Origin of the sequence: Photobacterium jeanii, from assembly GCF_001650345.1 — a bacterium.
Classification (GTDB): Bacteria; Pseudomonadota; Gammaproteobacteria; order Enterobacterales; family Vibrionaceae; genus Photobacterium; species Photobacterium jeanii.
In genome coordinates this window covers 115,344-173,014 of record NZ_LVHF01000028.1, presented here as the reverse complement: position 1 = coordinate 173,014, position 57,671 = coordinate 115,344, and the positions used below count along the sequence as shown (strand labels likewise).

At 45.4% G+C, this 57,671-nt stretch carries 46 protein-coding genes (2 of these 46 cut by a window edge); 30 read left to right on the top strand and 16 right to left on the bottom strand.

The annotated features are described in order from the left end of the window. The 3 genes from A3K86_RS13805 to dcuC all read right to left on the bottom strand — a co-directional run. Positions 1–444: the 5' portion of an L-alanine exporter AlaE gene (locus tag A3K86_RS13805; RefSeq protein ID WP_084406614.1), read on the bottom strand. The gene continues 6 nt to the left of window position 1, outside the view; 444 of the gene's 450 nt are visible here — the first part of the coding sequence; its start codon is at positions 442–444; the stop codon falls past the left edge of the window. 834 nt (positions 445–1,278) lie between these two features. Then, a complete protein-coding gene (gene pepE / locus A3K86_RS13800; protein WP_068332056.1) occupies positions 1,279–2,016 on the bottom strand; it encodes a dipeptidase PepE in 738 nt (245 codons plus the stop codon). A 9-nt stretch (positions 2,017–2,025) separates the two neighbouring features. Next, positions 2,026–3,405 carry a C4-dicarboxylate transporter DcuC gene (gene dcuC, locus A3K86_RS13795; RefSeq protein WP_068332053.1) on the bottom strand — a complete coding sequence of 460 codons (1,380 nt, stop codon included), beginning with the start codon at positions 3,403–3,405 and terminating at the stop codon, positions 2,026–2,028. A gap of 482 nt (positions 3,406–3,887) precedes the next feature. On the opposite strand from dcuC, the gene rsxA reads away from it, so the two are divergent. From rsxA to A3K86_RS13740, 11 genes are all read left to right on the top strand, one after another. Beyond that, positions 3,888–4,469, top strand: coding sequence for an electron transport complex subunit RsxA (gene rsxA / locus A3K86_RS13790; RefSeq protein ID WP_068332050.1), 582 nt, complete (start codon positions 3,888–3,890; stop codon positions 4,467–4,469). A 1-nt stretch (position 4,470) separates the two neighbouring features. Next, a complete protein-coding gene (rsxB, locus tag A3K86_RS13785) occupies positions 4,471–5,085 on the top strand; it encodes an electron transport complex subunit RsxB (protein ID WP_068332047.1) in 615 nt (204 codons plus the stop codon). Positions 5,086–5,087: 2 nt separating this feature from the next. Further along, on the top strand, positions 5,088–7,811 hold the full coding sequence (gene rsxC / locus A3K86_RS13780) for an electron transport complex subunit RsxC (RefSeq protein ID WP_068332044.1): 2,724 nt from the start codon (positions 5,088–5,090) through the stop codon (positions 7,809–7,811). Positions 7,812–7,814: 3 nt separating this feature from the next. Beyond that, complete coding sequence (gene rsxD / locus A3K86_RS13775) at positions 7,815–8,864, top strand: electron transport complex subunit RsxD (protein ID WP_068332041.1); 1,050 nt, start codon at positions 7,815–7,817, stop codon at positions 8,862–8,864. Positions 8,865–8,873: 9 nt separating this feature from the next. After that, positions 8,874–9,509, top strand: a complete 636-nt coding sequence (gene rsxG / locus A3K86_RS13770) for an electron transport complex subunit RsxG (RefSeq protein WP_068332039.1) — start codon at positions 8,874–8,876, stop codon at positions 9,507–9,509. Next, positions 9,506–10,207, top strand: a complete 702-nt coding sequence (locus tag A3K86_RS13765) for an electron transport complex subunit E (protein ID WP_068332036.1) — start codon at positions 9,506–9,508, stop codon at positions 10,205–10,207. The genes rsxG and A3K86_RS13765 overlap by 4 nt, the downstream gene beginning before the upstream one ends. An 89-nt stretch (positions 10,208–10,296) precedes the next feature. Then, positions 10,297–10,938 carry an endonuclease III gene (gene nth, locus A3K86_RS13760; protein ID WP_068332033.1) on the top strand — a complete coding sequence of 214 codons (642 nt, stop codon included), beginning with the start codon at positions 10,297–10,299 and terminating at the stop codon, positions 10,936–10,938. A 183-nt stretch (positions 10,939–11,121) separates the two neighbouring features. Further along, positions 11,122–13,557: a hypothetical protein gene (locus A3K86_RS13755; RefSeq protein WP_068332031.1), complete on the top strand. Its 2,436-nt coding sequence runs from the start codon at positions 11,122–11,124 to the stop codon at positions 13,555–13,557. A gap of 172 nt (positions 13,558–13,729) precedes the next feature. Then, a complete protein-coding gene (gloA, locus tag A3K86_RS13750) occupies positions 13,730–14,122 on the top strand; it encodes a lactoylglutathione lyase (protein WP_068332028.1) in 393 nt (130 codons plus the stop codon). A 241-nt stretch (positions 14,123–14,363) separates the two neighbouring features. Continuing rightward, positions 14,364–14,984 carry a superoxide dismutase gene (locus tag A3K86_RS13745; RefSeq protein WP_068332025.1) on the top strand — a complete coding sequence of 207 codons (621 nt, stop codon included), beginning with the start codon at positions 14,364–14,366 and terminating at the stop codon, positions 14,982–14,984. A 12-nt stretch (positions 14,985–14,996) separates the two neighbouring features. After that, positions 14,997–15,440, top strand: a complete 444-nt coding sequence (locus tag A3K86_RS13740) for a DUF2753 family protein (protein WP_068332022.1) — start codon at positions 14,997–14,999, stop codon at positions 15,438–15,440. An 81-nt stretch (positions 15,441–15,521) separates the two neighbouring features. Here the strand turns inward: A3K86_RS13740 and motY are convergent, their stop codons facing one another. Beyond that, complete coding sequence (gene motY, locus A3K86_RS13735) at positions 15,522–16,412, bottom strand: flagellar protein MotY (RefSeq protein WP_068332020.1); 891 nt, start codon at positions 16,410–16,412, stop codon at positions 15,522–15,524. Between the two features lie 127 nt (positions 16,413–16,539). Here motY and rnt point away from each other — a divergent pair, with 127 nt between their 5' ends. The 3 genes from rnt (at position 16,540) to A3K86_RS13720 (ending at position 21,213) form a co-directional block, all read left to right on the top strand. Then, positions 16,540–17,205 (top strand): ribonuclease T, encoded by a 666-nt coding sequence (gene rnt / locus A3K86_RS13730; protein WP_068332017.1) that lies wholly within the window; start codon positions 16,540–16,542, stop codon positions 17,203–17,205. A gap of 272 nt (positions 17,206–17,477) precedes the next feature. Continuing rightward, positions 17,478–18,734, top strand: coding sequence for an outer membrane protein transport protein (locus A3K86_RS13725; RefSeq protein ID WP_068332014.1), 1,257 nt, complete (start codon positions 17,478–17,480; stop codon positions 18,732–18,734). 55 nt (positions 18,735–18,789) lie between these two features. Further along, positions 18,790–21,213 (top strand): VolA/Pla-1 family phospholipase, encoded by a 2,424-nt coding sequence (locus A3K86_RS13720; protein ID WP_068332011.1) that lies wholly within the window; start codon positions 18,790–18,792, stop codon positions 21,211–21,213. A gap of 109 nt (positions 21,214–21,322) precedes the next feature. On the opposite strand, the gene A3K86_RS13715 is transcribed toward A3K86_RS13720, so the two are convergent. Next, positions 21,323–21,928 carry a peroxiredoxin C gene (locus A3K86_RS13715; RefSeq protein ID WP_068332008.1) on the bottom strand — a complete coding sequence of 202 codons (606 nt, stop codon included), beginning with the start codon at positions 21,926–21,928 and terminating at the stop codon, positions 21,323–21,325. Positions 21,929–22,284: 356 nt separating this feature from the next. On the opposite strand from A3K86_RS13715, the gene A3K86_RS13710 reads away from it, so the two are divergent. Next, complete coding sequence (locus A3K86_RS13710) at positions 22,285–23,607, top strand: Na+/H+ antiporter family protein (RefSeq protein WP_068332006.1); 1,323 nt, start codon at positions 22,285–22,287, stop codon at positions 23,605–23,607. A 242-nt stretch (positions 23,608–23,849) separates the two neighbouring features. On the opposite strand, the gene A3K86_RS13705 is transcribed toward A3K86_RS13710, so the two are convergent. After that, positions 23,850–24,191 (bottom strand): Grx4 family monothiol glutaredoxin, encoded by a 342-nt coding sequence (locus tag A3K86_RS13705; RefSeq protein ID WP_068332003.1) that lies wholly within the window; start codon positions 24,189–24,191, stop codon positions 23,850–23,852. A gap of 305 nt (positions 24,192–24,496) precedes the next feature. Between A3K86_RS13705 and sodB the strand changes: the two genes are divergently transcribed. Continuing rightward, a complete protein-coding gene (gene sodB, locus A3K86_RS13700) occupies positions 24,497–25,081 on the top strand; it encodes a superoxide dismutase [Fe] (protein ID WP_068332000.1) in 585 nt (194 codons plus the stop codon). Positions 25,082–25,193: 112 nt separating this feature from the next. Here sodB and asd read toward each other — a convergent pair whose 3' ends face one another. Next, the gene (asd, locus tag A3K86_RS13695) at positions 25,194–26,309 is read right to left on the bottom strand and encodes an aspartate-semialdehyde dehydrogenase (protein ID WP_068331997.1); all 1,116 of its coding nucleotides are present in this window, start codon (positions 26,307–26,309) and stop codon (positions 25,194–25,196) included. Between the two features lie 717 nt (positions 26,310–27,026). On the opposite strand from asd, the gene nhaC reads away from it, so the two are divergent. From nhaC to A3K86_RS13675, 4 genes are all read left to right on the top strand, one after another. Then, positions 27,027–28,472 carry a Na+/H+ antiporter NhaC gene (nhaC, locus tag A3K86_RS13690; RefSeq protein ID WP_068331995.1) on the top strand — a complete coding sequence of 482 codons (1,446 nt, stop codon included), beginning with the start codon at positions 27,027–27,029 and terminating at the stop codon, positions 28,470–28,472. Positions 28,473–28,874: 402 nt separating this feature from the next. Then, on the top strand, positions 28,875–29,606 hold the full coding sequence (locus A3K86_RS13685) for a nucleoside recognition domain-containing protein (protein WP_068331992.1): 732 nt from the start codon (positions 28,875–28,877) through the stop codon (positions 29,604–29,606). Then, entirely contained in the window at positions 29,606–30,067 is a 462-nt protein-coding gene (locus A3K86_RS13680) for a YjiG family protein (protein ID WP_068331989.1), read from the top strand. Before A3K86_RS13685 ends, A3K86_RS13680 begins: the two co-directional genes overlap by 1 nt. Positions 30,068–30,151: 84 nt before the next feature. Further along, entirely contained in the window at positions 30,152–31,288 is a 1,137-nt protein-coding gene (locus A3K86_RS13675; RefSeq protein WP_068331985.1) for a M20 family metallopeptidase, read from the top strand. Positions 31,289–31,436: 148 nt separating this feature from the next. Here the strand turns inward: A3K86_RS13675 and A3K86_RS13670 are convergent, their stop codons facing one another. Further along, positions 31,437–31,616 carry a hypothetical protein gene (locus tag A3K86_RS13670; protein ID WP_068331983.1) on the bottom strand — a complete coding sequence of 60 codons (180 nt, stop codon included), beginning with the start codon at positions 31,614–31,616 and terminating at the stop codon, positions 31,437–31,439. Between the two features lie 284 nt (positions 31,617–31,900). Between A3K86_RS13670 and hcp the strand changes: the two genes are divergently transcribed. The 3 genes from hcp (at position 31,901) to fldA (ending at position 37,618) form a co-directional block, all read left to right on the top strand. Next, complete coding sequence (gene hcp, locus A3K86_RS13665) at positions 31,901–33,250, top strand: hydroxylamine reductase (RefSeq protein ID WP_068331980.1); 1,350 nt, start codon at positions 31,901–31,903, stop codon at positions 33,248–33,250. 153 nt (positions 33,251–33,403) lie between these two features. Beyond that, positions 33,404–36,943: a pyruvate:ferredoxin (flavodoxin) oxidoreductase gene (gene nifJ / locus A3K86_RS13660; RefSeq protein WP_068331977.1), complete on the top strand. Its 3,540-nt coding sequence runs from the start codon at positions 33,404–33,406 to the stop codon at positions 36,941–36,943. A 138-nt stretch (positions 36,944–37,081) separates the two neighbouring features. Further along, the gene (gene fldA, locus A3K86_RS13655; protein WP_068331973.1) at positions 37,082–37,618 is read left to right on the top strand and encodes a flavodoxin FldA; all 537 of its coding nucleotides are present in this window, start codon (positions 37,082–37,084) and stop codon (positions 37,616–37,618) included. A gap of 117 nt (positions 37,619–37,735) precedes the next feature. On the opposite strand, the gene A3K86_RS22510 is transcribed toward fldA, so the two are convergent. The 4 genes from A3K86_RS22510 to yejK form a co-directional block, all read right to left on the bottom strand. Continuing rightward, a complete protein-coding gene (locus A3K86_RS22510) occupies positions 37,736–38,101 on the bottom strand; it encodes a nitrous oxide-stimulated promoter family protein (RefSeq protein WP_084406613.1) in 366 nt (121 codons plus the stop codon). A 47-nt stretch (positions 38,102–38,148) separates the two neighbouring features. Next, complete coding sequence (locus A3K86_RS13650; protein ID WP_084406612.1) at positions 38,149–40,680, bottom strand: hybrid sensor histidine kinase/response regulator; 2,532 nt, start codon at positions 40,678–40,680, stop codon at positions 38,149–38,151. Positions 40,681–40,699: 19 nt separating this feature from the next. Then, positions 40,700–42,859 (bottom strand): Hpt domain-containing protein, encoded by a 2,160-nt coding sequence (locus A3K86_RS13645; protein WP_068331970.1) that lies wholly within the window; start codon positions 42,857–42,859, stop codon positions 40,700–40,702. A gap of 147 nt (positions 42,860–43,006) precedes the next feature. Next, a complete protein-coding gene (gene yejK / locus A3K86_RS13640) occupies positions 43,007–44,020 on the bottom strand; it encodes a nucleoid-associated protein YejK (RefSeq protein ID WP_068332596.1) in 1,014 nt (337 codons plus the stop codon). A 77-nt stretch (positions 44,021–44,097) separates the two neighbouring features. Here yejK and A3K86_RS13635 point away from each other — a divergent pair, with 77 nt between their 5' ends. Both A3K86_RS13635 and A3K86_RS13630 read left to right on the top strand, forming a co-directional pair. Further along, the gene (locus tag A3K86_RS13635) at positions 44,098–44,313 is read left to right on the top strand and encodes a YejL family protein (protein WP_068331968.1); all 216 of its coding nucleotides are present in this window, start codon (positions 44,098–44,100) and stop codon (positions 44,311–44,313) included. 40 nt (positions 44,314–44,353) lie between these two features. Beyond that, entirely contained in the window at positions 44,354–46,216 is a 1,863-nt protein-coding gene (locus A3K86_RS13630; RefSeq protein WP_068331964.1) for a DUF3413 domain-containing protein, read from the top strand. A gap of 79 nt (positions 46,217–46,295) precedes the next feature. Here the strand turns inward: A3K86_RS13630 and A3K86_RS13625 are convergent, their stop codons facing one another. Next, positions 46,296–46,673 carry a hypothetical protein gene (locus A3K86_RS13625; protein ID WP_415860038.1) on the bottom strand — a complete coding sequence of 126 codons (378 nt, stop codon included), beginning with the start codon at positions 46,671–46,673 and terminating at the stop codon, positions 46,296–46,298. 162 nt (positions 46,674–46,835) lie between these two features. Between A3K86_RS13625 and A3K86_RS13620 the strand changes: the two genes are divergently transcribed. Both A3K86_RS13620 and A3K86_RS13615 read left to right on the top strand, forming a co-directional pair. Beyond that, positions 46,836–47,531, top strand: coding sequence for an SDR family oxidoreductase (locus A3K86_RS13620; protein ID WP_068331961.1), 696 nt, complete (start codon positions 46,836–46,838; stop codon positions 47,529–47,531). Between the two features lie 269 nt (positions 47,532–47,800). Then, positions 47,801–48,931 (top strand): GGDEF domain-containing protein, encoded by a 1,131-nt coding sequence (locus A3K86_RS13615; protein ID WP_068331958.1) that lies wholly within the window; start codon positions 47,801–47,803, stop codon positions 48,929–48,931. Between the two features lie 87 nt (positions 48,932–49,018). On the opposite strand, the gene A3K86_RS13610 is transcribed toward A3K86_RS13615, so the two are convergent. The 3 genes from A3K86_RS13610 to A3K86_RS13600 all read right to left on the bottom strand — a co-directional run bounded on the left by A3K86_RS13610 (position 49,019) and on the right by A3K86_RS13600 (position 53,851). Beyond that, positions 49,019–50,962 carry a DNA topoisomerase III gene (locus tag A3K86_RS13610; protein ID WP_068331956.1) on the bottom strand — a complete coding sequence of 648 codons (1,944 nt, stop codon included), beginning with the start codon at positions 50,960–50,962 and terminating at the stop codon, positions 49,019–49,021. A 187-nt stretch (positions 50,963–51,149) separates the two neighbouring features. Beyond that, complete coding sequence (locus tag A3K86_RS13605; protein ID WP_068331953.1) at positions 51,150–51,698, bottom strand: NAD(P)H nitroreductase; 549 nt, start codon at positions 51,696–51,698, stop codon at positions 51,150–51,152. Between the two features lie 137 nt (positions 51,699–51,835). Next, positions 51,836–53,851 (bottom strand): oxidoreductase, encoded by a 2,016-nt coding sequence (locus A3K86_RS13600; RefSeq protein ID WP_068331950.1) that lies wholly within the window; start codon positions 53,849–53,851, stop codon positions 51,836–51,838. 264 nt (positions 53,852–54,115) lie between these two features. Between A3K86_RS13600 and sppA the strand changes: the two genes are divergently transcribed. The 3 genes from sppA to A3K86_RS13585 all read left to right on the top strand — a co-directional run. Then, complete coding sequence (sppA, locus tag A3K86_RS13595) at positions 54,116–55,972, top strand: signal peptide peptidase SppA (protein ID WP_068331947.1); 1,857 nt, start codon at positions 54,116–54,118, stop codon at positions 55,970–55,972. 86 nt (positions 55,973–56,058) lie between these two features. Next, positions 56,059–57,069, top strand: coding sequence for an asparaginase (gene ansA / locus A3K86_RS13590; RefSeq protein WP_068331944.1), 1,011 nt, complete (start codon positions 56,059–56,061; stop codon positions 57,067–57,069). Between the two features lie 208 nt (positions 57,070–57,277). Further along, a protein-coding gene (locus A3K86_RS13585; RefSeq protein ID WP_068331941.1) for a glutathione S-transferase family protein crosses the window boundary here: on the top strand, positions 57,278–57,671 show its 5' portion. The gene runs 281 nt beyond the window's last position; the window shows 394 of its 675 coding nt (coding positions 1–394); it begins with the start codon at positions 57,278–57,280; its stop codon lies off the right edge, out of view.

Below are 57,671 nucleotides of genomic sequence, written 5' to 3'. Positions count from 1 at the left end.
TGCTTGATAGTATCCCGGCACTTTGAACATGCGACGGCATGCATCTAAGAAGTGACCGTAAACCACACCTAGTGCACCAGACACAACGGCATTACTTGCTACTGCCGTAATGATTTGGTCGGTATCAGCACCCACGACAAACAAGATACCTGCGTACACAGGTGATTGGAAAAGCACATACGCACACATATCGGCAATGCTCTTCATCCAACCACTTTCAGACATACGACGCCCCGCACGCAACATCGCATCACGGAACACACCATAAGGCCAAGCAATCGCAATGTTAATTGGGATTGATAAAGTACGTGACGCCAGCGATTGTTCTAACGTCATCCCCGAAATAAACACTTCAATTAGCATGCCAGTAATAAAACTGAAAATAACCATCGCAAACGTGTCGGCGGCTGCATTTCGCACGTTGAATGAATTTTTAACTGACACACGCCCTCCTAAAATCGCCACTGTATAGAGAAAAACACTAGATAAAAAGATGAATTTGGAAATATAAACCAGACAAATAAAACAATGCAGTTTATTTGCGCATTAGAACAGCTTTTAAGTGGAATATGGCACTAAAGTTAAAACCAAATACTGGATTAACTACTGAGTTTATAAATTTATTTGGTATAAAACGCCAAGAATCACCCAGTGACGTGCCACAGGTGATCAATCAACGACCAAAAACATAAGAAAAGCAGCAAAAATAGCCACCAATTTGTTAAGTTTCACTCATTATATGTTGCTCTGAATAAGATATCAGGCAGATGAATCTATTTATTCAAAGCTTGTGTTTTTATCATTAGCTTTACTCACTAAACCAATGAATTTTATTAATATTATGGTAGGTGATCGTCATCACAGCCATCAGATTGCAATAGGAATAGATCGCAAAATCAGCACATTAATTCATGATTTAGCATGGTTACTATTAAAAATGCTATAAGCATCAAATAAACAACCAACTTACTAATAATTAGTGCGATAAAAAGCACAATGACACTCAAATCGGCTGTTCAACAATGAATTTAACAAAAGCAGGTAACAGAAAAGCCATATTACGGATTAGGTGACACCCTATCCTGTCTGGCTCTATAGAAAGCATATTGTAGGTTTTACGCCATCCCGACACGATACTAAACCAGATGCATTAATTGACACTCTAACCAGTCGCGATTTAGTCAAACAGCACCAAAAGACTTGGATGATGAAGACAAACAACAGTCATAAAAAAACGGCAACCGAAGTTACCGTTTTTATCAAAGTATGTCGCGAGCCTTAGCAGCTATGCGCCATTAAGAACTGAATGTCTTGCCCTTGTGCAAAGTACTCTGGCTCTTTACCGTAGCTAAACAGTTTTAGATCTTTACCGTTAGCACAGTGGTAACTAAGCTCACCATCGTGTAGGTGCAGCCAAGTCCCTTCAGGAATACCAATCACAGGCTCGTGCTTGTTCACTTCCAGGAACTCTTGAATGCGCTCGTCACGCGTTTCACCATTGTGACCTTCCACTTTCGCTTCTAAGTAATGTGGGTTAATTTGGAATGGCACAAGATTCAGCGACGGTAGTACCGCACCAGTAATAATTGGCATGTCGTTGGTAGTACGAATTGTTGGGCACGTAATGTTAGTACCAGCACTCCAACCAATATAAGGGACACCTTGATCCAATACCGCTTTACGGATTGGGCCAACCAAACCTAAATCATGCAATGTTTTGTTCAACACCCAAGTGTTACCACCGCTCACCAAAATACCGTCAGCCGCTTTAATTGCCGCAACAGGATCTTCGGCTTGATGCAGACCAGTAACAATACAGTCTAAACCTAGCGCATCAAACGTTTGTTGTACCATTGCCACACGGTCATCGTGGCTAGAACGAATCACAGCATACGGGATCAGTACCCAATTTTTAGCGCCTGTACGCTTCACTTGCTCAACAATCGCTTCGCCTGCAAAGCCCATCACATGTTCGTTACCGGCAATTTTGCCGTTACTTAGCATTAAAATGTCCATTTTTCGTCCTTATGAGTACTTGATCACCGCCAGCACCAATACCACCAGCATACTGCTGATCATTGGCACAGAGGTTCGTTTAATAACATCGATAGGTGTGATTTTTGCCATACCTGCCACGGTAATGATCACCCCAGCAACTGGAGACATGGTACGCCCAATACCTGCAGCAAACAAAATTGGAACCAATGGAAGCAGTGGGTTCACACCGAAGTTGGTCGCAATTTGCGGCACGATAGGAATGAATGCCATAACTGGCGCGTTACCAGAACCGGTAATAAACGCCGTTAGCAAAATAAAGCCAGAGAACACCACCACGATACCGCCAGGACCTAAATCAAAAGACTTCGCGGTGTCGATAAGCGCAGTGATAGCCCCAATGTTTTTCAAACCCGCAGAGAAGAACTCAGCCGCAATCATCAAAGTCAGTACGCTGGCGAAAATCATCCCAGTACCACGTAACCAAGCTTCAAAGTTGTCAAATGCACGCTGAATAGAGCGGAAACGAACAGCTTCAATCACGATACAGATCGAGATAGTCGACATCATCGCAATTGGGATGGTCATGGTAATCGATTCCATCACCATGCTTGAGAAACCAAATAGGAACACGAACGGAAGCACTGGCAGCAATGCGTAGAAACCTGGAACTTGGTCGTTTTCGTCGTGTTGCGCTTCTAGTGTTTGCAGGTACTTACCACGGTCTTGCGCAGGGTCGTAACCCTCTTTCTTATCGCAGTAACGTTGCCATGCGATATTCACCATTGGAATTGATACCAACAGTAACACTTGGAAAATTGTTTGGTGGTTAACCACGAAATCCATGATTTCCACGTTAATCGCATTCGCCCCGATCACCGCATTGATCTGACCCGGACCGTATTCCCATGCCGTTGGAATAACAATTGTTGCTACCGCCGTTTTGGCACTCACCCCAGCATTACGCAATACAGGGTAAAGCGTACCCATCAAGAGTAATGATAACGACGTCGCACCTGTGATGAACACGTACATGATAGACACGAAAATCAACACCAACGCCAATAGCACGTATGGGCTTTTCACCGCCATAACAGGACGTGAGGTTGATTTCACCAATGCTTGAGATGCACCAATGTGGTTAAGGTAGGTAGAAACACCTGCAATAGAGACCAGTGTTAAACCCACTTTACCCAAACGACTGTTGGTAATTTCAGTAAAGCGCTGCCATAAATCAAAGAACATAGCGCCTTGCGTTTTACCATCAGCCAAAATTGGTGAGATGTCAGCAAGCTGAGCAAAAGCTAAAAGTAGCAAGCCCGCTGTGATCAGCGTTGCTTGAGGGTTAAATTTTTTCAGCATCGAGAAGGCAACCATGCCCACTACCGCCAGGGTGAATAGATATTCCATAAAATCAAAGCTCTCCGAATAATTACCGGCAAATACTGCCTAACCAACATCCGAAAAGTTTTGAATTGGAGCACATAAACAACATCAAGCACTACAGTGAATTGCTTATTGCTATACATATCACTAAAAGGCATGCGCTATGCAAAATAAAGCAAACAGTGAAATCACAAAACTCATCTATGAACACAAACAACTGTGCAACATCTTACCTATTACTCCCCCGTTACTCGCACCAGTCGCAAATTTGCACCATTCAAATTATGCAACGCATCCTCCTTTCGTTACCCACAACCGAGAGATACTTACAACACAGTAAACTGCCGCTCCAAATAGGTAACATCCTCTGATCGTAATAATTTCAAACCAGATATAACTGATGAAAGAATCATCAATCTTGAATACCCCTGCTGCAGAAGTGTTGTTATCGCTTGCGTAAAGGTCGATAATATGCAGATCTCTTTCAAAAAATAATATAAGACGGTATGACTGAATACCTGCTACTACTCGTCGGCACTGTATTAGTGAACAACTTTGTGCTGGTGAAGTTTTTAGGCTTATGTCCGTTTATGGGCGTGTCTAAGAAACTGGAAACTGCAATTGGTATGGGCTTAGCAACAACCTTCGTGCTAACGCTCGCGTCTGTGTGTGCCTACTTGGTGGAAACCTACATCCTAGTTCCCCTTGGCATTCAATATCTGCGTACTTTGAGCTTTATCTTAGTGATCGCTGTAGTGGTGCAATTTACTGAAATGGTTGTCCACAAAACCAGTCCGACACTGTATCGCTTACTGGGTATCTTCCTACCATTGATCACCACCAACTGTGCGGTATTAGGTGTTGCCCTACTCAACATCAATGAACGCCACAATTTCACTGAATCTGTTATTTATGGTTTTGGTGCCGCGGTCGGCTTCTCACTGGTATTGGTATTGTTTGCTTCAATGCGTGAGCGTATTGCAGCGGCTGATGTCCCAGAGCCATTCAAAGGCGCATCAATTGCAATGATCACCGCTGGCTTAATGTCTCTTGCCTTCATGGGCTTTACTGGATTGGTGAAACTCTAATATGAGCGGAATTTTAATTGCAGTGATTGCGATTGCAGTCCTAGCCGCTATTTTCGGCCTGATTCTGGGTTTTGCTTCAATCCGCTTTAAAGTGGAAGCCGATCCTATCGTTGAGCAAGTTGACGCGATTTTACCGCAAACACAATGTGGTCAGTGTGGCTATCCAGGTTGTCGCCCTTACGCTGAAGCCATCGCAAATGGTGATGACATCAATAAATGTCCTCCGGGCGGTCAGGCGACCATCGAAAAACTGGCAGATTTGATGGGCGTGGATGTGCCCGACTCTGCACACGATGAAGAAAAATCAGTTAAGAAAGTCGCATTCATTCACGAAGATATGTGTATTGGCTGTACCAAGTGTATTCAAGCTTGTCCGGTTGATGCCATTGTCGGTGGTACTAAAGCCCTACACACGGTGATTAAAGACGAATGTACTGGCTGTGATCTGTGTGTATCGCCTTGTCCGACTGATTGTATTGAAATGGTCCCTGTCGAGATGACACCTGAAAGCTGGAAATGGAATCTAAATCAGATCCCTGTGGTGAACCTGCCTACAGAATCAAAAGCTTCAGCTAAATCAAGCGCCCCTGAAACATCAAGCGACAAGGTAGAGTAACCATGCTGTCTATTATCGAACAATTAAAACAAGGTCAGCTGTGGGACTTCCCAGGTGGTGTGCATCCGCCTGAGCACAAAACTCTATCTAACCACAGCAAAATTACCCCTGCGGCACTGCCAGCAGAACTGGTATTGCCGCTAAAACAACACATTGGTGCTATTGGTGACGTTATCGTCAATGTTGGCGACCAAGTGTTAAAAGGTCAGCCACTAACACATGCCGATGTGGCGATGAGTGTGCCTATTCACGCCCCAACATCCGGTACTGTCACCGCCATTGAATCACGCACCATTGCTCACCCATCGGGGTTGAGCGATATGTGTATTGTTATCCAACCTGATGGCAACGACACTTGGATTGAGCGTACCGCTTTTCCAAACTACCAAGACACTGACACCACTGATCTTATCAACCATATTCGCCGCCAAGGCATTTCTGGTATGGGTGGTGCAGGTTTCCCAACGGGTCGTAAATTACAAAGTGGTTTGGGTAAAACCGAACTGCTGATCATCAACGCCGCTGAATGTGAGCCTTACATCACAGCCGATGATCGCTTAATGCAAGACTACGCATCTGAAGTTATTGAAGGCATTCGTATTTTGCAACACATCCTGTCACCGAAAATGGCGGTGATTGGGATTGAAGACAACAAACCAGAGGCCATTGAAGCCCTGCACCGTTGTATTCAAGATAGCGACAAAATCATGATCCGCGCGATTCCGACCAAGTACCCATCGGGTGGTGAGAAGCAGCTGATCAAAATCCTGACTGGGCGTGAAGTGCCAACCAAAGGCATTCCGGCTGATATTGGTGTCATGATGCAAAACGTGGGGACCACCCACGCGATTAAACGTGCCGTTATTGATGGCGAACCACTAATCGAACGTGTTGTGACGCTAACAGGTAAAACCTTTAAGCAACCAGGTAATACTTGGGCACTTTTAGGTACACCAGTTGATTTCTTGCTTGAACGATTTGGTTATAAAGCTGAGAAGAAAAGCCCGCGTGTGATCATGGGCGGTCCAATGATGGGCTTCACCTTGCCACATAGCAGTGTGCCAATCACCAAAACAGCCAACTGTATTCTAGCGCCAACCCGCAAAGAAATTACTCCGCACAACCATGAGATGGCGTGTATCCGCTGCTCTGCCTGTGCCGAGGCTTGTCCGGTATCTCTGCTACCACAACAATTGCAGTGGTATGCCAAAGACCAAGACTACGACAAGTGTGAAGAATACAACTTATTCGACTGTATTGAGTGTGGCTCGTGTGCTTATGTATGCCCAAGTGAAATTCCACTGGTGCAGTACTATCGTCAGGCGAAGTCTGAAATTCGAGCTCGTAAGCAAGATGAAGCGAATGCCGAGCGTGCTCGTCTGCGTTTTGAAGCGAAACAAGCACGTTTAGAACGCGATAAAGCAGAGCGAGAGAATCGCTTCAAGAAAGCCGCTGATGATCGCCGCAAAGAAATGACCAATGCAGGTGGTGATGATGCAGTAGCCGCAGCCATTGCCCGCGTGAAAGCGAAGCAGGCACAAGCGGCAGCACCAAAAGCGTCTGATGAGAAAAAACCAGCCGTTGCGGCTGCAATTGCGCGAGCAAAAGCGAAACAAGCAGCGGCGCAGCAAGCTGGTAGCGATACGCCAGATAACAGTGAAATGGCCAAACTTCGTGAAGAACGTAAGCGCCAAGCACGTGAGCGTAAAGCTGCACTCGCCGCTGAACAAACAAGTTCAGCTGAAACGCCAGCCTCAACAGGTGATACGAAGAAAGATGCAGTCGCTGCTGCCATCGCTCGCGCTAAAGCACGCAAAGCGGCGCAACAAGCTGAGCAGCCTGCTGAATCAGCACCTGAAGATCAAACAACTGAGCCAGCAAAAGAGGCTGATCCGAAAAAAGCGGCAGTTGCCGCAGCCATCGCTCGTGCTAAAGCACGCAAAGCGGCTCAACAAGCTGAGCAACCTGCTGAATCAACATCGGAAGCTCAAACAGCTGAACCAGCAAAAGAAGCAGATCCGAAGAAAGCGGCAGTTGCCGCTGCCGTCGCGCGTGCTAAAGCTCGTAAAGCGGCACAACAGGCAGCGCAGCAAGCGGAATCAGAACCTGAAGCAGCCGTTGAAACTAAAGCGGCTCCAGTAACAGAGCCTGATGAAGCCGTTGATCCGAAAAAAGCAGCGGTTGCCGCTGCTGTCGCGCGGGCTAAAGCACGTAAAGCGGCACAGCAGGCAGCGCAACAAGCGGAATCAGAACCTGAAGCAGCCGTTGAAACCGAAGCGTCTCCAGTTAAAGAGCCTGCTGAAGAGATTGATCCGAAGAAAGCGGCTGTTGCCGCAGCTGTCGCACGAGCTAAAGCTCGTAAAGCGGCACAACAGGCAGCGCAGCAAGCGGAACCAGAACCTGAAGCAGCCGTTGAAACCGAAGCGGCTCCAGTAACAGAGTCTGATGAAGCAGTTGATCCGAAAAAAGCGGCAGTTGCCGCTGCCGTCGCGCGTGCTAAAGCACGTAAAGCGGCACAACAGGCAGCGCAGCAAGCGGAATCAGAACCTGAAGCTGCCGTTGAAACCAAAGCGGCTCCAGTAAAAGAGCCTGCTGAAGAGATTGATCCGAAAAAAGCGGCAGTTGCCGCAGCTATCGCGCGTGCTAAAGCACGTAAAGCGGCACAGCAGGCAGCGCAACAAGCGGAAAAAGAACAAACCGCTCAACAGAATAACGAGGAAAACTAAGCCGTGGCGTTTAACATTGCCAGTTCCCCACACGCTCATAACCGTCGCAGTACACGTGACATTATGCGTACAGTCATTCTTTGCTGCAGCCTTGGTGTTGCAGCACAGTGCTTCTTCTTTGGTTGGGGAACCTTAATCAATATCGCGTTTGCTTCTATTATTGCCGTAGCAACTGAAGCAAGCATTATGAAGATCCGTCAACGCCCAATCATGCCTTACGTACGTGATAACAGTGCGTTACTAACTGGTGTGCTAATTGGCATTGCCATTCCACCGTTAGCACCTTGGTGGATCACGGTGATCGGCGTGATCTTTGCGATCGTCATTGCCAAACACTTGTACGGTGGTTTGGGACAGAACCTCTTCAACCCTGCAATGGTTGCTTATGTGGTATTGCTGATCTCATTCCCAGTTCAAATGACCACTTGGTTACCGCCTCAATCCTTAGCGGCAGAACCTGTGTCATTTGTTGATAGCCTCATGGCGATCTTTACTGGTTTCACCCAAGATGGTTTCAGCGCCTACCAGCTTCGAGCCTCGGTAGATGGCGTAACCATGGCAACCCCACTTGATACGCTGAAAACATCACTAACGACTGGCCTCACAACTACAGAAGTGCTCGCGAAACCCATCTTTGGCTCAATCGCTGGTGTCGGTTGGGAATGGGTAAACCTTGGTTTCCTAATCGGTGGTTTGATCATGCTGAAAATGCGCATCATCCAATGGTATATCCCTGTGGGTATGCTTGCTGCGCTATTTATTATCAGTAGTTTAGGCTTTTTGATCAGCCCTGACGGTACAGCATCACCACTGATCCACCTGTTCTCTGGTGCCACTATGCTGGGTGCCTTCTTTATTGCGACAGATCCGGTATCAGCGGCAACCACACCACGAGGCCGTATTATCTTTGGTGCGCTTATTGGTATTTTGGTTTACCTGATCCGCACTTGGGGCGGCTTCCCTGATGGCGTCGCTTTTGGCGTCTTGCTCGCTAACATGTGTGTTCCTCTGATTGACTACTACACACGTCCGCGTACTTACGGTCATTCCTAGGAGAGCCTGATGATTAATGCAATGAAAAAAAGCGGCGGCATCCTCGCGATTTTCGCCCTACTTTCAACAGGCTTAGTCGCTGTAACCAATCTGCTAACAGCAGATCGTATTCAAGAGCAGCAACAAAAAGAACTACTGAAAGTATTAAACCAAGTGATCCCAGCTCAGAGCCACGATAACGAGCTATACAAAAGCTGCACTTTGATCACTAACGAACAATACCTAGGTACACCTGTGCCAATGCCGGCTTACCTTGCAAGTCTCAATGGCAAGCCTAACGGTGTAGCGATTGAAGCTATCGCCCCTGATGGCTACAACGGTGCAATTAAAGTGATTGTTGGTTTGGATAGCGTAGGGACTGTTACTGGTGTTCGTGTGCTTAGCCACCAAGAAACACCGGGGCTAGGTGATAAAATTGATCTGAGAGTAACTAACTGGGTTGAAAGCTTTACCGGTAAGAAACTGGAAGGCGAAAAAGACCCACGCTGGGCAGTGCGTAAAGACGGTGGTGAATTCGACCAATTTACAGGCGCAACCATCACCCCACGCGCTGTCGTAAAAGCAGTGAAGAATGTTTCGCTTTACTACACGCGCCACCAGCAAGCGTTACTTAACCAACCACTGAATTGTCAGGGTGAATCATGAGCTCAATAAACAAAGAACTGATGACTAACGGGTTATGGAAAAATAACCCTGCTATTGTCCAACTACTTGGTTTATGTCCACTGTTGGCAGTCTCTGCCACAGTCACAAATGCTTTAGGCTTAGGTCTTGCGACCACCTTGGTATTGGTTGGCTCTAACCTTGTGGTATCTCTGGTTCGCCAGTGGGTACCGTCTGAGGTACGTATTCCAGTATTCGTGATGATCATCGCTTCATTGGTAACCTGTGTTCAGCTACTGATGAATGCGTTTACCTATGGTTTATACCAATCACTTGGTATTTTCATTCCGCTGATCGTAACCAACTGTATCATCATAGGTCGTGCTGAATCGTTCGCCTCGAAAAACGATCCAATTCCTGCATTACTCGATGGTTTGTGGATGGGACTAGGTATGACTGCTGCGTTAGTTGTACTGGGTGCGATGCGAGAAATTTTAGGTAACGGCACTTTGTTTGATGGTGCAGACCGTCTATTGGGTGACTGGGCGGCGGTGCTACGTATCGAAGTGTTTAGCTTCGACAGCAGTTTCCTACTCGCTATGCTGCCACCGGGCGCCTTCATTGGCGTTGGCTTTATGATCGCACTTAAAAATGTTATCGATAAAAAACGCGAACAAAAAGCCGCGAAAACAGAATCAAAACCAACAATTGAACGAGCACGAGTAACATCTGCGAACTAATAACGATCTGCAACGGATGGGTGACTCAACCACCCATCCCCCCTACTCAATAATACCGTTGCAGAGACCTTATCAGCCTGGAAGCTAACATGAATAATGAAAAACGCGTTCAAATATTAGAACGCTTACGCGCTGAAAATCCGCACCCTGAAACCGAACTCAATTGGAGCACACCTTTTGAGCTACTGATCGCGGTACTGCTATCGGCGCAAGCCACCGACGTGAGCGTTAACAAAGCGACCGATAAGCTCTACCCAATCGCCAACACACCCCAAGGTTTGCTTGATTTAGGCGTCGATGGCGTTAAAGAGTACATCAAGACAATCGGTCTCTTTAACTCAAAAGCTGAGAACGTCATCAAGACTTGTCGCATCATCGTTGAAAAACACAATGGTGAAGTGCCTGAAAGCCGCGAAGCCTTAGAAGCGTTACCGGGTGTAGGCCGCAAAACCGCTAATGTCGTACTTAACACTGCGTTTGGTTGGCCAACCATTGCGGTTGATACTCACATATTCCGCGTATCGAACCGTACTAAATTCGCTATGGGTAAGAACGTTGATCAGGTAGAAGAAAAGCTACTGAAAGTCGTACCCAAAGAATTCAAAGTGGATGTTCACCATTGGCTGATCCTCCACGGTCGCTACACCTGCATTGCCCGCAAACCCCGCTGCGGCAGCTGCATCATCGAAGACCTTTGTGAGTACAAAGAAAAGATTTATCCAGACGAGTAACAATCAATACTCTTCTCTCGAAAGCCGCATATGCGGCTTTTTTTGTACCCTTTACTCGCAATAAAGTTATAAGAGATAGCAAAATTATTACAAATTTTTATAGCTAGCCGAAACATACAGCATTCCATACGCATTATTAATGGTATATCATTCTGTTAATTTTTAGTGACGTGAGTATCAGTAATGCAGTTCAATAAAGTTTCTCTTTCTGTGCTTTTAGCACTGACCTTAAGTGCGTGTGGTGGCGGTGGCGATAGCTCTGAAGATAATGTGGGCGATCCTAAATACCCTGATAACCCATCCCCTGAAAACTTCTCGTTCAATATTGCTGGTGCGACTAGCGTAGTATCCACGACTAGTAACCAAGTTCTTGTCAATAAATCCCTTTCATCAGCTTCTAGTACCGATATTTCAAGCAACTTTTACACCCTAGATGATAAAGGCCAGCTCCGAGAAGCAATCGAATCTGCTTACAATTCAAAAGTTAGCTATAGCGTATTGAGTGAAGACGGTAACTACCTCTATGTTGTTATCGACTCAATGAATGCATGGGAAAGCGAGCATATTCTTCGTGCAACCAACTGCGCCATCTTCAAAGTGAATGTGAAAAACAACAATTGGAGCTGCTTAGCTGAAGGTCTATTAGCTGAAATGCCATATGGCTATTGGAATGAAGTAAATGATGGCCGCTTTAAGCCACTGCAATTTGATGGTGCTGGCAATGCTTACTTTTTAAGTCGTAAATTCACCATCAAAGATGGATACATTGAATACGACTATAGCTCGCCTAGTGCGCCACTTACTCGTATTGATACTCAAGGTAATAAAAAATTACTCACCACAGACGTAGATTCAGTGAGCAGCTTCATAGTCACCAAAGCTAACTCATTGGTTTATCGCGCTGAAAAGCTAAAAATGATCCCAGATCTTACTTCTGACAAGATCAGTACCGTTGAGTTAGAAAAAGATAATTGGAACGATGGTTGGTACACAGTTGATGATCACAATACCGTAGTTTACGCACGAAATAGCTACGATAACCAATACAACTTCGCTCAAGCCAGCACAACCTTCATTGGTGGAGTAAACAAATCCACATTGGCTGGTCACAGCAACCAAATGGGTTCTAATTACTTAAATAACATTATCATGGGTGATGATGGCAACATTTACGGCATATACAATGAGTCTGTAAGCGATCCTGATGGTGATTGGTATGAACAAGCCTCTTTAATGCGACGTCTGCCTTTTGACAACAAGAAGTTAGTCACCATTAAGCTACCGAGCGATCACTACTACAACCAAAACCAACAAATGCAAATTGCCAAAGGTCACGTCTATTACATTGAAGAAGAAAGTAACCTCAACTACGGACAGCGCGATATTATCGGCATTACGCGCATTGTTGACGGCGAAACAATCAAACTCTTTGACCAAGACTGGGCAACTCAACGCCTAAGTATTGAGTCATGGAAACTGGCAAGCGATACCCTATTCTTTACCGGTTTTGATAATGCTAGCTCGACTATGGTATCTGGTGAAATTGATACCCTAGCGCTAAGCCAAGGTAAACCCGAGTCTGAGTATTTAACTTTTAACGAGACCACTTCCGTTCATGGTGATGCACTGACTATTGCAGATATGGAAGTATTGCGTCCACAACGCCCTGAAAACTCAGGCGGCTATCCAAAAGTGCTTGACCTGAAAGTGCACGACCAAGATCAGTACTCAGCTACTCTTGAGTTCAATAAATGGATGAACCCACAAAGTGTTGAGGAAAACCTGACCATTACCGATACCACAAATAACCAACCAATTGGCAGTATGGTGGTTTGGTTAAATCGTATGGCGCATATCTTGTTTGACCAAGACAACAATCAAGCGACTGAAAACAAACCATTGGAATGGTCTACGGATCACCAAGTGTTTATCGGTAGCCAAGCTCAAGATAGTGATGGTATTTCACTCATCCATGCTCAAGCAGATGATGCTGACCGTACCTTTAACTGGACGGTACGTGATCAAAACACGTGGAAGGTAGCAGAGTCAGAGCACCAATCTCAATTCACTGATGGTAATGTATTGAAGATGTATGGTGGTGATCTTAATGTTGCACTGCTGACTGGTATTAGCTCTGCCAATGACTTTGATTACCAAGTAAATTTTGCTACTGATTTAAGTGACCGTTTCACCTTTGTAATGAAACAGTCTCCGCAAAGCTCACATCCAGATCATTTCCAAATTAGCTTCGATAATCAATACGAAGCAGATAAACGTATTTGCATTTATGGAGATATTGGTACGCAAGAAGCCTGCATGTCAGTACCTAATAGCCGTTGGTATCAAGTCACTTCAAGCGTATTAAATAAAGGTATGTCCACTGAAGTTCGTGTAGTAGTTCAAGCTGAGGATGGTAGCCAAGAAAGCTTAGCTGTGAACATTCCGGTAGCAAACCCTGCAACAAGTTACGACTTCACCTTTAACGCTCATGCGCAGACTGCCTTTTTAATGGATAACTTCACTTTCACAGAGAAAGGACAAGTGAGTATCAACGAAGCATTTGAAGTGCTACCAAGCGCACCGTTTATCTTCACACCTTATATTCCTGCTTATCCTTAAGATTCAGGAGTACAGAACCTACCTAAAGCCGCTTTAATGCGGCTTTTTTCATTCCAAAAGCCACATCCTAAACCGGTTATATCCATCGCTTACCAACCCATCATCTTCGATAGCTAATTGATAGAATTGGTATAAAATGAAAAAGAATTTATATCGTTAGATCAGAGGATTTATGGCAAACGGACGTATTCTTCACACCATGCTTCGTGTGGGTGATTTAGACCGCTCTATCGCGTTTTACACTGATGTCATGGGCATGGATTTACTGCGCAAGCACGATAACGAAGCGTATAAATACACACTCGCTTTTGTTGGTTACGGTGATGAATCCCAAGGTGCGGTGATTGAGCTCACTTATAACTGGGGCACAACTGAGTATGATCTTGGCTCGGCATTTGGTCATATTGCGATTGGCGTTTCAGATATCTATGCCACATGCGATGCTATTAAAGCGGCAGGTGGTAATGTCACACGTGAACCAGGGCCAGTAAAAGGTGGCAGTACTCATATTGCTTTTGTTCGTGACCCTGACGGCTATCAAATCGAGCTGATCCAACGCGACTAAACTCGAAAATACAGCTAAAAATACTGAAACGAAGCTAACCCTAACATGGCTTCGTTTTTTCTTCTCCCCCTCACTCCTTTGCTGTTATTCCATTTGCAGCAAAACCACATCTTTGTAATACCCGTTGAAAATAAACCATTGAAAGTGTGATGCTAAAAGCAAAATAATCACCGTACAATTCTCGTGGTTGATATTGATAATAATTATCAATACGATATAGAAAAACCAAGAGAGATACGATATGTCATTCACATTTTCTGAACTGCCTTACCCGTACGATGCGCTAGAACCTTATATTGATGCTCGCACGATGGAAATTCACCATTCGCGTCACCATAAGACCTACTTCGATAAATTCATGACTGCCATTGCAGGCAAAGCTCTTGAAGATCAACCACTTGAGCAAACTTTTGCAAAGGTATCTCAGCACTCTGCAGCTGTTCGTAATCACGGCGGTGGCTTTTACAACCACAACTTATATTGGGCATGTATGTCGCCAAATGGCGGTGGTATGCCTAGCGGCTTATTAGCCGAAGCGATTAATTGCCACTTTGGTAACTTCAATGATTTCAAAGCTGAGTTCTCACAAGCTGCGGCAAACCACTTTGGCTCTGGCTTTATTTGGCTATCGGTAGTGGAAGGTCGCTTAGAAATCTCTTCAACCAATAATCAAGACAACCCTTTGATGGATGTCGTAGAAAAGCAAGGTGTCCCCATTTTGGCACTCGATGTGTGGGAACATGCTTACTACATTAGTTATCAAAACAAACGTCCTGACTATATCGACGCGTGGTGGCATGTGGTCGATTGGGAGCAAGTTCAACAACATTACTTAGACGCCCTGCAAGGCACGGCTTCATAGGAGGATCAACTCATGGATGTATCACGATGGGAAACCCACACCCTGCTTGCAAGTGAATCAGATCGTGCCCATAAACCAATGATGTCTATTATTCATTACCAATTGGCTTTAGCTGAAGCACAGCGCCTAGAGCCAATTTTAGGCACGAGGGATGAATTTGAAGAGCTACTGACAATTAAAGTGGTTTCCTGTCATAACCTTGCTAACTTCTGGCGTAATGCTGGTGATACTGAGTACGAGCTTAAGTATCTCCAACTCGCTTCAGAACAGGTCATGGCACTGATCCCGCAATGCCCGCGCAAGGAATGTGATACTTTCATTGAGTCGATTGGTTGCTGTAAATCGGCATTGATTGAGTTCTTAAAACGTCACCCTAATCCCTTGGTGGCACAGCAGGTTGCCAACATAGGCACCAGCAACAACTGCGAACTAATAGCGCGATTTAAATTACATTAACCAGTATTGGAAAATCCCGCATAAAAAAAACGCACGATAATTCGTGCGTTTTTTTTTTCGTCTATTACTACTTAACCAATATTACTGAATTAAGCTTCGACCAAGCGAAATCACCACCCGTCGGTTCTTATTACGCCCTAGCGGAGATTCATTATCGGCAATTGGACGACGCTTACCGTAAGCTTCAACTTGAATACGGTCCTTCGGTAATCCTAACGTCATAAAGTACTCTTCTAACTTCTTCGCTCGACGCTCAGACAAATTTTGATTCACATTCTTACCACCAATCGAGTCGGTATAAGTGGCAATCAAAATCAAATCAATATCATCGCTATAACGCACAAAGTCAGTAATTTGAGCTAAACGCTTCTGTGATGTTTTATTCAACTCGTCACTGTCGCGATCATAATGCAAAACAGTAAAGGCAATATCATCAAAACTATACGGCAATAAGTTACCAATACATTGGCTAAATTGCTGATATGGCGCTTGGAACGACACAGCTGACAAGCCCACTTCCACCAGCTTATTGCGATGCTGCCAGTCTTGATAACTAAAGGTTGGGTAACGCCCTACTTCCAATTCAGACAACATTGACCACGCGGTTTGTCCACCGACATAGCCATCAAACTGCTTAAAGAATTTAATCCGCGTCATTGGCTCTGCGGCATCACCCGGCATCCAACGCGGCGGCATAGAAACTAGATTTACGCTACGGGTTTCCCCCATCGGGCGGCGCATTTTGAGCTCAAAATCGAGATTTATTTTTTTACCCGCTTTCGAGGTAAATTGCGCTTCACCATAATTGGGAATGGTATGGATCAAGCGGCACTCCAAAGGCGTATCCACCGCCACTTTCCACTCAGAACTGGCTGGCGTGGCGACATATTGCTTGGCGGCATACACAGATCCGCTGATAATGGCAGACAACAAAGCCGTACCTGTCACTACTGTTTTCAAAAAACTTGTCATACCTTTCCAATCATTATTTTATGCCGCTCCCCTATTGTATCGAATCGGGAAAAAAAATCTTTAGGACACTGCAAGACAACACTGAATCTGCCATAATGCCGATTGAATTTATCGCCACCCGAATAATATGAGCCAAGATAACGAACTAAACACGTTGAAAAGTCGCTTTCGCGGCTATTTTCCTGTAGTTGTCGATGTCGAAACTGCAGGTTTTAATGCAAAAACTGACGCACTATTAGAAGTTTGTGCCGTAACACTGACCATGAATGAAGAGGGGTGGCTAAAACCGGCAACCACGATTCACTTCCATATCGAGCCATTTGAAGGCGCAGTGATCCACCAAGAAGCCCTAGACTTTAATGGGATCCGTGACCCATTTAGCCCATTGCGTGGTGCGGTATCGGAAGAAACAGCGCTTAAAGCTATCTACAAGCAAATTCGTAAAGAATTAAAAGCGGCATCTTGTTCACGTGCCATTATGGTTGCTCACAATGCGAACTTTGATCATAGCTTTATGATGGAAGCGACCCAGCGTGCGAATTTAAAACGCAACCCATTCCACCCTTTCGCTACTTTTGATACCGCAGCATTAAGCGGCCTAACCTTTGGTCAAACCGTGTTAGCCAAAGCGTGCGAAACGGCAGGCATCGCATTTAGTAACAAAGAGGCTCACTCTGCATTGTACGACACCGAACGTACTGCTGAATTATTCTGTGAGATTGTTAATAAATGGAAACGATTGGGTGGCTGGCCTCTTGTCGCTCCTCAATCCGATGAGCCAGAACAAAGCTAGAACTGCTCACAAAGCAAACTCATCAGACCTCCTACCAAAGCCCTCTACCTGAGGGCTTTTTTACGTCTATCGAACAGAGTCTGTCGATTAATTCAGCAATTTTGCGCGAAATAATTGAACATTGGTCATATATACAGCAAATAACAACAATGCAACATATAACAAGGGGTTAACAAACAAGCTGAGCATATTTATACTGCATTGGTTCGTAATACAAATATATTTTCCTTCATGGAATGAAGAACAAGAAGCATTATAGAGAGGCAGAATAAATGTCCATTACAATAAAACGTACCGCCATCGCCGTTACCCTTGCGTTAACGTCTATCCAAGCGAACAGTGCTGGTTTCCAAGTATCAGAGCACTCGGCTTCAGGCCTAGGTCGCGCTTTCGCTGGTGAAGCGGCAATTGCTGATAACGCATCCGTACTTGCTCGTAACCCTGCTGCTATGACAATGTTTGATAAAGCACAAATCTCGGGCGCTGCTAGCGTTGTTGACCCAAGCATTGATGTAAAAGACCACACAGCAAACCAAACCGCTAAAGACGTTGCTCCTATCAGCTTTGTACCAGCAGGTTACTATGTACAACCACTTAACGACAAGTTTGCTGTCGGCCTTGCGCTATTTAGCAATTACGGTGTGACGACTGATTACCCAAAAGCTTATGCTAGCGGTGATCTTGCAGGTAAAACATCCCTAATTACAGTTAACCTAAATCCGAGTATTGCTTATCGTATCAACGATCAATTCAGTATTGGCGGTGGTGTTAGCCTTGTTTATGCAGATGCAGAGCTTAACCGCCACTTAGGTCGTCTCGCGCCATTATTTGGTGGTAACCCTGAAGATAAACTAATCAGCATGAAAGGCGATACTTGGGATTGGAGCTGGAATGTAGGCGCGTTATATGAAGTCAACGAAGACCACCGCTTTGGTGTTAGCTACCGCTCGCAAGTTACCCTTGACTTCGATGGCGACTTTACCGATTACGAAGGTACAATCATTGAGCCTAAAGCTAAAGGTTCAACAACAGTCGGCAAACTTCCAGTTGTATTACCTGCTATCGCTGAATTCTCTGGTTACCACTCTCTAAATAAAGAATTTGCCATTCACTACAGCGTTCAATGGACACAATGGAGCAAATTTAAAGAGCTTCGTGCAACCAATGAAAAATGTAACTACAACGGAATGTCCGGTGTATGTTTCCTAAAAGAAGAAAAATATGAAGATAGCTTCCGTTGGGCATTAGGTGGCACCTACCGTATTAATCCAGAATGGACTGTTCGCGCAGGCTTTGCGCTTGATGAGCAAGCAGGCAAACCAACATTAAGCATCCCTGATTCTGACCGTTACTGGTATAGCGCTGGCGCTACTTGGGCTTATAACTCTCAACTAAGCGTCGATTTTGGCATGGCTTACCTTCATGGCACTGAAAATACCTTTAAAGAACAAAGTAGTGCTGGCGAGTTAACCTTCACATCATCAGGTGGTGCCATCATCGGTTCTGCGCAAGTAAATTACTCATTCTAAGGGTGTGTTTAGGTACAAAAACCTCTCACCTACACATGTCCTTTTGGAGAACAAAATGAAAAAACAAATCTTAGCCCTGATGGTTGCATCCACTCTGGGTCTAACTGGCTGTGGTAGCGACTCCTCAATTGAGGGTGACAGCACTATTTCTTATGAGCAAAATATCCAAGAAAGCCTAAAAGCACCAACAAAAGTTAAGTTCCAGTTGCAAGGTGCTAAAGCAGATATGCCTCGCCCTAGCTTCCTGCTAATGGACTCACGTGACGGTACGCTAGGCTTACCAGCAAGCTCAACTTCGCTTGCAGACCCACTTGTTGCAATGAATAGCACAGATGGTTGGAGTACCACTCAACCGATCATGATCAGCTTTGAAGGTAATGACCTAGACCCTCGCTCTGTGGCTAGCGCCTTTAAATTAATCAAAGTTTCAGATCCAACAACGACAGATCCTGCAGCGCAAAAACCTGAAGTATTAAAAGCAACTTTTAATCCTGCAGCACCAGATCCGACAGCTGATTACCTTGTTTTTGTTCAAGGAAAATCTGTTATCGCCCAACCGATCAAACCACTAAGCGCTGCAAGCCACTACATGTTTGCAGTAACTGATGGCCTAAAAGATACCAAAGGAAATAAAGTTGGTCTTTCAGGCTCTTACGCATCATTAAAAACGAAGAAGTCTGAGCCTGTAGAAAAACTGAAAGGTGCACAAAAAATCATTCATCTAACCGAAGGTTTGATGGCAGCAACAGGGACTCCAGCTGACACTATTATTTACTCAAGCTGGTTCTCGACAGCATCTACGGGTGATGTCATGTTTGCAGCGAAGGCCGCAATTGCGTCAACGCTAAATGCTTTCAAAGCACAGCAACCTGCAAGCACAATCTGGAAAGGAACTGCAAATCCAAACAATATCTCTGATGAAAAGTTAAATACTTTATTCCAGTTTGATTACACACAAACAAAAAACATCACAGCACAATTACCAGCCCCAGCAGATAAGCTTGGTCAACTTGGTATTACTGTTTATCAAGGTAAAGTAAACCTTCCATACTTCCTTGAAACAGAGGTAAAAGATAAGAAATGGCAAACCACACCTTGGCAAAGTGCTATGCCAAGCCTTGCTATTCTAAAATCTACTTTAACTTCAGGTAGTGATGCTGAAAAAACTGCCGTTAAAGCAAAAATGGCAGATCTTAAGATCACTGAAGATGATTTGAAAAAAGCAGCTGAAGGCGATCTAACAACCCAAGTTACTCTCATGAGTAAACTAATGGGTGAGAAAATCGAAGTGGACGGTAAACAGCTTGACTCTGCACGAGAAATTACTCGTTACAGCCCAATCCCACAATTGAAATCTGTTCAATCAGTTGATTACCTACTAGTGCTACCAAGCCCTGGCGCACCCGGTTGTGCAGGCAACTCAAATATCCCAGTTACAATCTACCAACACGGTATCACCTCAGTTAAAGAGAATATTTTTGGCCTAGCCCCTGGGGTAAGCACACAGCAATGTACTGCATTAATGGCCATTGATTTACCACTTCACGGTTCTCGTAAACTATCAGATGGTACTGTGACAAATAGTGCAAATGCTGATGTTTACATGAACTTAAGCTACCTACCAGTGGGTCGTGATAACTTACGTCAATCAGTAGCTGATCAAATGAGTCTGCGCGCTGCTATCGGCTCTGTTCTATCTGCAAAAATGGCTGGTCAACCAGTGCCAGCACCGTTTGATAAGCTAAGCTTGGGGGCATCAGGTATCGGTTTCCTAGGGCACTCTCTAGGCGCAATTACGGGTATTGATTTTACGGCGGTAACAAACCGCCCACTGAGCTCAGATCCTGCAGTTGAAGCTGGTATATTCAAAATCTCTCGCGCTCAATACGCTAACCCTGGAGCTGGTATTCCTTACCTACTGATGAATTCAACCGCTTTTGGTGGCACGGTAAAAGATGGCGTACTATCAACAGGTTCTGCTGATTATAAAGCTTACAAAGCAGGCAACTGTCAGTCTAATTCAGCTGCAACTTGTGTCAGTAAGTTCTATAACGCACTGCCTACAGAGAAAAAAGCTACGGTTGATAACTTATTCTCTCAATTTGCTTTCGCCGCGCAAACAGTACTTGATAGCGTTGATCCAATTAACCATATTGGGAAAATTGATCCATCAGTACCTGTTTTCATCAACGTAGTGAAAGATGATGAAGTAATTCCAAACTCACTGTCGTTAACAACCAGTAAACCATACTCTCCATTTGGAGGCACTATGCCGCTGGTAGCTGCGTTTGAAAAACTAACAACTGGCACCTCTACAACCTCTCGCATTGCCACTTTATTTAATGCAGGAACCCACAGCTCATTACTGACCCCGCTTGGTGACTCTGTAACGACTGAAATGCAAAAACAAACCGCATCATTTATCACATCAGGTCAAGTGAAAGTAGACGATTCAAGTGTACTTTCTTCGGCACTTTAAACGCCACGACTAACTTAAACAGTCGAAACAAAAAGGCGAGCCTCATGGCTCGCCTTTCTTTTATCTGATTGCTATGACTCTAAAACGGACAATAGAATTTGCACGTCAATTATAAATCGTCAGTGTGCGACGATAGGTACTTAGCAACACCTTCTGGTGACGCATCCATACCGTCTTTCCCTTTTTCCCATTGCGCAGGACACACTTCACCGTGCTCTTCATGGAATTGAAGCGCATCAACCATTCGTAACATTTCGTCAATGTTACGACCCAGTGGTAGGTCATTCACAACTTGGTGGCGCACAACACCTTCTTTATCGATCAAGAATGAACCACGGAATGCCACACCCGCTTCAGGGTGCTCCACATCGTAAGCTTGGCAGATTTCATGTTTGGTATCGGCAATCAGTGGGTATTTAACCGGACCAATACCACCATCTTCAATCGCAGTATTACGCCATGCGTTATGCGAGAATTGTGAGTCGATAGATACACCAATCACTTCGACACCTTTTGCTTGGAAATCAGCAAAGCGTTTATCAAACGCAATCAGCTCTGATGGACAAACAAAAGTAAAATCAAGCGGGTAGAAGAAGATAACTGCCGCTTTTCCCTGAATATGCTGTTTTAGGTTAAATTGCTCAACAATTTCACCATTGCCAAGTACTGCTGCTGCCGTAAAGTCTGGTGCCGGACGTCCAACTAAAACACTCATGAGTCACTCCATTTGATAGGTTGTATAACTGAGCTAGGCTCAAGCTTGTCTCAGTATAGACACGCATGGGGAACAAGACTAAGACATACGACACAATACGCATACAATCCAAATTAATTCGCTAGCAACATGAATTAATCCTCGACATGTGTTGAAAATTAAGGAAACTGAGAGTGAACAAACCGCTTAAAATACGATTGAAGCTTACGATTTGCCGTCAAAGCGGTGAAATTGTAAGTAATCAAACGATGTTAACGACCAAAATCGCTTCGTCGTACTGACATTGATATAAAATAAATAACAATCGATAAGCAACATTCAAATAAAACACAACGAACTGACGGATTTTAGTTTTTATGAACCCAGTAGTAATAGCAGTGTGCGTTATGTTGGTACTCGCATTGATGCGCGTCAACGTAGTCGTAGCACTGACCTTCAGCGCCGTTTTAGGCGGCTTAGTGGGCGGGATGCCCCTCGCAGAAACAGTTGCCGCCTTTGAAGTCGGTTTAGGCGGTGGTGCAACTACCGCGTTAAGTTATGCCATGCTTGGTACTTTTGCCGTTGCGATCTCTCGCTCGGGTATCACAGATGTATTGGCGCAAAAAGTGATTAAACGTATCAGTGGCCATCATAATGCTGCCGCTGCTACAGGCGTAAAATATAGCGTTCTTACCATTTTAATGCTGCTTGCAATCTCTTCTCAGAACGCAATTCCAGTCCATATTGCCTTCATTCCTATAGTGATCCCGCCGCTTTTGCATGTCTTTGCCAAGCTAAAACTGGATCGCCGTTTGATTGCATGTGTACTGACATTCGGCCTTGTAACTCCTTACATGGTATTGCCTGTCGGTTTCGGTGGTATTTTCCTTAACAATATCTTGCTTAAGAACCTACACGATAACGGCTTAGACGTTGTGGCAAGCCAAGTGCCTGTCGCTATGCTTCTACCTGCTGCGGGTATGGTGTTTGGTTTGCTAACCGCCATTTTTGTTAGCTACCGCAAGCCTCGTGAATACTCTGAAGAGAAAATCTTAGCAAACGAGCCAGAGCACACCACCATCAACATGCAACATGTGTACATCGCTGTCGGTGCGATCATCGCAGCACTAGGTGCTCAGCTACTCAGTGGTTCAATGATCATTGGTGGCCTAATTGGCTTTATGGTCTTTACCTTCGGTGGCGTTATTAAGTGGCACGAAACCCACGATGTGTTCACCAAAGGTGTCCACATGATGGCGATGATTGGTTTTATCATGATTGCAGCCGCTGGCTTTGCATCAGTGATGAAAGCAACGGGTGGGGTTGAAACTCTCGTTAGCTCACTAGCGGATGTGATTGGCGACAACAAACCACTCGCGGCACTATTAATGCTAGTGGTAGGTCTGTTAGTAACTATGGGTATCGGCTCATCGTTCTCAACCATTCCAATCCTAGCGACTATCTATGTACCGCTGTGTTTGACGTTTGGCTTCTCACCAATGGCAACCATTGCACTAGTTGGTACAGCCGCAGCGTTGGGTGATGCAGGCTCACCAGCGTCGGATTCTACCTTAGGCCCAACATCAGGCCTGAATGCCGATGGTCAACACGAGCACATTTGGGAAACCGTTGTACCTACTTTCTTGCACTACAACTTGCCATTAATTGCCTTTGGCTGGTTAGCATCTATGGTGCTGTAGGGATATGACGCCCAGAAAGAGATAATCAGTTATCTCGCTTTCTAATCGACTAAGACCGCTTCGGCGGTCTTTTTTATTGCCTTAAAATCACTGCTCTTCCCTGATAATGAACAGGGCTGATATTTAATCTGAGCATATACATAAAAAAACCCTGCACTAAGGCAGGGCTTCTTGTATAGGTAATACCGAGCTTACAAATAACAATCAACGCGATATTGATCATTAAGCTCTAGAGGTATTAATTATTCTGCAGCTTCTTCGCCGTCACGACGTGCAGCCGCTTCTTTGATTAGAGGCTGTAGTTCGCCTTTCTGGAACATCTCGATGATGATATCGCAACCACCGATTAGCTCACCTTCAACCCAAAGTTGTGGGAAGGTAGGCCATTGTGCGTATGCTGGAAGCTCTGCACGGATATCAGGGTTTTGTAGGATATCAACAAAAGCAAATTTCTCACCACATGACATGATTGCTTGTGCAGCTTGAGATGAAAAACCACAGCTAGGTAGTTTTGGTGAGCCTTTCATGTACAACAGGATTGGGTTTTCAGAGATCTGTTGTTTAATTTTGTCGATGGTTTCCATAACTTCCTCGTATGACCATTTGCTTATCATTGCGTCATCTATTTGATTGGCGCGCCTTTATAAAACAAGCCTACCAAATAAATCTTTAGATAGCCCATTCTACTTGGTCAAGAGACGGAAAAAAACGCCTAAAATCTTTATGGGTATATTTTTAGTGCTAGGGGTTTTAATAAAGAAAAAACTTGCTAAAATAGATTTGTCAGTTTCAAAAAATAAAAAATTCGTAGCGGCTTCAAGCCTTGAAGTGCTACAGGAAGCAATGTCGAGGGCTTGCCCTCTCAAATACCAAAATGGAGATCCGAGCAATGGCATTTGAATTACCAGCTCTACCTTACGCGATCAACGCTCTAGAACCACACATCTCTCAAGAAACACTTGAGTACCACCACGGTAAGCACCACAACACTTATGTTGTTAAGCTGAACGGTCTAGTTGAAGGTACTGAGCTTGCTGAAAAATCACTAGAAGAAATCATCAAGACTTCTACTGGTGGCGTATTCAACAATGCTGCACAAATCTGGAACCACACTTTCTACTGGCACTGTCTAAGCCCGAACGCTGGCGGTGAACCAACAGGTGAAGTTGCAGACGCAATTGCTAAATCTTTCGGTTCTTTCGAAGAATTCAAAGCGAAATTCACAGACTCAGCAATTAACAACTTCGGTTCATCTTGGACTTGGCTTGTTAAGAAAGCCGATGGCTCTCTAGACATCGTGAACACGTCTAACGCAGGCACTCCACTAACAGAAGAAGGTATTACTCCACTTCTTACTGTTGACCTATGGGAACACGCTTACTACATCGATTTCCGTAACGTACGTCCTGACTACATGAACGCTTTCTGGGCGCTTGTAAACTGGGAATTCGTAGCGAAGAACCTAGCAGCTTAATTTCTGACACTAAGAGCAATCCTCTTAGCCAGAATTAATCGCTCCCATAAAAAAAGACCTCGCACTGCGAGGTCTTTTTGTATCTAAACAACTGACGCTTATTGAGGCTCCGTTACGACTGCTCAGCCAAGATAATACGCAGCGTACGACGTAGCGGCTCTGCAGCGCCCCATAGAAGCTGATCCCCTACCGTGAAGGCATTAAGGAAATCATCCCCCATCGCCAGCTTACGCAAACGCCCCACAGGAATAGACAGAGTACCTGTGACTTTTGCTGGGCTCAGCTCTTGAACTGTCACATCACGATCATTCGGGATCACTTTCACCCAATCGTTATGGGCCGCAATAATGCCTTCAATTTCATCTAGCGGTACATTCTTCTTCAATTTCAGCGTTAATGCTTGGCTATGACAACGCATCGCGCCAATACGAACACAAGTGCCGTCGATTGGGATTGGGTTACCATCTAGCCCTAAGATCTTGTTAGTCTCGACCGACGCTTTCCACTCTTCTTTACTTTGGCCATTATCGCGCTTCACATCAATCCACGGGATCAACGAACCCGCTAATGGCGCACCAAATTCTTGTGCTGGGAAACTCGAAGAACGTAGGGTATCCGCCACTTTGCGGTCGATATCAAGAATAGAGGTTGATGGATCCGCAAGCTCGCTCGTCACGGTATCGTTAATCACACCCATTTGGCTAATTAGCTCACGCATGTTCTTCGCGCCCGCCCCAGAAGCCGCTTGATAGGTTTGTGAGGTCATCCACTCAACCAAACCCTCTTTATATAGGCCACCAACCGCCATTAGCATCAAGCTCACAGTGCAGTTACCGCCAACATAGGTTTTAGTGCCTGCATGAATGCCCTGCTGAATCTGCTCAAAGTTCACCGGATCAAGTGTAATGATGGCATCATCTTTCATACGCAATGTTGATGCGGCATCAATCCAGAAACCTTTCCATCCTGCCTGACGAAGTGCTGGGTACACTTTCTCGGTGTAGCTTCCCCCCTGACAGGTAATAATCGCGTCAAGCTGCTTTAAGCTCTCAATATCGAAGGCATCTTGAAGCAAGCCTGCATCTTTGCCGTAGTTTGGTGCAGGGATACCTACCTGCGAAGTCGAATAAAACACAGGTTCGATATGATCAAAATCGCGCTCTTCTACCATGCGCTGCATCAATACCGAACCCACCATGCCACGCCAGCCAACTAATCCAACTTTCATTCTTTCTCCCTACGCTCCCTGTTATTCAATATCGAGACTCCATCTATAGAGTTTTAGCGGGTGAAAAACAAGCGAAAATTGTAATTAATCATGCAATATCACGGGCTTTCGGGGTCAGATATGACACGGGCATCGTTTGCTGACATGTCTATTTACAATTGAGCTTTCATTTCAAATGGCGGAAATATTTGGGCTACTAAACAACCTAAACCCGAGCACTTCCTCATCTATTGCCAAGTTTACTGTTGATTTAAGCAACCAATCTCTCTTTCAGAACGGTAACATCTGAAATCATGCATATTTACTTTTTTTGAATTAACTCACACACCCTGATAACCTACGCGACCGCGATATTTAAGGCCATTCATCTGAATATTTGCTACATATCCAATGAATAAACTTATATTTCGCTAAATTTTAAACATTGAAACATCAATCAGGAAACAGGCAGCACACAACATAAAGACAGACATTTAACATTATTAGAACTAGTTAATGACTCTTTTCTCAATATTTGATTCCCATGCAGATAAGAGTCACAGAAAGGTACTTTCTTTATCGCGATAGGATTTTTGTTCCGATAGAGTTAGCGCCGATTAAAAACGAGGGGAATGGTGCTTGCACCTGAACCAACACACAACATTTATTAGCTTCATGATGAAGCTAGTTTAGGGTCTCCCTTTTTAGATACGGCTCGAATAAACAAGGTTAAGAAGTATGGACAAACAGAACACAAGGCTACCTTCGCTGCTGCAAGTAGTACTTGCTCTAGGCATTTTCCTTGCTCTGGCATTTTCTTTCACAGCGAAACTTGATCTGCCTATCCAGCTAGCACTATTTATTGGTTGGTTTGTTATCATCGCACTTGGTATCAAACTTGGTCATGATTACAAATCCCTTGAGAAAGCCGCCATTAAAGGCATCTCAAATGGTCTAGGCGCAGTACTTATCCTACTTGCAGTAGGTGCCCTAGTGGGTACATGGATTGCGGGTGGTATTGTTCCAACCATCATTTACTACGGCTTAAAAGCCATCCACCCTTCTATTTTCCTTCTCGCAACCATGATCATCTGTTCCCTAACAGCACTGGCTACCGGTACTTCTTGGGGTGCAGCGGGTACTGCTGGTATTGCGATGATGGGTATCGGTCAAGGTCTGGGCGTACCTGCACCAATGACGGCAGGTGCGGTACTGTCAGGTTGTTACTTCGGTGACAAACTATCACCACTGTCTGACTCAGTGATCTTGGCATCAACCATGTCAAACGTTGAAGTGGTTGAACACATCAAAGGCATGCTACCAATCGCGCTGATCAGCTACATCATCACAGGTGCTCTATTTACCTTCGCAGGTCTGCACTACGCAGGTAACGTAGACATGGCACAAGTTGAAGCAGTAATTGCAGCAATGGACCAACAGTTCGTGATCTCGCCACTATCATTTATCCCAGTGATTATTGTGCTAGGTCTGCTTGCAATGCGTATGCCTTCATTCCCAGTGATTTCATTCGGTTCACTACTCGGTATTGTATGGGCAGTAATGGTACAAGACATGGATCCGCTTGTAGCCTTCAATACTGCTTGGGCACCATTCTCTATTGAGTCTGGCGTAGACTTCATCGATGCGATTCTAAACCGTGGTGGTATGTCTTCAATGCTTGGCTCGGTGGCCGTAATCGTATTTGGTCTAGGTTTTGGTGGCCTACTGGATAAAGTGGGTGTACTACAGACTATCGCGAAAATGTTTGAGAAACGCGTTAACTCTGCAGGTAGCCTATCAGTATCGACTATCGCAACCGCTTTCCTAGGTAACGTATTTGGCTCTGCGATGTACGTATCGCTAATCCTTACGCCAAAAATCTGTGCGAAGAACTACGACCGTCTAGGTTACAAACGTAAGAACCTTTCTCGTAATGCTGAATTCGGTGGTACGCTAACTTCTGGTATGGTGCCATGGAGTGATAACGGTATTTACATGGCAAGTATCTTGGGTGTTGCGACCTTCTCTTACGCACCATTCATGTGGCTAAGCTTCGTATGTATCATTGTAACAATTGTGACGTCGTACATGGGTTGGTTCGTTGACCGTTGCCCACCAACATCTCAAGAAGAGATCGACGCGAAAGCAGAAGCTGAAACTGAGCTTAAAACGCAAACCGCGTAATAACTCGTTACAATTTGATTCCCTATAAAAGAGCACTTCGGTGCTCTTTTTTTTGGCTTAAATTCTCTAATTAGCAGAAATAATCCCATTGATTATTTTTACTTATCTTACTGTATTTTATGATATTTATTCTTATTTGCCTGATTGTTTTTACAACTTATGAATAGATAATTAATAACGATCCAGATCACACTTCATTTCACCTAACCCTATAGTGTTACATTTCGTGAGCCAAATTGACCCTGGTCAATTACTTAGTAGCACGTTTAGCGAAAATACCCCTGTTTTTTACTTCCTGCGAATATTTAGCAAGTTGTTTGGCATGAAATATTGTGAACAACTTATGAATAAAGTGCAGTTTTTATCGCAATTGCGATTTTTGATTCCTACGAGGTTACACCTATGAGCAATCCAGCGGAACAAGGCCGCAAAGTAACGATTGGCAGCTACCTTGCCCTCGCCTTTGCAGTGGTCTTTTTTTCAGGTCTTCTTCAGTCAAACGAATGGTACGGCGTTTTCGATTTCACTACCCTAAACGGTTCATTTGGCAACGTAGTTTACTCAGTAAATGAAACGGCTGACGGTATTCAAACAGCAGCAACATCTATGCGCGGTAAAGGCGGTAGCGGTGCACGTGACGGCTTCCTATTTGCCCTAACGCTTATCCCGACTGTAATGTTCGCACTTGGTATGATTAACGTGCTAGAACACTATGGTGCGCTTGATGCTGCACGTAAACTTCTAACACCGCTACTACGTCCGCTAATGGGTATTCCGGGTAACTCTGGTCTTGCTCTGATTGCTTCTCTACAAAGTACTGATGCCGGCGCTGCAATGACGCGTCAACTTCGCGATGAAGGTCACCTGACTAAGCGAGAAACTGATGTCTTCACTATGTTCCAATTCTCAGCGGGTGCTGCGATTGTTAACTTCTTCTCATCAGGCGCGGTGCTATTCACGCTAACGCTTGCCGACGGTACACCAGCAGTAACGTCTTCAATCGGTTTGGCTGTGGCTATCATGTTTATCTTTAAGTTTGTTGGTGCAAACCTATTCCGCATCTACCTAAACATCACTGAAGGTAAAGAAGATAAGTCTGACAAGAAAGCCAACCTGACTGAGGAGACAGCATAATGACTGCAGCAAAAAAACCTATGGTGACAGACATCTTCGTTGAAGGTGCTAAAAAAGGTTGGACTATTGCAACAACGTCAACGGTTCCTAACGTATTGATGGCCTTTGTGATCATCAAAGCGCTGCAAATCACAGGTGCTTTGGATGCTATGGGCAGCCTATTCTCACCAATCATGGCGATCTTTGGTCTACCAGGTGAAGCCGCAGCGGTACTGATCGGCGCATGGATGTCGATGGGCGGCGCAGTTGGTGTTGTGATCACCCTATTTGACCAAGGTATTCTTAACGGTCAACACATCGCAATTCTGGCACCAGCTATCTACCTAATGGGATCTCAAGTTCAGTACATGGGCCGCATCATGGGTCCTATCGGTACTGAAGGTCGTTACATCCCAGTAATGATTGCCCTATCGGTACTGAATGCGTTCGCTGCGATGTTCGTGATGAACATCTTGGTGTAACCCACATCTATTAGGGAGGCACTGCGCCTCCCTGCTCTTTCTTATGCATTTATTCCCCTTTATTTAGGGTGTTTCGGAGTCACTATGAGCATCTCCCTACAAGATTTCACACTGGAAGCTTACCTTGAAGAGCTACGTCCTTTGATCGACGTAGACTGCGGTACGCTAACCAAAGAAGGCATCGAAGTTATCGCTAACCAAATGGAAAGCAAATACTTGGATATGGGTTGGTACGTGAAGCGCGTTGATTGTGGCGTGGCAGGTACTGGTCTTGAAGTTCGCAACAAACCTGATGCTGAACACATTGATGTGATGATGATTGGTCACATGGACACAGTATTCCCTGTGGGTACTGTGGCTGCACGACCAATGACACACGATGAAAACCGCGCTTACGGCCCTGGTGTTTCAGACATGAAATCAGGCCTACTTAACGTTGTTTACGCGCTACGTAACATCGACAAGGCGGTTACCGACAAACTGTCTATTTGCATTTGCATGAACCCAGACGAAGAAATCGGCTCACTACACTCAGAAGAGTGGCTAAAAAGCGTTGCTGTTAATGCCAAAAACGTACTAGTGGCTGAAGCTGCACGTGCTGATGGTTCACTAGTGAAAGCTCGTAAGGGCATGGCACGTTACCGCTTGGGTTTTGCAGGTAAAGCGGCACACGCAGGTAACGATCCACAAAGTGGCCGCAGTGCAATCACTGAAATGGCGAATTGGATCCTTGCGATTAACGCACTAACTAACTTCGAAACCGGCACGACCCTAAACGTGGGTGTGGTTAACGGCGGCGCAGGGGCGAACATTGTTCCTGACCAAGCTGAAGCAGTTGTTGATGTGCGTTTCTGGGATAACGACGAATACGCTGAAGCTGATGCGAAGATTCGTGCCCTAACTGAAACACCATTTGTTGATGGTGTAACTATCACGGTAGATCGTGAAGCGCACAAACCATCAATGGTACCTTCTGAGAAAACAGAAGCCCTAATGGCACTGGTTGAGCAATCAGGCGAAGAGTTGGGTATCGACATCAAATGGCAAGAAGTGGGTGGCGGTTCTGATGCTAACCTAACCGCTGTAATGGGTATCCCAACCCTTGATGGTTTAGGTCCTGCAGGTGCTGGTTTCCACAGCGCAGATGAATATTTGGAGCTCAACACGATTGAGCCACGTATCAAACTACTGATGCGTGTTCTTGAAAAACTTGCCGCTTAATAGCAAATCGGTAAGCGATACACAGAGATAACAAAAAGGGCGCTAACATCAGTTAGCGCCCTTTGCTTTATAACTAGCTGAACAAACGTCTTTCTCGATTGCAACCTGCATAATCGTAAGAGGGTTTCTTCAGATAGATATAGTGAATCTAGTAAACCAGTGCTTTCACACCCTGATCACTGTGTTCCTTCACTTTACTCGCAGTAGGAAGTAGTCCGCGCTCTTCACACAAGCGACGTAACATCTTCTCTTTCACCTTTTGCATATGCAGTTTTGACTCAACATTTGCCTGCTGTTGAATACTACGAGTCATCTTTTCATAGCTCATTTAATCAGCCCTTATACCTAGCCTATAGTCAGGATGATTTACGTGATCGTCTCGTCACTAGGAGCAGTAGATTACTCACTTTTTCACCAAATAACCAGATGAGATCACACTAGTATATAACCAATTTGAGTCGTTGTAGCATAAAAATCTTATGTTTCATCCCTTTAGGAAATATGTATTTTCTATGCCACTTATGATCTCGATCAAGGACGGGATTATAGGGCGATCTATATCCTTATCAATATAAAGTTGCAAAATAAATACACCTTAAAAAGGATATAGCAATGTCGAACCTCGCAATGTTTTGTCACCAGTGCTCTATGGCACAAACTGGTGGCTGTGGTAGTACGGGTAAAACTCAAGGTACTTGTGGTAAAGATGAGAACCTATCTCGCCTACAAGATATTATGATTTTTGGCTTAAAAGGCCTGTCAGCTTACCGTACACACGCTAACGATTTAGGTGCGAACACTAAATCAGTAGATGATGTGATTGCGGAAACCCTGTACTTCACACTAACCAATGTTAACTTCAGCTTCGATCAGCACATTGCACAGCTAATGAAAATTGGTGGTGCAGGTAGCGAAATGATGTCAATTCTGGGTGAAGCTCACCACGGTCGCTTAGGGATCCCTACTCCTGTATGCGTGCCACAGAACAAAGCTGAAGGTAAAGGTATTCTGGTTACAGGTCACGATCTCGACTTGCTTGAGCGTCTACTGATCGCCACTGAAGGCAAAGGCATCAATATCTATACTCACTCAGAGATGCTACCTGCTCACGGTTACCCAGAGCTTCGTAAGTACGCACACCTGAAAGGTAACGTTGGTAAAGCTTGGTTCGACCAGAAGAAACTATTCCAACAGTGGAATGGCACAATTATCGTGACCACAAACTGTATTGTTCCACCAACGGGCCGTGCTGATTACGCCGACCGTCTATACAGCTACGGTATCGTAGGCATCGATGGTTGCCGCCAACTTGAAGATGATTTTGCACCACTGATTGAGCAAACATTAAGCTTGCCAGACATTGAAGGTTTCGACAGCGAAGAAACCTTGATGACAGGTCACAACTACAAAACCATCCTAGGCTTAGCTCCGCAAATTCTTGAAGCGGTCAACGAAGGCAAAATCAAACAGTTCTTTGTGGTTGCTGGTTGTGACAAACCGGGTAAACCAAATGATTACTTCCGTGAGCTGGCGCTTTCTATCCCTGAAGACTGCATCATCCTGACTTCATCTTGCGGTAAGTTCCGCTTTAATGATCATGACTTTGGTACAGTTCCAGGTACAGAGATCCCACGTTACCTCGACCTTGGTCAATGTAACGACAGCTATGGTGCAGTGATGATCGCACTCGCGCTGAGCGAAGCTATGGGTGTTGCAGTTAACGATTTGCCAGTGAACATTGTTCTATCTTGGATGGAGCAAAAAGCGGTACTGATCCTACTTGCGCTATTCAACTTAGGCATTCAAAACATCTACTTAGGTCCTAACCCACCTGAGTTTGTCAACGAAGATATCTTTGCCTTCCTGCAACAGCAATTCAACCTACAGCTGACAGGTGATGCGCAACAAGATTTAGCAAAAATGCTAAACCCACAGCCAAAAATTGAGGTTGTAGAGGCTTAATCGTCGCTATTAGGGGCAAGCAAATACACAGGCTAGAAGTATAAAGCCTAATCGTTCTTTGCCCCGCCTCATGAGCCGCTTCTGTTACCCACTCTAGAAGCGGCTCCTCTTCATAAAAAGAATCATTACAGTGCTCGTTCGCTGGAGCTTGCTATGTCTAAAAAACCTACATTTAAAACACTCGACGGTAACGAAGCAGCAGCTTCTATCGCGTACCGTTGTAACCAAGTCATTGGTATTTATCCAATTACGCCCTCTTCACCTATGTCTGAGGCCTGTGAAGTTTGGGAAAGCCAACAAAAAACGAACCTGTGGGGACAAGTGCCTCGCGTGATTGAAATGCAATCTGAAGGTGGTGCTGCCGGCGCTGTTCACGGTGCTTTGATGGCTGGCTCAATGGCAACAACCTTCACGTCTTCGCAAGGCTTGCTACTTAAAATTCCGAACATGTACAAAATTGCGGGCGAATTAACCCCGTTCGTGATGCATGTTGCTGCGCGTACTATTGCTACTCACGCACTTTCTATTTTTGGCGATCACTCCGATGTCATGGCTGTGCGCCAAACCGGTTTTGCCATGCTTGCCGCTAACTCTGTTCAGCAAGCCCATGACATGGCGATGATTGCGCAAGCTGCGACCTTAGACAGTCGCGTGCCTTTTGTGCACTTTTTTGATGGTTTCCGTACCTCACACGAAATCAATAAAATCGCCATGATTGACGATGACACCATCACTGCGATGATCAACCAAGATGCGGTTGAAGCATTACGTCAACGTGGCCTAACCCCTGATGCGCCAAGCATTCGCGGTACCGCTCAAAACCCTGACACTTTCTTCCAATCACGAGAAGCTGCCAACCCGTTTTATCTCGCGTGTCCCGATACCGTAGCAGATACCATGGCGAAGTTCGGTTCACTGACAGGGCGTGAGTACAAGCTCTTTGACTACTATGGTCACCCTGAAGCTGAAAACATTATTATCGTCATGGGCTCAGCGACCTCTACAGTACAACAAGCCGTTGATCAACAACTAAAAGCAGGACACAAAGTCGGTGTACTTAATGTGCATCTTTTCCGTCCATTTTCACTCAAGCACTTCTTACAAGTGCTGCCTGCTAGCGTCAAAAATATTGCTGTTTTGGATCGCACTAAAGAGCCAGGTGCGCTTGGCGAACCGCTGTATCTTGACGTTGTCGCCAGCTTAGCCCAAGCCGTTACTGAACAAAAAATCTCTCAGATGCCGACAGTAATGGGCGGTCGCTATGGTCTGTCATCGAAAGAATTTACACCAAGTCATGTCGAAGCCATTTTCAATGCCATGGCACACCGCCAATTACATCACAACTTCACCGTTGGTATTACCGATGACATTACCCATTTATCATTACCTATTGGCGACAGCCACTACACGGAACCGCAAACCCGTCTTCGCGCCCTCTTCTATGGACTAGGCGCCGATGGCACCGTCAGTGCAAACAAAAACACTATCAAGATCATCGGTGAAAATACCGACCTTCATACCCAAGGTTATTTTGTCTACGACTCGAAAAAATCAGGGGGAACCACGGTTTCTCACCTTCGTATCGACAGCAAGCCAATTGAAGCGCCCTACCTGATTGACCAAGCAGAGTTCGTTGCTTGTCATCAGTTCCAGTTTATCGACAAATTAGAAATGGTTGAGCGTGCAGCTCCCAACGGTACCGTGCTGCTAAATAGCCCACATGATGCATCACAAGTGTGGCAATACCTACCGCGTGAAGTGCAACAAACCATCATTAATAAGCAACTAACGCTGTATGTGATTGATGCCGTGAGCCTCGCTCGTGAACTCGGCCTTAAAAACCGCATTAATACCATCATGCAGGCAGGCTTTTTTGCTTTGAGCGAAATGCTGCCAACCGAGCAAGCTCTCGCCAAACTCAACCAAGCCATTGAGCAGTCATACAGTAAACGCGGACCTGCAATTGTTGAAGCAAACCAAAAAGCAGTGGCCGCAACACTAGAGCGAATCGAGCAAGTGGCGATCCCAGATACTGCCACCAGCATTTTTGCTCGTCCCCCTATCGTCAGTGAACGTGCGCCGGATCTGGTAAAACATGTCAGTGCCATGATGATGGCTGACAAAGGCGATCTACTGCCAGTGAGTGCATTCCCTGTCGATGGCACTTGGCCTACCGCCACCAGCCAATGGGAAAAACGTAACATCGCCCAAGAAATTCCAGTCTGGGAATCGGATCTTTGTACCCAATGTAATATTTGTACTTTGGTCTGTCCGCACGCCGCCATTCGCGCTAAAGCCGTCGATGAGCAAGCGCTAACTAAAGCGCCATATAGTTTTGAGAGCGTTGAATACAAACAACGTGATTTCAAAGGCAAGCAATATACCCTGCAAGTATCTCCACAAGATTGTACTGGCTGTAACCTCTGTACCATGGCGTGCCCAGCCAGCGACAAAGACAACCCAGCCCGCAAGGCTATCAATATGCAGCCAAAAGTTGATCATATTGAGCAGCAAAGCGAACACTTTGCGTTCTTCACTGAACTCCCTGAGCTAGAGCGTATCGACATCAAGCGTATCGATGCACGCAGCAGCCAATTGCTACAACCATTGTTTGAATTCTCTGGCGCCTGCTCTGGCTGTGGCGAAACGTCATATATCAAGCTACTAACCCAGTTATTTGGTGATCGTATGCTGATTGCCAACGCCACGGGCTGCTCGTCTATTTATGGCGGTAACCTACCAACCACACCGTACGCGGTCGACTCACAAGGTCGAGGGCCGGCATGGGCCAACTCGCTATTTGAAGATAATGCCGAATTTGGTTTAGGCATGCGCCTTGCCCTAAATAGCAAACGAGACCATGCCCTGATTTTGCTTGAACAAGCAGCGAGCATTTTGCCAACCGAATTGCGTGAGCAAATTAGCTCAGATGCTTTTGATAGCAGTGAAGCGGCTATTCGCCGTCAGCGCGACAATATCGCGGCCTTAAAAGCGCAACTTGATTTTTCTCACCAAGCGCTCATCAACTGTGCTGACGATTTAGTAGCAAAAAGTAACTGGATCATCGGCGGTGATGGCTGGGCTTACGACATTGATTTTGGCGGTCTTGACCACGTATTGGCTGGTAGCGATAACGTCAATGTGTTGGTGATGGATACCCAAGGGTACTCCAACACAGGTGGTCAGCAATCTAAAGCAACCCCAACGGGAGCAGTCGCAAAATTCGCCACTCAAGGTAAGGCAAGTAACGGCAAAGACCTCGCCGTCAATATCATGATGCACGGCAATGTTTACGTCGCCAAAATCGCCCTTGGCGCCAACATGAACCAAGCCGTTAAAGCCTTGCAAGAAGCAGAAGCTTACCCTGGCCCATCATTAGTGATTGCCTACTCACCATGTATTACCCACGGGTTTGATATGGCAGAAGGCGTCGAACACCAGCAACTACTGGTTGAAAGCGGCTTATGGCCTCTATTCCGCTTTGATCCTCGTCGAACAGAAAAAGGCAGAGCCGCACTACAAATGGACTCCAAAGCGCCTAATCGCGATGTAGAAGAGTTGATCAGTCGTGAAGCACGCTTTACCCAAATTCAGCGTCGCGACCCTGAACGCTACCAGCAAAACCTAGAACGTTTACGCCAGCAAGTTAGCCATAAACACCAGTTACTCAACCAGCTGTTGGAATGGAAATAACGCTTTCTGCAGCACCACAAAGCACATACTGGTGACCGATAACTCATCAGTTATTAGCGAAAACTTACAAACCCAGCAGGCACTACGCCTGCTGGAATGAAAACAAACTTACTGCTATCTGGCAGTAAAGGAGACATGATGACAGCACTAACTTCAACGCCTTTTGACAGCACAATTCTTGAAAAAACAGCCGTATTCTTTGGTAGCGATACGGGTAACACCGAATCCATTGCTGAGAAAATCGCCACCAAACTCGGCTTAGAGGCACAAGATATCGCGGGCTGCACCAGTGACATTTTTGATGATTACGAACTCTTAATCTTAGGTACACCAACTGCCAACTATGGTGAAATGCAACCAGATTGGGATTACTTCGTACCAGAACTTGAAGATGCAGACCTAAGCGGTAAAAAAGTGGCGCTATTTGGTTTAGGCGACCAAATTGATTACCCAGATAGCTTCCAAGATGCAATGGGTGATTTAGCCGATCTTGTTACTGAAGCGGGCGGTGAACTTGTAGGAGCATGGTCAACTGAAGGTTATGAGTTTAACGACTCTCGTGCTGTGAAAGAAGAAGGCCAATTTGTTGGCTTAGCTTTAGACGAAGATCGCCAACCAGACCTAACCGACGATCGCATTGCAACTTGGTTAACTAGCCTAGGCTTTGGCGCATAAGACAAAGAAACGACGATTGCGTCTCAATTTATGAGCAACAAAAAAGGCTGCATTTGATGATGCAGCCTTTTCATTTACATACAGTCGCTGGCTGTCCCTTCCAATTCTCTCGCTTGGTTATCCCACTTTGTTACCTGTTGTATGGCCGTTGTTATGATGGTGTGCGCGCCAACCGTCCATCTTAAAATGCATTGCTTTTAATGGGTGTCGCCAGAAAAAGCGTGGCAGTGACCAGCGGAGTACGTGCGTAAGGTGTAGTCGCTTCGCAGGCGGATAACAGGAAGCGGTACACGACTGACAAGTCGGCTTCTCTGCGCCTAAGCGACAGCTCGACATTCTCTTTTCAACATAATCGATAAGACCTTCGCACTCAGGGCACATGATTGCCCCACGATGCAGCGTTTTACAATATAAGCGAATCATCGCCTTCACTGTATCCAGTTCACGCTGCGAACGAACTGAATGTTGATTTTGAACTATCATAGTGCGGCTTATTATCCACCGCGCGCTTTAAGAAGAGTTGATAAAGATCAACTTTGCATTGTGATCACACTTTTATCCTCGAAAGCTTGGATCGTCACAGCATAAAGATCCGATTCCGCTATCGGTTTGCCAATATGGCCTTGCATTCCTGCTTCTCGGCACCGTGCGACATCCGCAGCCATTACGTTTGCTGTCATCGCAATAATCGGTGTCTCGGCGTTTTTTCCTTGCCCTGCACGAATCGCTTTGGTCGCTTCAACCCCATCAAGCTTAGGCATTTGCATATCCATATAGATCACATCGAAGCGTTCATGTTGTGCTTTTTCAACGGCTTCCAAACCATCACACGCGACATCGATAGCAAATCCCGCTCGGGTAAGTAACTGCGTCGCAATCACTCGGTTTATCTTATTATCTTCCACCAGCAAACAGCGTTGATGAACAAACGGCGCATCACTCTCCACCGTATCTAGCTTATCCACGACAAATTGCTCGACGATAACATCAGGCTGCCAACTGGCAACCGTAAACGGCAGCGTCACGATAAACTCAGAGCCTTGCCCCACTTCACTCATCACTTGAATATGCCCGCCCATTAGCTCAATTAACTGGCGAGTAATGGTTAAACCAAGCCCTGAACCCCCAAAGCGACGGGTAGTGGTTTCATCGGCTTGCGAGAATTTATCAAAAATATGTTCTAGCTTATCTTGCGGGATACCAATGCCGCTGTCAGAGACATTAAATTCCAGCACCACCGCATGCTCATCACGCTGCACTAAAGTGACTTGCAAATGCACATAGCCTTGCTCGGTAAATTTAATCGCATTACCCAATAAGTTAATTAAGATCTGCTGCACTCGGGTAGGATCGCCTAGCAACTTAGCTGGTACTGATTCATCCACGGCAAATCGAAAATCAACCCGACTGGCATCAGGTAGTGTCGGCTTCACTAGCTCATGGGCATACCCTGTTAATTCCTTGAGATCAAAAGGCACACTTTCAAGTTCGATCTTACTCGACTCAATTTTGCTGTAATCCAAAATATCGTTAATGATGGTCATCAAACTTGAGGCTGAGTGGCGAATAATCGACAAGAACTCTTGCTGCTGACCATTCATGTTACCCGCTCGCATCAGATCAGCAGCACCAATAATGCCGTTCATCGGAGTTCGAATTTCATGGCTCATATTCGCTAAGAACTGCTGCTTCGCTTCAGCTGCTTTTAATGCTTCTTGGCGAGCGGTAATCAAGCTTTCACTGCGTTGGTTAAACCGCTGGATCAAACGACCAAGTTCATCGTTGTAATGCACAGGAAGCGGTGAAAATTCTGCGCCTTGAGTTTGTGCCGATAACGCTTGGCGCACCTCTTTCAGCGGCTGGAAAAAACGGCGATTAAAAAACACAAAAATCACCGCAATAAATACCAGCACCACAGGCAACATAAAGAGGATCAAACGCCGTTCTAATTGCACCGCTTGTTGGTATAAGTCACGAGCTGGAACGCCTTGCAGCAACATCCATTGCATTCGAGGAATACGGATTGCAGAAACATACGCGGCTTGCTGCAAGATAGGATCAGCTTGATTCGTTAGACTAAACAATGGCTGGGCACGACTCATATCAGGATCAGGGTGCAGTAACTCAGCCGCTACCGACAGTGCATAGCTCATCGAAATATCGAGTGACTGCGCAACCATGGTTTGCGCCAACTGTTGGATCTCCGTTTCATTTTGCTGAGTCGAACGCCGCTGCGCCATAATGTCGTTTATTGCCACAGCAACAGGGGTAAAGTTTGGCTCTTGCGCCGAATATTGGTGACTTAAAATATACCCCGGCACCTCAGCTTGCGCTTCCATCACTTTTTCAGGCTCAGGGTAAGCTAAGAAACGCCCAGCTCTATCAAGCAAAGCAAAATACACGCCCTGCTGTTTACCTTGTTCAATTAAATACGCATTAAGTGCTTTAACCCGAATATCCAAGGTCACCACGCCTGCAAATTGCCCATTATTAAAATACGGCACAGTACAGGTCACCATCGGCTCTGCGGTATAAGGATCGGTATAAGATTGCGACCAATACGCATCACCTTTCGCCAACCAACGCGCAGGTACAAACCACTCAGCACCAAAATACGGGGCTGCTAAGTTTTGGTTATAGCTGTTCACAACCTCGACCACGTCATGGCTGTTTTTATTGTAAAACAAGCTATTCAACAATTTGCTATCGCTGGCGTAGGCATCAGGCCACACGCCGCCACTGGCAATAAATTTACCAATGGCAGGACTGGTTAAAATATGGCGGAAATACTGATCGAGCGTTTCCGTCGAAGGAATAGTTTCAACGGCACTGGAAAGACTAAAAGCGGCGCTTTCAATTTTGGCGCCGAGTTGCACTATTGATTGTCCAACAGCTTCAGACTCTGCTGCGACTGTTTGCTCTGCCGATTGAGTAGCTAACCGAACCCCTACGGTTTGCATCACATATACAATGCTCAAAACCACCATCGATAATAATACCAACAACAGTGCTAAGCCTTTAAAACTCAGGGATTGATACCAGGCGATCGCCTTTGATTTCATAGAGTGAACCACTTCATGGTTATGCGACACCTTCTTCGTGTAATTCAAGATCTGCAGTGCTATCTGCGGTGGCTAAGAAGTGATTCGCCGCATCAATTGCCGCCGATAACCGAATATCAAATTCACGGTAATCAGCATCACTCACTGTTTGTCCCTGCTTCATACGGCTTTCAATATTCGCTGCTATCGCTTTGAGGTTTTGGGCTCCCACACTCGAAGAAACACCTTTGATGCTGTGAACCAAACGAATAGCTTCTTCAGGAACAGGGTCGGTCTGATAGACCAGTTGCGTTAGGCGCTTGCCGTCATTGACATGCTCCTCAACAAAGATTTCCAATAGCATCTGTACTGTTTCAAGATCGCCATCCATGGTCTTCATCATGTAAGCAATATCGATAGCTGGCGCTTCACGATCTTGAAGTTTTACCGTCGAGCCGGCCTCTTCTGGAATTTCAGCCTCAAGAGTAACGTCACTTCTAGAGTCACTACTTGATTCATTAGTAAGCCCACTATCAGGGTCACTATTGGGATTTAAGTGAGAAAACGATTCAGGCTTTTTTTCTTCGTCCTCATTGCTCTCAATTTGCTGAGGGCTTGAGACGACCTCTTGTTTAGCACCTTGCGCCACAAGATAGTCTTGTACTTGAGCGACTACCAAACGAAGGGTGACGTTAAGCTCAGTATAATCTTGCTCGACTATCATATCGTCTTGCTTCAGCGCCAATTCCAAACGCTCAGAAACTTGTTTTAACGCTGCTGAGCCAATACTACTCGCCACACCTTTCAGGCTATGGGCAATACGAGCAGCGTCTTCTAAACGACCTTGCTCTAACGCTTCACGGAAGTGTTCACCATCGGCGCTATGCTCTTGGACAAATATCTCCAGCAGCATGATCACTGAGTCTAAATCATCATCCATATTGCTTAAGATATGACGCGCATCAAATAGCTCGGTGGACGTATGCTCCGTTTCCATTGTCGCACTAGCCACAGCATTTACGTCTTCATTCACTTCTGTTATTTGTGGCTGCGCATGGCTAACCGCAGAAGAAACCTCTTCCTCCATTGGCGATGCCGTTTTAGACGAAGAGACGCTCGTTGATACTTGTGCCGGTGGTTGCACCTCTGCTGATGAAGGTGCACTTTCAGTTGAAGAAATATCGGTTGTTGAAGTATCACTGGTTGCTGGTGCCACATTCACATTGGCTGGCGATGATGCTTTTACAGTAGGTGCTGTTGATAATACTTGTCCTGATGTATCAGCATCGGTGACTTGATCTTCTTTATCGCCGTGCTGTTCTTTAGCTGCATGCTCTTCCTTATCTAAGGGAACGAGCTGGCGCACTTTATAAAACTGGACAAGCCACAAATTAAAAGCAAAACACACAACAAAGACGATACCCAATACCGCCTGCCAAACCGTTAGCTGGTTACGTTCTTGATGTAGATTATTTTGTGCTTGTTGGTAACTTTGCTCGAAAGGAGCTTGGTTAATATTACCTAACGCCTGTTGGAATTGGACATAGCGCGAGAGCAGAGGTAAAACCGACTTCATGGTGTGTTGCGCTTGCAATTGCAACGCAGGAGTTAAACTTTGTTGAGCATCATCAATCGCGGCTAACGACTGATTGAGCGCCCCCATTACCGCTTGGTGGTCTGTATTTGCAGCACCTAATAATTGGATCACATTCATCGAGAATGCTTGAAAAAGCTCGTGAAGCACAGGGTGATGAGCGGCTTGCTGCTCGGCTGTCACCAAAGCATCCACAATGTTAGCAAACGAGTCCTGGCTCATTAATGCCTGATCCAACATTTCAGCGTATTGACCGCCCTGTAATTTAAGCTGATCCAGCGATGCTTGTGTCGCATTCCCCACATTCTGATCACTTAATTGCAATAAGCTTTGCCGAAAAGGCATTGACTGAGCGCTCGGATTATCCACTTTCTCAAACCGATTAGTCACAGCCTGCTGGTGCAAATGGACAGATTGGGTATGAAGCTGTTCGAGTTGAGCCTGAAGACGCGATAAATGCGAAGATTGATAGAAAAGATAAGAAAATACGAATACTGCGGCTACCGCCAAGACAACTGAAGTTCGCCATCCCCATAACAGCTTGGTAGAGAAAATTTGAGCTAAAGACTGCTTTTCAGCTATATGCTTGCTTATGTCGTCATCCATGACCGCTCCTGCTCAAAGGCGCACTAAAATATGAACTCTATAGCACAATACTAGACAAGATTGCCTAACCAAGCCAACAAGGGGGCAGCAATGACAATACTTAGCACTGTCATTGCTCCCCCTTAACAGATAAAACTGGGAAAGATCCTAGTTATCTGAATTCAAACGGCGTTGAAGCTGATCTTTAAGGTTAGGTGGTGTGCCTTTGATCGTCAGCGTATCAGTTTCCGCATCGTAAAACACACGCTCACCTAGCAACATGCTATCAAAGTTGATAGATAAACCGCCGCCAGAGCCAACAAACTTAGTTAGCTTGCGCATTGCTGTACGGTCAGCTGGGAAGCTTTCTTCTAGCTCGTAACCTTGCTGAGACGTAAATTGGTAAAAATCCGTGCCATCTTCTGCTGGTGGCAATTCGCCCGCCAACTCTTTGATTGTCACTTCATCGCCCGCTTGCAATTGCTCGTTGCAGTAATCGTAAACTTGTTTACGGTATTGCTGCTTTTCTTCTTTATCAAGACGAGAATCAGCGCAGAAATCTTCAACAGCTTGCATCAGCACTTGGTTTTGCTCTTTCACATCCAAACCAACTTCAGCTTGAAGGAAGTCGAGGAAGAAATCGGCAATCTTACGACCTACGCGCCCTTTGATGAAAGTCAGGTAACGATTTGACTCAGCGTCCGTTTCCCATGCTGAAAGGTCAATACGCGCGACGATGTCCATTTTGGCAACATCAAGATAGTCGGTCGCACTGATATCTAACTGCTCAGTAACCTTCATGCTATGGCAAGTCGGCATCACGCCAATGAACAGGTAATCTGTAGCCAGTGATTGATATTCCGCCATCACCAAAGTCCCCGCTTCAGCAAAAGGATATTTTGCTAATTCAGCATGAAGACGTTGGGCTGATTGGTTAGAAAATGACAAGAAATCCAACTCGCCTGCGCGACATTGCTTCAACCAATGGCTAAATTCGCTCTCTTCTGCGAAGTGGGCAAAACCTTTTGCGCCTTTGCTGCTGTATACTCGATGCAGCTCTGCAACAAGGTTTTCAGTTGAATCATTGTGATCAAGTGTTTGTTTTCTAAGATGAACTTCAAATTCATCCTTATCATTCTTGACCAATTGGTGCAAAATAACATTCGAAAGGTTAAGACTCATAATTGAAAAGTTTTTCAGGAAACCAAGAGTGTAGGTTATCATAAGTCGCTTTAGTAAACTTTAAACCAAGACTTCCTATGCCAATTACTTCAAAATACAGCAACGAAAAAGTTGAACAAATCATCACTGACGTGTTCGATGTACTAGAAAAGCATGATGCATCAGCAGAACTTGCACTGATGATTATGGGCAACATTGCTACCAATATCATCAACGCTGACGTTCCAGCAGGCCAACGTAAGGCAATTGCTGAGAAATTTGCCCAAGCACTGCAGACCACAATCAAAGACTAACAGAGACCTTTGCCCGAGAGACAGAGAAGATAAGACAGATATGGTCGCCAGCGGAAATAACTACAAAGACAAAGTTTCTCAGCTAATTAGCTGGGGACACTGGTTCAGCTTTTTCAATATCATCGCAGCCATGCTTTTGGGTACGCGATATATTGTGCATTCAGAATGGCCTGAAACTTTATTAGGGCAACTCTATCTATTGCTAAGCTGGGTAGGTCACTTTGGCTTTTTAGTATTCGGGTTTTATATCCTGGTTTTATTTCCAGCCAGCTTTCTGATCCCGTCACAGCGCTTAATGCGCTTGTTTGCGGTCTTATTTGCCACCCTAGGTCTAACCGTATTACTGTTAGATACGCATGCCTTCACTACTTTAGACCTCCACCTCAGTCCACTGGTGTGGGATTTACTTCTAAGTGGTGAAAAGAGCGATCTCAATGCGCGATGGCAATACCTGTTTATCACAGTTCCTGTACTCTTCTTTCTGCAATTGCTGTTATCAGAGTGGCTATGGCGCAAGTTACGCGTCCTTACTCGCAAGCATGTCGGCGGGCCGATTGCGCTCGTATTTGGCCTCTGCTTCTTGGGTAGCCACCTGATTTATATCTGGGCGGATGCATTTTTGTATCGCCCAGTTACTATGCAACGTTCAAATTTCCCACTGTCATACCCAATGACAGCGAAGACCTTTATGGAAAAACACGGTCTAATCGACCGTTCAGACTATGCCAAACGTAAAGAAGAAGCTGGCAAAGAAGAAAGTCCGCTGATTCGTTACCCTATCGATAAGCTCAGTTTTTCCGATCAAGGCACTAATCAAAACGTACTGATTGTGATGGTTGATGGCCTACGCAGCGACATGATGACGGCTGAAATCATGCCTAACCTGACGGCGTTTGCGACCAACAACATCAACTTTGAAGATCATTACAGTACCAGTAACGACAATACTGTCGGTGTATTTGGTTTATTTTATGGTCTGCCGGGCAGTTATTTAGAAAGCATCCGAGCAGAGAGTGCATCGCCAGTACTCGTTTCAACCTTGAAAAAGCGCAACTATCAATTTGGTCTTTTTAGCAGTGATAATTTCAGTTCACCTATTTACTACCAAACGATTTTTGAGCAACAAAAACTGGCTGAAAATAGCACCAACACCCAAGAACCCAACGATCGCTTAGCGATTACCAACTGGCAAACCTGGGTAGAACAAGCACAACAAAACGATGACCCTTGGTTTAGCTATGTAGAGCTTCTGTCGGTACAAGAATTTGAAGAAGGCGGTGATTACACTCCTAAATTTACGCCTTCACTCAGCACCACTGCAAAAAATACCAAGCTGTCGAATACATCTGAACTACTTAAGAATAGCTACAAAAACGCAGCACATTTTGCTGATGAACTCTTAGGTAAAGTGTTCGCCACTCTAGAGCAACAACAGGTGCTTGAAAATACTGTGGTGATCATTACCTCTAATCACGGTACGGAATTTAACGAAACAGGTACCAACAGCTGGGGCTCAAACAGTAACTACAGCCAATACCAATTGAAGATCCCTATGGTGATCCATTGGCCTGAACAAGACGCACAAACGGTTACTCAAACCAGTAGCCACCTAGACATAGTGCCAACGCTAATGGAATCGCTACTGAATATTTCAACCACCAGCGACAAATACAGCAGTGGCCAGAACCTGTTTAATATGGATCCTGAACGACGCTGGGTACTTGCTGGCGATAGCAAAGACATCGTTGTGATTCAAAACCGCACGACCACTGTGGTTGACCGTTACGGCAACTATCAAGTGTATGATGAAAACTACCAGCTCAAAGACGAGCGTCGCCCTAAGTTGTCGACCTTAATGCAAGTGATGCACGAGCTAAAACGCTTTTATCACCCGCAAAACTAACAGCATGAGTTAAGCTCTGACGAAAACAGGTAGCCTTGTGCTACCTGTTTTGCATTCAACGCCCAGAACAAAAAACTGACTAATAATAGTCAAGGTTATTGGCATAACATTGCTCATAACCATCTTGCCAACCATTCGCATACTTAGGCTCGACGAGCATTCGCTCAGGGTCTTGGCGAAAACCATCTAAATAAGTCACTGCTTGCTCTTTTCTTGAGTGACAACCGTCTTGATACCCATCCAAATAAGGACGTGTAAAACCCAGTTCACTAAGCTGCTGATGACGTGAACTGCCGCAACCTGATAAAGCAGTGGTGGTAAGTAATACGATAAAAGTAAAAAACTTTAAGTAACGAGGCGTGGTTGCTGTTGCCTTAATAAAACAAGACCTCCCCACTCCACTCAATAGATTCCAATAAGAAAAGTAAGACCGGCGATAGCTTCTTAGCTTGCTCATTTCCCTCTTCTCCTCAGCTTTAAATCAGCACTCCTATATGCAATTAAATGAGAAATTGCCGCTATTTGCCGTCTCAATATTGAGTTTATGCTTTTATCTACTTAGGCTAATGCAAGTTTGTTCTGATCATGACGATCAACAAAAGAGAATTAAGGAATGAGTATGTCTGCGAGAATTTTAATTACAGGAGCTAACCGTGGTATTGGTTTAGCACTTGTGGAGCAATACCTTGATGCCAATTTTGAAGTTCATGCGTGTTTCCGTAATGAAAAACAAGCTGCCGAGTTAATCGCATTGGCGGCAGCAAAGCCGAACTTGCAGCTACACCAACTTGATGTCACCGATCATGATGCGATTGAAGCGCTTAGCGAGACTCTCAGTGACAAGCCGCTCGATATCTTACTGAATAACGCGGGTTACTACGGCCCTAAGGGCTATGGGTTTGGTAACACTGACGCCCAGGAATGGCGTAAAGTGTTTGAAATCAATACCATTGCGCCACTAAAAATGGCCGAGGCTTTTTATCCGCAGCTGAAGCAAGCACAACGAGGTATTATCGCTAGTGTATCGTCAAAAGTAGGTAGCATGACCGAAAATACCAGTGGTGGCGGTTATATCTATCGCTCTTCTAAAGCCGCATTAAATTCGGTAGTCAAAAGCCTTTCTAACGACTTATTACCGGAAGGCATTATCTCCGTAGCCCTTCATCCGGGCTGGGTCCAAACTGAAATGGGCGGGCCTAATGCTCTTATCGATACCCAAACTTCAGCGACAGGGCTAAAACATGTCATCGATACCCTGACACCTGAACACAGCGGTGGGTTTTATAATTACGATGGTTCAGTAATACCTTGGTAGACGCATTCGCGATTGAAGTGACTATTTAGACCTTAACCTGAGCATTGCGGGTATCACCTTTGGCTCAAGCGACTCCCGACGCTTGAGTCAAACAAGCCCATTTCAAAAAGCCAAAAGAGTGACACTCATTCCAACAATGGGACGTAGTTCTCACTTTTTACCATATGCAATCAAGCACAACTCAATTTGAGAACTGCAACCAAATTTCTGCTTCTTATTTCGCTAACAATACCCTTATTACACAGTTCGAAATAACAAGGAGGTTCGCGTTGGCAGCTCCCCAAACTCAATTATTCCCTCAGCAAGCTTTTTTAGAGCAACTGCAAGCGCTGCATGACATCTCCTTTATGCTATGGCGAACTAAGTCGATCAACGAAATGCTCTTTACGGCGGTTGATGAAGCCAAAAAGCAGCTCGATATCGACCGAATGGCGATCTTTCTTTTCGATGAAAAATTGAACATGTACGGTACTTACGGCACAGATACCGAAGGTAATACCGTTGATGAACACTACTTTAAGTCACCGATCCCAGACCATTGGTTCTCCTCTCACGCCCTAAAAGGTCAAGAGTACATAGTGATCAACAACCATACCGAGCTTTATCATGATCTTGAGCCTGTTGGCGCGGGCTGGAATGCCTATGTGGCTTTATGGGATGAGGACACGCCTGTGGGTTGGATAGCCTGCGATAATTTGATCACCGGACGCCCATTGCAGGACTACCACCGCCAGTTACTCAAACAGTTCGGTTTTATCGTCTCGCAACACTTGGTAAGAAGACAAGCGGAAGAGAGCTTAAAGAGTCTTAATAAAGAGCTAGAACAACGCGTTGCAGAACGTACCCAAGAACTCCAACATGCTAACCAACAGCTTGAACACCTCGCCAAATGTGATCCCCTAACCAATGTTGCTAATCGTCGCGCTTTTGATGTCAGATTAAGAGATGAATGGCGTCGCGCTGAACGGCATCAACTGCCGATGTCATTACTGATCATCGACATCGATAACTTCAAATCCTATAACGATCATTATGGTCATGCGGCAGGCGATCAATGCTTAAAGGTCATCGCCCAAGCATTGAATAATATCGAGCGACGAGCCGGTGCTTTATTTGCCCGCTTTGGTGGTGAAGAATTTGTTTTACTATTGCCGGGGTTAGATCATAAAGCAGCGGTATATGCGGCGAAGCAAGCGCTCCATGCGGTGCAAAAACTTAAGCTTAAACACCAGCAAGCCGATTCAGACTTTGTCACTATCAGTATTGGTGTCGCCAGTACGCATCCATCTTTAGCCAGTACCGCCAATCGATTGTTCAAAAAAGCCGATGAAGCGCTATACCAGGCCAAAGAATTGGGTAAAAACTGCTTCTTTTTCGATTCAGAGCAAATCGTCCACTAGCATGACGAAATGCCGTCCATAAAAATGCCGCACCATAAATGATGCGGCTTTGACTTTAACTCTATTCCCAACCCAAGTTGTATTTTATTAGGCTTTCTTGCTTTTGGTGGATTTACGTTTGGTATAACGACGTTTTTTACCACCGCCTTTCTTAAACTCTGGCGATTTGAGTGAACGTAAGCTCGGTGGTACTTCGCTGTGCTTTACCTTTTCCATCAAGCTCTGAACACGCTCTTGTAATGCGTCCATAAACGGCTGATAAGCACATTTCTTTTCCGCCATATCTTGCAACTGGTGTTCCCAATGCGCTGTCATATCAGGGTATGTCGACTCATCAGGTAACGCGTAAACCAAACCTTTACCCGCCTCTGTCGCATGGATGTTTTTACCTTGGCGCATTAACAACTGACGCTTAAACAAAATATCAAGGATCCCCGCACGGGTAGCTTCAGTACCCAAACCATCGGTATCGCGCAAAATCTTTTTCAACGACGCATCCGACACAAAACGGGCGATCCCCGTCATCGCTTGTAATAGGGTTGCTTCGGTAAAAGGTTTCGGTGGCTCTGTCATCTTGTCTTTGATTTCACCTTCACGACAAGTCAGCACCGTCCCTTTTTCTAGCGGCGGTACTTTATCCGCCAGATCTTCCTCTTTGTCATTATCATTACGCCCAAGCAATGTTCGCCATCCTGGCGACATCAATTGACGCCCTTTGGCGATAAAAGTACCGCCTGCGATAGTAAAGACTAACTTGGCTTCGCTATACACAGCCGCAGGATAAAACTGCATCAGGTATTGTCTGGCAACCAATTGGTAAATTTTACTTTCACCGCTACTCAATGCCGCAGGGTTAACCGACTTAGGCGTTGGGATAATCGCATGGTGAGCATCGACTTTTTTATCATTCCACGCTTTCGACTTAATTGATAAATCTGCACCTTGGCTAGCAGAAGCCAACTCAGTACAGGTTTGGCTCACCGCTTGGCACACTTTATCGGCTTGCTTGAAGTGATCCATCGGTAAATAACGACAATCCGAACGAGGGTAAGTGATCACTTTGTGTTTTTCGTACAGTGACTGACAATGTGCCAATACATCGGCAGCACTCATGTTGTAACGGCGGGCAGCATCGATTTGTAATGCAGATAACGAATAAGGCAATGGCGCTGACTGACGGGTTTCTTTACGTTCAGATTCCGTCACTTCTGCAGGCTGCCCTTTGATCCGTGCCACCACGTTTTCACACAGTTTGCGATTAAGCACTCGACCGTCTTCATCTCGATAAGGATCACACGCCTTACTTGGCTGCCAACGAGCACGAATATCGTTATCTTGGTAAGGAATAAGCGCAAACACTTCGTAAAACGGCTTTGGAACAAAATTGGCGATATCATCATCACGACGCGTAACCAAGCCCAATACTGGCGTTTGTACTCGTCCAACCGATAGTACGCCTTTATAGCCCCCTTTTTGCCCCAACAATGTATAGGCACGCGTCATGTTCATGCCATATAGCCAGTCTGCGCGCGAACGTGCTAGAGCAGAGACTGACAAAGGAATAAAGTCGCGATTACTACGCATGTTCGAAAGTGCACGTTTAACAGCACTCGGGTTTAAATCTGAAATCAAAAGTCGTTGAATATTGGCTTTTTTGCTGGCTGGTACTTTGACGTAATCAATCACTTCGTCCACCAGCAACTGCCCTTCTCGGTCAGGGTCTCCGGCATGAACAATATCGGTCGCCTGCTTAGCTAACTTCTTCACTACTGCCAATTGCTGCTTGGCGGATTTGCGTGGTACCAACTGCCACTGCTGCGGCACAATAGGTAAATCACCCATATTCCACTTTTTATACTTCTCGTCGTACGCATCTGGCTCGACTTGCTCAAGTAAATGACCAATACACCAAGTGACAATATCGCCATCGGCAGTTTCAATATAACCTTGGTTGTTTTTATGAGGACGCGGCAAGACAGCCGCAATCGCGCGACCTAAACTCGGTTTTTCAGCAATAAAGAGACGAGGCATGCAAATTCATCAACTAATGTTTCGTTTCGCTGACTTTAGCGGATGGCTGACCAAAGGACAAGATAGATACTGGATAAAAAAACAGTAAAGGAAGACCCAAGCCTTCCTTTTTTAAACTTTCAAGGCATCATAGTGGCACCCAGTTAACAACTCACAGGGTAACCACACTTATCGAGTGACTAACCAATCAGAGATATTCCACGAACTGGCTAATTTCACGTTCATGCACTTTCGCTTCGCGACAACCCGGTGTACCGATGTAAAGGAAACCAACAATCATATCGTTGCCTTTCACACCAAGAGACTCACGCACCACTGAGTGATAAGCCCATTTCCCAGTACGCCAGAAACCAGAAAAGCCTTGTGCAACCGCGGCCATCTGCATCGCTTGAGTGGCACAACCTGCAGAAAGGTGCTGCTCAATCACTGGGATTTTGTCGCTATCGGTAACATTCGCTACCACAGTGATCACCATTGGCGCACGAAAAGGCGCTTTGCTCGCTTTTTCAATCACGGTGTCATCAAGGCCGTCTGCTTTCGCGGCTTCCACTAAAATATCAGCCAGCTTTTGCAAGCCATCACCTTGAGAGACAATAAAACGCCACGGCATGAGCGCCCCATGATCAGGGGCACGTAGCCCTGCTTTAAAAATATTTTCCAGCGCTTCGCCTTGCGGCGCAGGTTCCATCAATTTTGGTAGTGAACGACGATTTAATAAAAGTGTGAGCGCATCCATAACAACGACCTTAACGAGAATAATAATTATTGATTAACACTATCATAACCAATTTGTTCCACGATGTATCGTAACGCCTATAAATGATAAAACCCCGAATTAACGGGGAATTATCACAATACATTTTGTAACTTGGTTTATAACTTAGCTGCTAATTCCACCGCTTGGCGGATCACACGCTTGGCATCCACTTCACCAGCAACATCAGCCCCACCAATCACAGTGACTTTGACATTAGCCGCCTCTAACTGCTCAGTTAATGTATTCACTGAAGTTTGCCCAGCACAAACAATAATATTATCGACCGGTAACACGCGAGATTGTCCTTCCACTGTAATGTGCAAGCCTTGCTCATCAACCTTGTCGTAGCTCACTCCACCAAGTAACTCAACACCGCGTTTTTCGAGCACTTTTTTATGGATCCAGCCCGTTGTTTTACCCGGCCCTTTACCAACACGTCCCGGTTTACGTTGCATTAACCAGACTTGGCGTTGGCTTACATACTCCTCATGAGGGAACAATCCGCCCGGTTGAGAAATCGCTTTATCAATTCCCCAATCTTGGAGCCAATCATCTAAACCTTGCTCAGTCGGCTCTGTTAGCATGGTAGAGACATCGACCCCGATACCACCTGCACCTATTACCGCAATTTTTTGCCCAACCTTCACTTGGTCGCGGATCAAGGTTTGATAATCGATTGTCTTGTCACTCTCTTTTAAACCTGGGATTGGAGGAATACGAGGCTGAACCCCTGTTGCCACTACGACATGGTCATAATCTTGCAACGCGTCTAACGATGCTGCAGTGCCCAGTTGTACATTGACGCCTGTTTGCTCTAAACGACGTTCGAAATAGCGAATAGTTTCTTTAAATTCTTCTTTACCCGGAATTTGCATCGCCAAATTAAACTGACCACCAATGTGATCATTCTTTTCAAACAAATCGACAGTAAAGCCACGCTCTGCCGCTGCGGTTGCACAAGCTAAGCCTGCAGGCCCTGCCCCTACCACGGCAATTTTTCGCTTATCTGCCGACGGTGTCAGCACTAATTCGGTTTCGTAACATGCTTGTGGATTCACCAAGCAGCTTGCACGCTTTCCAACAAACACATGGTCAAGACAGGCTTGGTTACAGCCAATACAAGTATTGATATCTAACGCTTTATCTTGAGCGGCTTTATTCACAAATTCGGCATCAGCCAAGAAAGGACGCGCCATTGAAACCATATCAGCCTGACCAGATGATAAAATATCTTCCGCCACTTCAGGGGTATTGATACGGTTACAAGTGACTAAGGGGATCGATACTTCGCTTTTCAGTTTTTCTGTCACCCATGCAAACGCAGCGCGAGGCACTTGCGTCGCAATGGTCGGGATGCGCGCCTCGTGCCAACCAATCCCGGTATTAAGAATGGTCACACCCGCCGCTTCTAATGCTTTTGCCAGCATCACCACTTCTTCATGGGTACTGCCTTGCTCCACCAAATCCAGCATCGATAGGCGAAAAACAATAATGAAGTCTTGTCCGGTGCGTTTACGTACGGCTTTAACCAACTCCACAGGAAAACGCATACGGTTTTCGTAACTGCCGCCCCAACGGTCGTAGCGCTGATTAGAGCGCTGACAAATAAACTGATTGATCAAATACCCTTCAGACCCCATCAGTTCGACACCGTCATAACCTGCTTCACGCGCTAACTCTGCACTCTTCGCGAAAGCATCAATGGTTTTGTTAATTTGGCGCTCACTCATTTTACTTGGCGTAAATTTAGAAATTGGCGCACGAATAGCTGAAGCGCTAACCGCAAACGGATGCATGGCATACCGACCTGCATGTAGTAATTGCAACGCAATTTTACCGCCCGCTTCATGAACAGCATCGGTGATCACTCGGTGCGCCCTTGCAGCACGGGCAGAGCTAAATTCCGCGCTCAAAGGATGCAGTCGACCACGGAAATTTGGCGAGAAACCACCAGTGACAATCAAACCTACCCCGCCTCGGGCACGGGCAGCATAAAACGCCGATAGCTTCTTGAAGCCATCACGAGATTCTTCCAACCCTGTGTGCATGGATCCCATCAGGACACGGTTCTTCAGTTGAGTGAATCCTAAATCTAAGGGTGCCAATAAGTGTGGGTAAGATTTATTGTCCATAGCTCATCGCTTCCATTCTTGTATTAATTATGGTCAGACCAGTATAGGGTCAACAAACGATAAAATTCAAACATCTGTTTACATTAACGCAACAAAGATTGATCTATGCAAGAATTTTGATACGTATGAATGGAGAATTATGAACAATATCGAACCTTTTTCTGCGTGTTAAGTCTGAACCTAACACCTAACTAAAAGTCAAAAATTGTGACATACCTCGTTCCTGCGTTAGGATAGAAGCAGGAATCATTATCAGGACGCTCCATGAAAATGTTATTTAAAGGGATCGGGAAAATCTTTCGTATCCTATGGAAATTACTCAGCTTTACACGACAGTTGATCCTCAACCTTTTCTTCCTTGCCTTTATTGGGGTCATTATTTTCGCCCTTACTCAGAGCACTGAAGAGCCTGTTGATATTACGAAGTCAGCACTGGTATTGGATCTGGCTGGTCCTATCGTTGAACAACGCAGCATTATCAGCCCAGTTGATCAGCTCACCAGTAACGCACTCGGTCAGCCACCTGTGCAAGAAAACGTGCTGTTCGACATCGTCGATACTATTCGCCACGCCTCAACCGATAACAACATCACAGGCTTGGTGCTGAGTCTTAAGCATATGGAAGGCGCGAACCTCACCAAGCTGCGCTACATTGCAAAAGCAATCAAAGAGTTTAAAGAGGCGGGTAAGCCTGTTTACGCGTTTGGCGACAACTTCAGCCAAAGCCAATACTATTTAGCAAGCTTTGCTGATCATGTATTTATGTCACCAGATGGTGGTGTATTGCTAACGGGTTACGGTAGCTACAGCCTGTACTACAAAAGCCTGCTAGAAAAACTCGATGTGAACACTCATGTGTTCCGTGTGGGTACTTACAAATCATTTGTTGAACCATACACTCGCGACAGCATGTCGGATGCTGCGCGTGAAGCCAACACTGCATGGTTAAACCAACTTTGGGGCGCTTACACCCAAGATGTTGCTGACAACCGTCAAATCGATGCAGCAAGCCTAACGCCAGATCTCGATGATTTTGTTAAGAAACTAAAAGCCGTGAACGGTGACTTTGCCAAATTGACCCTCAATATGGGGTTGGTTGATGAGCTTGTGAGTCGCCCGCAACTACATCAGAAATTGATTGATGCTTTTGGTGATGATGACAACGACAGCTTCAACCACATCAGTTACTACGATTACTTGCCAACAGTGGTTAGCACTGATTTGCCAAGCGACAACAAAATCGCGGTTGTCGTCGCAAGTGGTGCCATCGTTGATGGCGATGGTCGCCAACAAGGCACGATCGCAGGTGACACAACAGCAGCGATGCTTCGCGATGCGCGTTTAGACGATAGCGTTAAAGCGGTTGTGCTTCGTGTTGATAGCCCTGGTGGTAGCGCCTTTGCTTCAGAAGTCATTCGTAATCAAGTAGATGCCCTAAAACAAGCAGGCAAACCTGTTGTGGTTTCTATGTCTAGCCTTGCGGCATCAGGCGGTTACTGGATTTCTTCAAGTGCAGACAAAATCATTGCTCAACCAACCACAATCACAGGTTCGATTGGTATCTTTGCTATCTTGACGACGTTCGAGAAGGGCTTAGAGAAAGTGGGGATTTACAACGATGGTGTAGGTACAACCCCATTTGCAGGTGTCGGTGTCACCCGTGAACTTCCTGAAGGTGTAGCGCAAGTTTTCCAACTTGGTGTTGAACATGGTTACCAGCGCTTCATCGGTCTTGTTAGCCAGTTCCGTAATATGTCGCTAGAGCAAGCGGATCACGTCGCGCAAGGTCGTGTGTGGACAGGTAAAGATGCACTTGAGCTCGGTTTGGTTGACCAACTTGGTGATTTTGACGATGCCATTACCGAAGCCGCTAAGCTGGCAGAGCTTGAAAATTACGAGCTACAGTGGGTAAAAGAGCAGCTATCACCAGCCGAGCAATTCCTACAGAACTTCACCGTTAAGGTAAATGCTCATCTGAATAATGTTTTGTGGGAACAAGTTCCATCAGCATTAAAACCTGCAAGCCAACAGGTTTTAACAGATTTAACCACATTAAGTAACTTTAATGATCCAAAAGGGCAATATGCTTTCTGCCTAAATTGCATCAATAGTGAAAAGTGAGATCAAGCCCAGCACTGCTGGGCTTTTTTTAACGGGCGTTAGCCGTATAATGCGCGCATCGAACCGATAAAATGCTGTACTGAATTATGGAAAGAAAACACATTTACATTGCTTACACTGGCGGTACCATTGGTATGCAGAAGTCAGACCACGGATACATCCCTGTTGCAGGCTTCATGGAGAAGCAACTTGCGAGCATGCCAGAATTCCATCGTTCAGAAATGCCAAAATTTACCATCCATGAATACGATCCTCTGATCGATTCATCGGATATGACGCCATCGGATTGGCAGCGCATTGCTGATGATATTAAAGCAAACTACGACAAGTACGACGGTTTCGTCATTCTTCATGGTACGGATACTATGGCGTACACTGCCTCTGCTTTGTCGTTCATGTTTGACAACTTAGATAAACCAGTGATTGTGACAGGCTCACAAATTCCACTGGCAGAGATCCGCTCTGACGGTCAAAGTAACCTGCTTAACTCGCTACACGTAGCAGCGAACTACCCAATCAACGAAGTAACGGTATTCTTCAATAACCAGTTGATCCGTGGTAACCGCAGTACAAAAGCACACGCAGATGGTTTTGGCGCATTCATTTCACCAAACCTTCCGCCACTGCTTGAAGCAGGTATCAATATTCAACTTAACAATGTTGAACTTGATAAAAAACCAGCGGAACCGTTCAAAGTACATAACATCACCCCACAACCTATTGGTGTGATCACCATGTACCCGGGCATCTCACCAGAAGTGATCCGCAATACACTGCGTCAACCAGTAAACGCGATGATCCTACTGACCTTTGGCGTAGGTAACGCACCGCAAAACCCAGATCTATTAGCGCAACTCAAAGAAGCGACCGATCGTGGCGTGATTGTGATTAACCTAACTCAATGTCTATCTGGCAAGGTGAACATGGGCGGTTACGCGACAGGCTGTGCTCTTGCGGACGCTGGTGTACTAAGTGGCTACGACATGACACCAGAAGCTGCGCTAGCCAAACTGCACTTCTTGCTATCACAAGACCTACCAACAGAAACTGTTCGTAGCCTAATGCAGCAAGACTTGCGTGGTGAGCTAACACACTAATTCACACTGCAAGTGAATAAATTCTTCAAAGAGCCGCACATCGCGGCTCTTTGTTTTTCTGCCGTTTAAGATCTCAACTACACTTATACCAACCTGCGCACTGGCTTCTTCTCAGTGTCCACGGCAACCTTTGGTATTGATATCTACCTAAATAAGTCAATAACCACTTATCTAATCAGGTAGAAGTCACAACAAGAATGAGAGACTTATGATCTTACATGGCGCCTCAATTTCTCCTTTCGTCAGAAAAATCATGTTAGCCCTTGCCTACAAAGGGATCAGTTACCAACTTGAACCTCTCAACCCTTTTCTAGAAAAAGAGCTGGCGCACAAACGCCACCCAATGGGAAAAGTCCCCGTACTTGAACATGAAGGGCAGAGCATTATCGATTCCACAGTGATCGCCCATTACTTGGATGATCTCTATCCTGTCCCACCGCTATACTCAGGTGATGCAAAGGTTCGCGCCAAAATTCGCTGGCTTGAAGAATACGTAGATACGCGCCTAACCTCGTTAGTCAGTGGGGTGCTGTTCTATCAAAAAATCATGCGCGGCAAAATGCTCAATAAAGATGTCGATCACGAAGCAGTTGAACAATGTA

Excerpts from the sequence above, each read along its gene's own strand:
- A3K86_RS13710 (WP_068332006.1), top strand. The coding sequence starts at position 22,285 with ATGAACCCAGTAGTAATAGCAGTGTGCGTTATGTTGGTACTCGCATTG.
- motY (WP_068332020.1), bottom strand. The coding sequence starts at position 16,412 with ATGACAAGTTTTTTGAAAACAGTAGTGACAGGTACGGCTTTGTTGTCT.
- A3K86_RS13630 (WP_068331964.1), top strand. The coding sequence starts at position 44,354 with ATGGTCGCCAGCGGAAATAACTACAAAGACAAAGTTTCTCAGCTAATT.
- fldA (WP_068331973.1), top strand. The coding sequence starts at position 37,082 with ATGACAGCACTAACTTCAACGCCTTTTGACAGCACAATTCTTGAAAAA.
- nhaC (WP_068331995.1), top strand. The coding sequence starts at position 27,027 with ATGGACAAACAGAACACAAGGCTACCTTCGCTGCTGCAAGTAGTACTT.
- A3K86_RS13650 (WP_084406612.1), bottom strand. The coding sequence starts at position 40,680 with ATGAAATCAAAGGCGATCGCCTGGTATCAATCCCTGAGTTTTAAAGGC.
- asd (WP_068331997.1), bottom strand. The coding sequence starts at position 26,309 with ATGAAAGTTGGATTAGTTGGCTGGCGTGGCATGGTGGGTTCGGTATTG.
- sppA (WP_068331947.1), top strand. The coding sequence starts at position 54,116 with ATGAAAATGTTATTTAAAGGGATCGGGAAAATCTTTCGTATCCTATGG.
- dcuC (WP_068332053.1), bottom strand. The coding sequence starts at position 3,405 with ATGGAATATCTATTCACCCTGGCGGTAGTGGGCATGGTTGCCTTCTCG.
- A3K86_RS13620 (WP_068331961.1), top strand. The coding sequence starts at position 46,836 with ATGTCTGCGAGAATTTTAATTACAGGAGCTAACCGTGGTATTGGTTTA.
- A3K86_RS13715 (WP_068332008.1), bottom strand. The coding sequence starts at position 21,928 with ATGAGTGTTTTAGTTGGACGTCCGGCACCAGACTTTACGGCAGCAGCA.
- A3K86_RS13755 (WP_068332031.1), top strand. The coding sequence starts at position 11,122 with ATGCAGTTCAATAAAGTTTCTCTTTCTGTGCTTTTAGCACTGACCTTA.
- A3K86_RS13610 (WP_068331956.1), bottom strand. The coding sequence starts at position 50,962 with ATGCCTCGTCTCTTTATTGCTGAAAAACCGAGTTTAGGTCGCGCGATT.
- A3K86_RS13670 (WP_068331983.1), bottom strand. The coding sequence starts at position 31,616 with ATGAGCTATGAAAAGATGACTCGTAGTATTCAACAGCAGGCAAATGTT.
- pepE (WP_068332056.1), bottom strand. The coding sequence starts at position 2,016 with ATGGACATTTTAATGCTAAGTAACGGCAAAATTGCCGGTAACGAACAT.
- A3K86_RS13765 (WP_068332036.1), top strand. The coding sequence starts at position 9,506 with ATGAGCTCAATAAACAAAGAACTGATGACTAACGGGTTATGGAAAAAT.
- A3K86_RS13600 (WP_068331950.1), bottom strand. The coding sequence starts at position 53,851 with ATGGACAATAAATCTTACCCACACTTATTGGCACCCTTAGATTTAGGA.
- sodB (WP_068332000.1), top strand. The coding sequence starts at position 24,497 with ATGGCATTTGAATTACCAGCTCTACCTTACGCGATCAACGCTCTAGAA.
- rsxG (WP_068332039.1), top strand. The coding sequence starts at position 8,874 with ATGATTAATGCAATGAAAAAAAGCGGCGGCATCCTCGCGATTTTCGCC.
- A3K86_RS13680 (WP_068331989.1), top strand. The coding sequence starts at position 29,606 with ATGACTGCAGCAAAAAAACCTATGGTGACAGACATCTTCGTTGAAGGT.
- A3K86_RS13720 (WP_068332011.1), top strand. The coding sequence starts at position 18,790 with ATGAAAAAACAAATCTTAGCCCTGATGGTTGCATCCACTCTGGGTCTA.
- rsxB (WP_068332047.1), top strand. The coding sequence starts at position 4,471 with ATGAGCGGAATTTTAATTGCAGTGATTGCGATTGCAGTCCTAGCCGCT.
- gloA (WP_068332028.1), top strand. The coding sequence starts at position 13,730 with ATGGCAAACGGACGTATTCTTCACACCATGCTTCGTGTGGGTGATTTA.
- A3K86_RS22510 (WP_084406613.1), bottom strand. The coding sequence starts at position 38,101 with ATGATAGTTCAAAATCAACATTCAGTTCGTTCGCAGCGTGAACTGGAT.
- A3K86_RS13705 (WP_068332003.1), bottom strand. The coding sequence starts at position 24,191 with ATGGAAACCATCGACAAAATTAAACAACAGATCTCTGAAAACCCAATC.
- nifJ (WP_068331977.1), top strand. The coding sequence starts at position 33,404 with ATGTCTAAAAAACCTACATTTAAAACACTCGACGGTAACGAAGCAGCA.
- A3K86_RS13745 (WP_068332025.1), top strand. The coding sequence starts at position 14,364 with ATGTCATTCACATTTTCTGAACTGCCTTACCCGTACGATGCGCTAGAA.
- nth (WP_068332033.1), top strand. The coding sequence starts at position 10,297 with ATGAATAATGAAAAACGCGTTCAAATATTAGAACGCTTACGCGCTGAA.
- A3K86_RS13625 (WP_415860038.1), bottom strand. The coding sequence starts at position 46,673 with ATGAGCAAGCTAAGAAGCTATCGCCGGTCTTACTTTTCTTATTGGAAT.
- A3K86_RS13645 (WP_068331970.1), bottom strand. The coding sequence starts at position 42,859 with ATGGATGACGACATAAGCAAGCATATAGCTGAAAAGCAGTCTTTAGCT.
- A3K86_RS13675 (WP_068331985.1), top strand. The coding sequence starts at position 30,152 with ATGAGCATCTCCCTACAAGATTTCACACTGGAAGCTTACCTTGAAGAG.
- A3K86_RS13740 (WP_068332022.1), top strand. The coding sequence starts at position 14,997 with ATGGATGTATCACGATGGGAAACCCACACCCTGCTTGCAAGTGAATCA.
- A3K86_RS13635 (WP_068331968.1), top strand. The coding sequence starts at position 44,098 with ATGCCAATTACTTCAAAATACAGCAACGAAAAAGTTGAACAAATCATC.
- yejK (WP_068332596.1), bottom strand. The coding sequence starts at position 44,020 with ATGAGTCTTAACCTTTCGAATGTTATTTTGCACCAATTGGTCAAGAAT.
- A3K86_RS13725 (WP_068332014.1), top strand. The coding sequence starts at position 17,478 with ATGTCCATTACAATAAAACGTACCGCCATCGCCGTTACCCTTGCGTTA.
- A3K86_RS13605 (WP_068331953.1), bottom strand. The coding sequence starts at position 51,698 with ATGGATGCGCTCACACTTTTATTAAATCGTCGTTCACTACCAAAATTG.
- ansA (WP_068331944.1), top strand. The coding sequence starts at position 56,059 with ATGGAAAGAAAACACATTTACATTGCTTACACTGGCGGTACCATTGGT.
- A3K86_RS13685 (WP_068331992.1), top strand. The coding sequence starts at position 28,875 with ATGAGCAATCCAGCGGAACAAGGCCGCAAAGTAACGATTGGCAGCTAC.
- hcp (WP_068331980.1), top strand. The coding sequence starts at position 31,901 with ATGTCGAACCTCGCAATGTTTTGTCACCAGTGCTCTATGGCACAAACT.
- rsxC (WP_068332044.1), top strand. The coding sequence starts at position 5,088 with ATGCTGTCTATTATCGAACAATTAAAACAAGGTCAGCTGTGGGACTTC.
- rnt (WP_068332017.1), top strand. The coding sequence starts at position 16,540 with ATGAGCCAAGATAACGAACTAAACACGTTGAAAAGTCGCTTTCGCGGC.
- rsxA (WP_068332050.1), top strand. The coding sequence starts at position 3,888 with ATGACTGAATACCTGCTACTACTCGTCGGCACTGTATTAGTGAACAAC.